The sequence below is a fragment of the Klebsiella sp. TF21-TM genome (genome assembly GCF_019753495.1).
Taxonomy (GTDB): Bacteria; Pseudomonadota; Gammaproteobacteria; order Enterobacterales; family Enterobacteriaceae; genus Klebsiella; species Klebsiella quasipneumoniae.
Map to the genome: position 1 here is coordinate 1 of NZ_JAIJYL010000001.1, position 57,671 is coordinate 57,671.

50 protein-coding genes, 1 rRNA gene and 1 pseudogene (1 of these 52 running past the window's edge) are annotated in these 57,671 nt (G+C 56.7%); 28 read left to right on the forward strand and 24 right to left on the reverse strand.

The window, feature by feature from the left end:
* The first annotated feature begins 112 nt into the window (after positions 1-112).
* A 5S ribosomal RNA gene (gene rrf / locus K5R89_RS00005) occupies positions 113-228 on the forward strand.
* Positions 229-448: 220 nt separating this feature from the next.
* On the opposite strand, the gene K5R89_RS00010 is transcribed toward rrf, so the two are convergent.
* The 3 genes from K5R89_RS00010 to K5R89_RS00020 all read right to left on the reverse strand — a co-directional run bounded on the left by K5R89_RS00010 (position 449) and on the right by K5R89_RS00020 (position 5,225).
* Positions 449-670 carry a membrane protein gene (locus K5R89_RS00010; protein ID WP_004206262.1) on the reverse strand — a complete coding sequence of 74 codons (222 nt, stop codon included), beginning with the start codon at positions 668-670 and terminating at the stop codon, positions 449-451.
* A 292-nt stretch (positions 671-962) separates the two neighbouring features.
* Positions 963-4,073: an efflux RND transporter permease subunit gene (locus K5R89_RS00015; protein ID WP_087826744.1), complete on the reverse strand. Its 3,111-nt coding sequence runs from the start codon at positions 4,071-4,073 to the stop codon at positions 963-965.
* Between the two features lie 12 nt (positions 4,074-4,085).
* The gene (locus tag K5R89_RS00020; RefSeq protein WP_044524928.1) at positions 4,086-5,225 is read right to left on the reverse strand and encodes an efflux RND transporter periplasmic adaptor subunit; all 1,140 of its coding nucleotides are present in this window, start codon (positions 5,223-5,225) and stop codon (positions 4,086-4,088) included.
* 376 nt (positions 5,226-5,601) lie between these two features.
* On the opposite strand from K5R89_RS00020, the gene envR reads away from it, so the two are divergent.
* Positions 5,602-6,255, forward strand: a complete 654-nt coding sequence (gene envR, locus K5R89_RS00025; RefSeq protein ID WP_087826743.1) for an acrEF/envCD operon transcriptional regulator — start codon at positions 5,602-5,604, stop codon at positions 6,253-6,255.
* An 84-nt stretch (positions 6,256-6,339) separates the two neighbouring features.
* On the opposite strand, the gene fis is transcribed toward envR, so the two are convergent.
* The 10 genes and pseudogenes from fis to msrP form a co-directional block, all read right to left on the reverse strand.
* Entirely contained in the window at positions 6,340-6,636 is a 297-nt protein-coding gene (fis, locus tag K5R89_RS00030) for a DNA-binding transcriptional regulator Fis (protein ID WP_000462905.1), read from the reverse strand.
* Positions 6,618-7,626: pseudogene (dusB, locus tag K5R89_RS00035) on the reverse strand (tRNA dihydrouridine synthase DusB). The gene fis and the pseudogene dusB overlap by 19 nt, the downstream one beginning before the upstream one ends.
* A gap of 357 nt (positions 7,627-7,983) precedes the next feature.
* Positions 7,984-8,865 (reverse strand): 50S ribosomal protein L11 methyltransferase, encoded by an 882-nt coding sequence (gene prmA / locus K5R89_RS00040; RefSeq protein WP_087826742.1) that lies wholly within the window; start codon positions 8,863-8,865, stop codon positions 7,984-7,986.
* An 11-nt stretch (positions 8,866-8,876) separates the two neighbouring features.
* The gene (panF, locus tag K5R89_RS00045; protein WP_023291160.1) at positions 8,877-10,328 is read right to left on the reverse strand and encodes a sodium/pantothenate symporter; all 1,452 of its coding nucleotides are present in this window, start codon (positions 10,326-10,328) and stop codon (positions 8,877-8,879) included.
* On the reverse strand, positions 10,318-10,560 hold the full coding sequence (locus K5R89_RS00050) for a DUF997 family protein (protein ID WP_004206253.1): 243 nt from the start codon (positions 10,558-10,560) through the stop codon (positions 10,318-10,320). Before K5R89_RS00050 ends, panF begins: the two co-directional genes overlap by 11 nt.
* A 110-nt stretch (positions 10,561-10,670) precedes the next feature.
* Positions 10,671-12,020 carry an acetyl-CoA carboxylase biotin carboxylase subunit gene (gene accC, locus K5R89_RS00055; protein ID WP_217259135.1) on the reverse strand — a complete coding sequence of 450 codons (1,350 nt, stop codon included), beginning with the start codon at positions 12,018-12,020 and terminating at the stop codon, positions 10,671-10,673.
* A 10-nt stretch (positions 12,021-12,030) separates the two neighbouring features.
* Entirely contained in the window at positions 12,031-12,498 is a 468-nt protein-coding gene (gene accB / locus K5R89_RS00060) for an acetyl-CoA carboxylase biotin carboxyl carrier protein (protein ID WP_004206250.1), read from the reverse strand.
* A gap of 22 nt (positions 12,499-12,520) precedes the next feature.
* Positions 12,521-12,973: a type II 3-dehydroquinate dehydratase gene (aroQ, locus tag K5R89_RS00065; protein WP_023291159.1), complete on the reverse strand. Its 453-nt coding sequence runs from the start codon at positions 12,971-12,973 to the stop codon at positions 12,521-12,523.
* 232 nt (positions 12,974-13,205) lie between these two features.
* Positions 13,206-13,805: a protein-methionine-sulfoxide reductase heme-binding subunit MsrQ gene (gene msrQ, locus K5R89_RS00070; protein ID WP_023291158.1), complete on the reverse strand. Its 600-nt coding sequence runs from the start codon at positions 13,803-13,805 to the stop codon at positions 13,206-13,208.
* Positions 13,805-14,806 carry a protein-methionine-sulfoxide reductase catalytic subunit MsrP gene (gene msrP, locus K5R89_RS00075; RefSeq protein ID WP_032454192.1) on the reverse strand — a complete coding sequence of 334 codons (1,002 nt, stop codon included), beginning with the start codon at positions 14,804-14,806 and terminating at the stop codon, positions 13,805-13,807. The genes msrQ and msrP overlap by 1 nt, the downstream gene beginning before the upstream one ends.
* A gap of 230 nt (positions 14,807-15,036) precedes the next feature.
* Here msrP and K5R89_RS00080 point away from each other — a divergent pair, with 230 nt between their 5' ends.
* The 9 genes from K5R89_RS00080 to tldD all read left to right on the forward strand — a co-directional run bounded on the left by K5R89_RS00080 (position 15,037) and on the right by tldD (position 27,577).
* Entirely contained in the window at positions 15,037-15,228 is a 192-nt protein-coding gene (locus K5R89_RS00080; RefSeq protein WP_032429221.1) for a hypothetical protein, read from the forward strand.
* Between the two features lie 79 nt (positions 15,229-15,307).
* A complete protein-coding gene (csrD, locus tag K5R89_RS00085) occupies positions 15,308-17,248 on the forward strand; it encodes an RNase E specificity factor CsrD (protein WP_044524921.1) in 1,941 nt (646 codons plus the stop codon).
* A gap of 305 nt (positions 17,249-17,553) precedes the next feature.
* On the forward strand, positions 17,554-18,597 hold the full coding sequence (gene mreB / locus K5R89_RS00090) for a rod shape-determining protein MreB (RefSeq protein ID WP_002918653.1): 1,044 nt from the start codon (positions 17,554-17,556) through the stop codon (positions 18,595-18,597).
* A gap of 70 nt (positions 18,598-18,667) precedes the next feature.
* On the forward strand, positions 18,668-19,660 hold the full coding sequence (gene mreC, locus K5R89_RS00095; protein ID WP_004206242.1) for a rod shape-determining protein MreC: 993 nt from the start codon (positions 18,668-18,670) through the stop codon (positions 19,658-19,660).
* Positions 19,660-20,148 (forward strand): rod shape-determining protein MreD, encoded by a 489-nt coding sequence (gene mreD, locus K5R89_RS00100; protein ID WP_002918648.1) that lies wholly within the window; start codon positions 19,660-19,662, stop codon positions 20,146-20,148. The genes mreC and mreD overlap by 1 nt, the downstream gene beginning before the upstream one ends.
* A gap of 7 nt (positions 20,149-20,155) precedes the next feature.
* Complete coding sequence (locus K5R89_RS00105; RefSeq protein ID WP_023291155.1) at positions 20,156-20,737, forward strand: nucleoside triphosphate pyrophosphatase; 582 nt, start codon at positions 20,156-20,158, stop codon at positions 20,735-20,737.
* Positions 20,738-20,739: 2 nt separating this feature from the next.
* Complete coding sequence (gene rng / locus K5R89_RS00110; RefSeq protein ID WP_004206239.1) at positions 20,740-22,209, forward strand: ribonuclease G; 1,470 nt, start codon at positions 20,740-20,742, stop codon at positions 22,207-22,209.
* A gap of 37 nt (positions 22,210-22,246) precedes the next feature.
* The gene (gene yhdP / locus K5R89_RS00115) at positions 22,247-26,044 is read left to right on the forward strand and encodes an AsmA2 domain-containing protein YhdP (RefSeq protein ID WP_217259134.1); all 3,798 of its coding nucleotides are present in this window, start codon (positions 22,247-22,249) and stop codon (positions 26,042-26,044) included.
* Between the two features lie 87 nt (positions 26,045-26,131).
* Complete coding sequence (tldD, locus tag K5R89_RS00120; protein ID WP_117134298.1) at positions 26,132-27,577, forward strand: metalloprotease TldD; 1,446 nt, start codon at positions 26,132-26,134, stop codon at positions 27,575-27,577.
* Between the two features lie 35 nt (positions 27,578-27,612).
* Here tldD and aaeR read toward each other — a convergent pair whose 3' ends face one another.
* Entirely contained in the window at positions 27,613-28,542 is a 930-nt protein-coding gene (gene aaeR / locus K5R89_RS00125) for an HTH-type transcriptional activator AaeR (protein WP_002918641.1), read from the reverse strand.
* 131 nt (positions 28,543-28,673) lie between these two features.
* On the opposite strand from aaeR, the gene aaeX reads away from it, so the two are divergent.
* The 4 genes from aaeX to K5R89_RS00145 all read left to right on the forward strand — a co-directional run bounded on the left by aaeX (position 28,674) and on the right by K5R89_RS00145 (position 32,145).
* Entirely contained in the window at positions 28,674-28,877 is a 204-nt protein-coding gene (gene aaeX, locus K5R89_RS00130) for a p-hydroxybenzoic acid efflux pump operon protein AaeX (protein ID WP_002918640.1), read from the forward strand.
* Positions 28,878-28,884: 7 nt separating this feature from the next.
* A complete protein-coding gene (aaeA, locus tag K5R89_RS00135) occupies positions 28,885-29,817 on the forward strand; it encodes a p-hydroxybenzoic acid efflux pump subunit AaeA (protein WP_023291152.1) in 933 nt (310 codons plus the stop codon).
* A 5-nt stretch (positions 29,818-29,822) separates the two neighbouring features.
* Positions 29,823-31,790, forward strand: coding sequence for a p-hydroxybenzoic acid efflux pump subunit AaeB (gene aaeB / locus K5R89_RS00140; protein WP_023291151.1), 1,968 nt, complete (start codon positions 29,823-29,825; stop codon positions 31,788-31,790).
* A gap of 79 nt (positions 31,791-31,869) precedes the next feature.
* Positions 31,870-32,145 carry a barstar family protein gene (locus K5R89_RS00145; protein WP_002918629.1) on the forward strand — a complete coding sequence of 92 codons (276 nt, stop codon included), beginning with the start codon at positions 31,870-31,872 and terminating at the stop codon, positions 32,143-32,145.
* A 50-nt stretch (positions 32,146-32,195) separates the two neighbouring features.
* Here the strand turns inward: K5R89_RS00145 and yhcN-B are convergent, their stop codons facing one another.
* The 3 genes from yhcN-B to argR all read right to left on the reverse strand — a co-directional run bounded on the left by yhcN-B (position 32,196) and on the right by argR (position 33,669).
* The gene (yhcN-B, locus tag K5R89_RS00150) at positions 32,196-32,462 is read right to left on the reverse strand and encodes a DUF1471 family stress response protein YhcN-B (RefSeq protein WP_002918627.1); all 267 of its coding nucleotides are present in this window, start codon (positions 32,460-32,462) and stop codon (positions 32,196-32,198) included.
* Between the two features lie 99 nt (positions 32,463-32,561).
* The gene (gene yhcN / locus K5R89_RS00155; protein WP_017899932.1) at positions 32,562-32,825 is read right to left on the reverse strand and encodes a peroxide/acid stress response protein YhcN; all 264 of its coding nucleotides are present in this window, start codon (positions 32,823-32,825) and stop codon (positions 32,562-32,564) included.
* A gap of 373 nt (positions 32,826-33,198) precedes the next feature.
* Complete coding sequence (gene argR / locus K5R89_RS00160; RefSeq protein WP_002918625.1) at positions 33,199-33,669, reverse strand: transcriptional regulator ArgR; 471 nt, start codon at positions 33,667-33,669, stop codon at positions 33,199-33,201.
* 414 nt (positions 33,670-34,083) lie between these two features.
* On the opposite strand from argR, the gene mdh reads away from it, so the two are divergent.
* Positions 34,084-35,022 (forward strand): malate dehydrogenase, encoded by a 939-nt coding sequence (mdh, locus tag K5R89_RS00165; protein ID WP_023291150.1) that lies wholly within the window; start codon positions 34,084-34,086, stop codon positions 35,020-35,022.
* Positions 35,023-35,158: 136 nt separating this feature from the next.
* Here mdh and degS read toward each other — a convergent pair whose 3' ends face one another.
* The 3 genes from degS to zapG all read right to left on the reverse strand — a co-directional run bounded on the left by degS (position 35,159) and on the right by zapG (position 38,245).
* Entirely contained in the window at positions 35,159-36,217 is a 1,059-nt protein-coding gene (degS, locus tag K5R89_RS00170) for an outer membrane-stress sensor serine endopeptidase DegS (RefSeq protein WP_002918568.1), read from the reverse strand.
* 87 nt (positions 36,218-36,304) lie between these two features.
* Positions 36,305-37,672: a serine endoprotease DegQ gene (gene degQ / locus K5R89_RS00175; RefSeq protein ID WP_017899931.1), complete on the reverse strand. Its 1,368-nt coding sequence runs from the start codon at positions 37,670-37,672 to the stop codon at positions 36,305-36,307.
* 174 nt (positions 37,673-37,846) lie between these two features.
* Positions 37,847-38,245, reverse strand: coding sequence for a Z-ring associated protein ZapG (zapG, locus tag K5R89_RS00180; RefSeq protein WP_012540461.1), 399 nt, complete (start codon positions 38,243-38,245; stop codon positions 37,847-37,849).
* Between the two features lie 190 nt (positions 38,246-38,435).
* On the opposite strand from zapG, the gene zapE reads away from it, so the two are divergent.
* The 7 genes from zapE (at position 38,436) to K5R89_RS00215 (ending at position 42,943) form a co-directional block, all read left to right on the forward strand.
* Positions 38,436-39,563 carry a cell division protein ZapE gene (gene zapE / locus K5R89_RS00185; RefSeq protein ID WP_023291141.1) on the forward strand — a complete coding sequence of 376 codons (1,128 nt, stop codon included), beginning with the start codon at positions 38,436-38,438 and terminating at the stop codon, positions 39,561-39,563.
* 266 nt (positions 39,564-39,829) lie between these two features.
* The gene (gene rplM / locus K5R89_RS00190) at positions 39,830-40,258 is read left to right on the forward strand and encodes a 50S ribosomal protein L13 (protein WP_002918559.1); all 429 of its coding nucleotides are present in this window, start codon (positions 39,830-39,832) and stop codon (positions 40,256-40,258) included.
* Between the two features lie 15 nt (positions 40,259-40,273).
* Complete coding sequence (gene rpsI, locus K5R89_RS00195; protein ID WP_000829818.1) at positions 40,274-40,666, forward strand: 30S ribosomal protein S9; 393 nt, start codon at positions 40,274-40,276, stop codon at positions 40,664-40,666.
* A gap of 57 nt (positions 40,667-40,723) precedes the next feature.
* A complete protein-coding gene (locus tag K5R89_RS00200; protein WP_136070768.1) occupies positions 40,724-41,008 on the forward strand; it encodes a hypothetical protein in 285 nt (94 codons plus the stop codon).
* Positions 40,978-41,616, forward strand: coding sequence for a stringent starvation protein SspA (gene sspA / locus K5R89_RS00205; RefSeq protein ID WP_002918467.1), 639 nt, complete (start codon positions 40,978-40,980; stop codon positions 41,614-41,616). The genes K5R89_RS00200 and sspA overlap by 31 nt, the downstream gene beginning before the upstream one ends.
* Positions 41,617-41,619: 3 nt before the next feature.
* Positions 41,620-42,114, forward strand: a complete 495-nt coding sequence (gene sspB / locus K5R89_RS00210) for a ClpXP protease specificity-enhancing factor (RefSeq protein WP_002918465.1) — start codon at positions 41,620-41,622, stop codon at positions 42,112-42,114.
* A 124-nt stretch (positions 42,115-42,238) separates the two neighbouring features.
* Positions 42,239-42,943, forward strand: a complete 705-nt coding sequence (locus K5R89_RS00215) for an N-acetylmannosamine-6-phosphate 2-epimerase (protein WP_072420652.1) — start codon at positions 42,239-42,241, stop codon at positions 42,941-42,943.
* A gap of 55 nt (positions 42,944-42,998) precedes the next feature.
* On the opposite strand, the gene gltD is transcribed toward K5R89_RS00215, so the two are convergent.
* Complete coding sequence (gene gltD / locus K5R89_RS00220; protein ID WP_032454181.1) at positions 42,999-44,417, reverse strand: glutamate synthase subunit GltD; 1,419 nt, start codon at positions 44,415-44,417, stop codon at positions 42,999-43,001.
* A gap of 9 nt (positions 44,418-44,426) precedes the next feature.
* Complete coding sequence (gltB, locus tag K5R89_RS00225; protein WP_044524842.1) at positions 44,427-48,887, reverse strand: glutamate synthase large subunit; 4,461 nt, start codon at positions 48,885-48,887, stop codon at positions 44,427-44,429.
* Between the two features lie 673 nt (positions 48,888-49,560).
* On the opposite strand from gltB, the gene K5R89_RS00230 reads away from it, so the two are divergent.
* Complete coding sequence (locus K5R89_RS00230) at positions 49,561-50,496, forward strand: TIGR01212 family radical SAM protein (protein ID WP_049013923.1); 936 nt, start codon at positions 49,561-49,563, stop codon at positions 50,494-50,496.
* A 52-nt stretch (positions 50,497-50,548) separates the two neighbouring features.
* On the opposite strand, the gene K5R89_RS00235 is transcribed toward K5R89_RS00230, so the two are convergent.
* Together K5R89_RS00235 and K5R89_RS00240 are read right to left on the reverse strand one after the other, a co-directional pair.
* Positions 50,549-51,832 (reverse strand): MFS transporter, encoded by a 1,284-nt coding sequence (locus K5R89_RS00235; RefSeq protein WP_023291136.1) that lies wholly within the window; start codon positions 51,830-51,832, stop codon positions 50,549-50,551.
* A 76-nt stretch (positions 51,833-51,908) separates the two neighbouring features.
* Positions 51,909-52,925 carry a Zn-dependent oxidoreductase gene (locus K5R89_RS00240; RefSeq protein ID WP_048335409.1) on the reverse strand — a complete coding sequence of 339 codons (1,017 nt, stop codon included), beginning with the start codon at positions 52,923-52,925 and terminating at the stop codon, positions 51,909-51,911.
* A 297-nt stretch (positions 52,926-53,222) separates the two neighbouring features.
* Here K5R89_RS00240 and uxuA point away from each other — a divergent pair, with 297 nt between their 5' ends.
* The 4 genes from uxuA to mtgA all read left to right on the forward strand — a co-directional run.
* Positions 53,223-54,287 (forward strand): mannonate dehydratase, encoded by a 1,065-nt coding sequence (gene uxuA, locus K5R89_RS00245; protein WP_050533778.1) that lies wholly within the window; start codon positions 53,223-53,225, stop codon positions 54,285-54,287.
* Between the two features lie 148 nt (positions 54,288-54,435).
* Positions 54,436-56,775, forward strand: coding sequence for an aerobic respiration two-component sensor histidine kinase ArcB (gene arcB, locus K5R89_RS00250; RefSeq protein WP_032454177.1), 2,340 nt, complete (start codon positions 54,436-54,438; stop codon positions 56,773-56,775).
* Positions 56,776-57,008: 233 nt separating this feature from the next.
* Entirely contained in the window at positions 57,009-57,662 is a 654-nt protein-coding gene (gene elbB, locus K5R89_RS00255) for an isoprenoid biosynthesis glyoxalase ElbB (protein ID WP_049013921.1), read from the forward strand.
* A protein-coding gene (gene mtgA / locus K5R89_RS00260; protein ID WP_023291131.1) for a monofunctional biosynthetic peptidoglycan transglycosylase crosses the window boundary here: on the forward strand, positions 57,659-57,671 show its beginning. Its footprint extends 713 nt past the window's final position; only the first 13 of its 726 coding nucleotides appear in the window; the start codon lies at positions 57,659-57,661; the stop codon falls past the right edge of the window. Before elbB ends, mtgA begins: the two co-directional genes overlap by 4 nt.

Here is a 57,671-nt window from a genome sequence, read left to right on the forward strand (position 1 = left end):
TGATATGGCTCAGTTGGTAGAGCGCACCCTTGGTAAGGGTGAGGTCCCCAGTTCGACTCTGGGTATCAGCACCACTTTTTAGGTTAAAGTTCGGCACGTTGTAAAGAATTTGCCTGGCGACAATAGCGCGGCGGTCCCACCTGACCCCATGCCGAACTCAGAAGTGAAACGTCGTAGCGCCGATGGTAGTGTGGGGTCTCCCCATGTGAGAGTAGGGAATCGCCAGGCATCAAATAAAGCAGAAGGCCCAGTCGAAAGACTGGGCCTTCTGCTTTTGTGTTATCTGTTGATAAGCAGTCCTGCCGCCAGGGGGAAACCCGTCAAAGCCGATTTGCGCGTAATGCAGCAAGGGACAGTGAGTTTGTTTGTTCGGTTGTCATGTGGATGATGCGCAGAAGAGCAGATACAGGTTCGACGCTAGCCCCTGTATCTGCTGGTCGGGGGAGAATTAGCGGGTCAGCGCGACGATCCCTAACGTGAGGCCGGCTACCGCGGCGGCGCCCCCGGCGATCGCGCCTGCGGTGTCCCAGTTGTCTTCTGTTGTGCCTTTCATACAGGTATTGGTGTGGACTAAGCGGCCTTGCGAGTCATACACCGGCACGCAGGGAGAGTCATGGGCACAGCCTGCCAGCAGAGAGGCCAGCAGCGCCACGATTAAATACTTTTTCATGATATTACCTCTGGATAATCCGCAGGGTTGTACTGAAAGCCAGTGCAGAACGGAATGGCTTATTTTATCACCGCGGATTGTCCGGCCCGGATGCCGAAATCATCTCAATATATGAGCCACGTAAATATCGTGAAGATAAGCAGGGGAATATGCAGAAAAGATGGAGAGAACGATCGTATCCCAGCGCTGCCGCGCGCAATAGCGGTTGTCAGATAGCGGTAAGCTGTAGTGGTTGCTCATATACCAGGCGAAAAAAAAGCGCCCGCAGGGGCGCCTTTAATACCAGGCCGGGTTATTCAGCGTGCCGGGTAAAACGTCGTCTGACGACCACAAAGAAGACCGGAACAAAGAAGATCGCCAGCAGTGTCGCGGTTAGCATCCCGCCCATGACACCGGTACCCACCGCATTCTGCGCCCCGCTGCCGGCACCATGGCTAATCACCAGCGGCATGACCCCGAGAATAAAAGCCAGAGAGGTCATCAGAATGGGTCGCAGGCGCATCCGCGATGCCTCCAGGGTTGCTTCAATGATCCCTTTCCCTTCTTTCTCCATCAGATCCTTGGCGAATTCGACGATCAGGATCGCGTTCTTCGCCGACAAACCGATCGTGGTCAGAAGGCCTACCTGGAAGTAAACGTCATTATTCAGCCCACGCAGCGTGGCGGCTAACAGCGCGCCGATCACCCCCAGCGGAACCACTAGCATGACTGAGAACGGAATCGACCAGCTCTCATACAGCGCCGCCAGGCACAGGAAGACGACGATCAGCGAGATGGCATAGAGCGCGGGAGCCTGGTTGCCGGAAAGGCGTTCCTGGTAAGACATCCCGGTCCAGTCGTAACCAATACCGCTCGGCAGTTTACTGGCCAGTGTCTCCATCAGCGCCATGGCTTCCCCGGTACTCTTGCCCGGCGAGGCTTCACCGAGGATCTCCATGGAGGGTAAACCGTTGTAGCGTTCCAGACGCGGCGAGCCATATATCCAGCGCGAAGTGACGAAGGCGGAGAACGGAACCATTTCGCCATTGGCGCTACGAACATACATATTGTTAATGTCGCTCGGCAGCATACGGAAATGGGCATCAGCCTGGACGTACACTTTCTTGACGCGACCACGGTCAATAAAGTCATTGACGTAGTACCCGCCCAGCGCAGCGGATATCGTTTCATTGATATCGGAGAGCGATACGCCCAGCGCCTGCGCTTTTTCCTGGTCGACATCCAGTTTGAACTGCGGCGTATCTTCCAGCCCATTAGGCCGTACCCGTACCAGCTGATCCGGATGCTGTTTCACCATGCCCAGCAGTTGATTGCGCGCCTGCGTCAGGGCAGTATGGCCTATCCCGCCCTGGTCGATCAGCTCAAAGTCGAAGCCGGTGGCGGTACCCAGCTCAATAATGGCAGGCATGTTGAACGGGAAAACCATGGCGTCTTTGATCTGGCTGAAGGCCACGGTGGCTCGCTTGATGATGGACTCCACGCTGTTTTTATCACCGCTGCGCGCTTCCCATGGTTTCAGGCTGACAAACGCCATGCCGGAGTTTTGTCCCTGGCCGCTGAAGCTGAAGCCGTTAACGGTAAAGACGCTTTCGACGTTAGCCTTCTCGTTATGCAGATAGTAGTCGGTCACGGTATCCAGCACTTTCTGTGTCCGCTCCTGGGTAGCGCCGGAAGGCAGCTGGATCATGGTCAGGAAGACCCCCTGGTCTTCATCGGGTAGAAAGGATGTCGGGAGACGCATAAACAGCACGGCCATTCCCACGACGATCAGCAGATAGATCACCAGGTAACGGCCGGTTCCACGCAAAATACCGCTGACGCTGTTGGTGTAGTGGTTAACGCTCTGGTCAAAACGGGCGTTAAACCAGCCGAAAAATCCTTTTTTCTCATGGTGTTCAGCTGAGGCTGGCTTCAACAACGTGGCGCAGAGCGCTGGTGTCAGCACCAGGGCAACCAGCACGGAGAGCGCCATGGCGGAAACGATGGTGATCGAAAACTGGCGATAAATCGCGCCGGTGGAACCGCCGAAGAAGGCCATCGGCACGAAAACCGCAGAGAGCACCATGGCGATACCCACCAGCGCCCCCTGGATCTGCGACATCGACTTTTCCGTCGCTTCTTTTGGCGAGAGCTTCTCCTCAACCATCACACGTTCGACGTTTTCCACCACCACAATGGCGTCATCGACCAGCAGACCTATCGCCAGCACCATACCAAACATCGTCAGGGTGTTGATGGAGTAGCCAAACATCGACAGTACCGCGAAGGTACCCAACAGCACGACGGGCACGGCAATGGTCGGAATGAGCGTAGCGCGCATGTTCTGCAGGAACAGATACATGACAAGGAAGACGAGAATAATCGCTTCAAAGAGCGTTTTGACCACTTCGTGAATAGAGATTTTGACGAAAGGGGTCGTATCGTACGGATAGACCACCTTCATTCCCTGGGGGAAGTAAGGCTGCAGTTCGGCCAGCTTCGCTTTAATCGCGGTGGCAGTATCCAGCGCGTTGGCGCCGGTCGCGAGCTTAATACCCAGACCAGAGGCGGGCTTGCCGTTAATTCTGGCGACGACATTGTAGTTCTCTCCGCCCAGCTCAACGCGGGCGACATCTTTCAAATGGACGACAGAACCATCGGCATTGACCCGCAGCGTGACCTTGCCAAACTCCTGCGGATCTTTAAGCCGCGTCTGGGCAATGATCGACGCGTTCAACTGCTGGCCTTTCAGCGCTGGCGTACCGCCCAGCTGGCCGGCGGCAATCTGATCGTTCTGAACCTGCAGCGCATTGATGACGTCCACCGGCGTCAGGTTGTATTTGTTCAGCAGGTTGCCATCCAGCCAGATGCGCATGGCGTACTGCGCGCCGAACAGCTGTACATCGCCCACACCGTTGAGTCGGCTGATGGGATCTTTAACATTAGAGGCGACATAGTCGGAAATATCATCCTGGGTGGTGACCGGGTTATCAGAGATAAAGCCGGCCACCAGCAGGAAGCTGCTGCTGGACTTCTCTACGCTAATTCCCTGCTGCTGGACTTCCTGAGGCAGCAGCGGGGTGGCCAGCTGCAGTTTGTTTTGCACCTGCACCTGGGCGATATCCGGATCGGTGCCGGACTTAAAGGTAAGCGTGATGGTTACTGAGCCGGCGGAATCGCTGGTCGACGACATATACATCAGGTTGTCGATACCGTTCATGTTCTGCTCAATAACCTGAGTGACCGTGTCCTGCACGGTCTGAGCATCCGCACCGGGATAGGTGGCGGAGATCGCCACCGCAGGGGGCGCAATCGTCGGATACTGCGCTATCGGCAGCTGGAGAATGGCCAGACCGCCGGCAATCATCATGATGATGGCCAGCACCCAGGCAAAGACCGGTCGATGGATAAAAAACTTAGACATGGCTGGGTATCCTTATTGCGCGACCGGTGCCGCACGCTCCACTTCTGCTTTAACGGTGACGCCGGGACGGACTTTCTGTAAGCCGCTGACAATCACCTTGTCGCCCGGCTTCAGCCCGCTGGTGATAAGCCACTTATCGCCCACGGCCTGGGAAGCCACCACTTGACGGGTTTCAACCTGATTTTTGTCATTCACCAGCATGACGGAGGCATCGCCCCGCGGCGTTCGAGTCACCCCCTGCTGCGGCACCAGGATGGCCTGAGGATCGGTGCCTTCATCGATGCGGGCGCGGACGAACATCCCCGGCAGCAGGACATGCTGTGGGTTAGGGAAGATAGCGCGCAGGGTAATTGAACCTGTACTTTCATCGACAGTGACGTCGGAGAACTGCAGCGAACCCTTAAGCGGATAGGCCTGACCGTTCTCCATCAGCAGTTCAACGCTTTTGGTGTCGCCGCCGCGTTGCAGGCTTTCCTGCTTAAGGCGCATGAAGTCATTGCTGGATTCCGTCACGTCGACGTAGATCGGATCGAGCTGCTGGACGGTGGCCAGGGCATCCGACTGACCGTTGGTAACCAATGCCCCCTCGGTGACGCTCGATTTACCGATGCGTCCGCTAATGGGAGAGGTCACTTTGGTGTAGGCCAGGTTGATGCGGGCGCTTTCCACGGAGGCTTTGGTAGCGATGACGTCGGCATCGGCCTGGCGGGCGGTGGCCACCGCCTGATCGTATTCCTGTTGACTGATATACTTGGTACCCAGCAGCGGAACGTAGCGTTTCACCGTCAAGTGGGCGATGGCGGCTGCGGCTTCGGCTTTTGCTTCATCGCCCTTGGCGCTGTTCCACGCCGCCTGGTAGGTTGCCGGATCGATCTGATAGAGCGACTGGCCTGCTTCGACATCGCTTCCTTCAACAAAGTTACGCTTCAGGATAATACCGCTTACCTGAGGGCGGACTTCCGCCACGCGAAAAGCTGAAGTTCGGCCTGGCAGTTCGGTGGTGACCGACAGCGGCGCGCTGTTCACGACATGGACCGTCACCTGCGGCGCCTGGGCATGGGGTTGCGGATTGTCCGAATTATCGCAGCCGGTAAGCAATAAGGCCGAGATAATTAAACCGGATAAAAGTGTCACTCTGGCGTGAGTAGTCATGGCGGTTCCTTATAGATTACGTGCCAAATTCGGCGGCGAATCTGTGAAAGAAAGAGGGAATTAAAAAGCAGTTTGCCATCCTACAAATAAACGCCGCTGGATGTAAGGGATAGTTATTTTGGGACAATCAGCAAGGCACGCAAAAACAAAAAAACGCGCTGCCTTTTTATTCTGTTTACCTTAATTGTAAATCTTAATAAATAGACATCAATTCCGTGAATGAGTTATTTATTAATATTGATTTGGGTAATTTATTTGACGATGGCGTCAGAATTAACTTGTCTGCATTTTTGCTAAAAAATATTCCATGACAAATGTTAGGTTAAGCGATCTTCAGAAAATCCTAAATATCCTGTCCGGCGGGAAGGGGGCTTGTATGGCAAGAAAAACGAAAGAAGAGGCGCTACGCACGCGGCAGCTCCTGATTGAGTCCGCGATCCAGCAGTTCGCTCTGCGGGGGGTGACCAACACGACCCTGACGGATATTGCTGATGCGGCGGGAGTGACCCGCGGCGCCGTCTACTGGCATTTTGCCAGTAAGACCGAGCTGTTTAATGAAATGTGGCAGCAGCAGCCACCGCTCAGGGATTTGATTCAGCATAGCCTCGCAACAGAGAATGAACAGGAGCCTTTAAATGCATTGCGCGAGCGGTTTATTACCGGGCTCCGCTATATTGCTGCGAATCCTCGCCAGCGCGCGCTGATGCAAATTCTTTATCAGCGCTGCGAGTTTTCCAATGATATGCTTTCGGAAAATGAAATTCGCCAGCGCATTGGCTTTAATTATTCGCTCATCGGCGGCATGCTGCAGTGCTGTGTGCGTAACAATATATTGCCAGCCGAAACAAATATTGAAGTGATATTAATTGTTTTACACAGCGCCTTTTCCGGACTAATTAAAAACTGGCTGCTCGATCCGCAACGCGTCGATCTTTATCAGCAGGCGCCTGCGCTGGTGGATAATATTATGGCGGTAGTCTGTGCTGCTCGTGTATTGGAGACGCCGGTACTGCGGGCGGTGAATCAGTAATGTGTCCCGCTGCCGCAGGTAATAAAAAAGGCGCTTCCCCATGCCGAAGAGCGCCTTTTATATCAAGCAAGCAACTGACTAGTATCAGTTCATGCCGTATTTTTTCAGTTTTTTACGCAGCGTACCGCGGTTGATGCCCATCATCAGGGCAGCGCGGGTCTGGTTACCACGGGTGTATTGCATCACCATGTCCAACAGGGGCTGTTCAACTTCAGCCAGTACCAGCTCATACAGGTCATTCACATCCTGACCGTTCAGTTGAGCAAAATAGTTCTTCAGTGCCTGTTTAACCGAGTCACGCAGGGGCTTTTGAGTTACCTGATCCTGAGAGTTAACGGTAGAAACGGTCAGTACGTCAGAATTTACGCGTTGTTCGAACATAGTTCTGTCAGCTCTTTATTTCTATTACGCAAAATTTTCGAAGTATGCCTCCAACGCCTCCAGCTGTTCGCTGGCATCCTCAATGGCGTTGAATGTGCGCCGAAACTGGTCATCTGGAGCATGTTCCTGAAGATACCAGGAGACGTGTTTACGCGCGATTCGGTACCCTTTTGCCTGACCATAAAAGTCATGCAATTCCCGAACGTGCGCACAAAGCAAGCGCTTGACCTCTGCCAGCGGCAGCGGGGGCAGCAGCTCTCCAGTGTCCAGATAATGCTGGATTTCCCGAAAGATCCAGGGTCTTCCCTGAGCTGCACGGCCTATCATCAGGGCATCAGCCCCTGTATAGTCGAGCACAGCTCTGGCTTTAAGCGGGTCAGTAATGTCGCCATTCGCGATAATCGGAATGGAAACTTTCTGCTTAACTGCCCGAATACTGTCGTACTCAGCGTCTCCGTTAAACAAGCAGGCGCGGGTGCGTCCGTGAATAGTCAGAGCCTGAATGCCACACTCTTCGGCCAGTTGGGCAATCTCTACGCAGTTACGGTGTTCCGGTTCCCAACCGGTGCGAATCTTGAGAGTCACAGGAACGTCCACCGCATTCACGACCGCCGTCAGGATCGACTTCACCTGGTCGGGGTACTGCAAGAGGGCTGAACCTGCAAGCTTGCGATTCACCTTTTTCGCCGGGCATCCCATATTGATATCAATAATCTGGGCGCCGCTTTCCACGTTAATCCGCGCGGCGGCAGCCATCTCTTCCGGCACGCTACCGGCGATTTGCACGGTACGAATACCGGGCTCATCAATATGCACCATCCGTAAACGGGACTTGTCGCTCTCCCACACCTGTGGGTTAGAGGACATCATCTCGGAAACGGTTAAACCCGCTCCCATCTCGTAGCACAGCGTCCGGAATGGTCTGTCAGTAATGCCAGCCATGGGCGCTGCGATCAGGCGATTTCTGAGCTGGTGGTGTCCGATGCGCATGAGTTAAGAAATGACCATACTGTGACTGCAAGGCGGCGTATATTACGCATTTTTTGCACGAGATGAAAGGCCAAACTTTGAGCAATCCTCTGTTGCAGATCAATGAATCCGGGACTAACGTAAAAGGAATGAATAAATACTTATATTAATCATTGATTTAATGGCTGATGGATAATTTGTGTCCATTTATAAAATCATAAAACTTCTCGATTTTTCTTAGAAAAACTCGCTACCAGACGATATAAAACGCTGTTTTTATAGCCAAAAAAGTGCTCTGTAGTGCGATCTGCCTCTCATTTCCTGGCATTATTTGGTGGGTACTGGAAACAAAAATGCGGCCCACAGGCCGCATTGCGCTTAGTTTTTCCGGCCGGTGATCCGGCACCACTCCTCTTTCTCGACCACCGGGTCAAGGGTGAAGAGATCGGCGTAGGCTTCACAGACGCTCTCCGCCTGGCTGGCAAGGATGCCGGAAAGCCCCAGCAAACCGCCTGAAACGGGCAGGACGCTGATTAACGGCGCCAGCTCACGTAACGGGCCAGCCAGGATATTGGCGACCACGACGTCGGCTTTCATCGACTCCGGCTGGTCCTGAGGAAGATAGAGCTCCAGACGCTCAGATACGCCGTTACGCTGCGCGTTATCGCGGCTGGCCTGAATAGCCTGCGGGTCGATATCAATGCCGATCGCTTTTGCGGCCCCCAGCTTCAGCGCGGCAATCGCCAGGATGCCGGAACCGCAGCCGAAATCAATGACCGTTTTTCCGTTGAGGTCGAGTCCATCGAGCCACTGCAGGCACAGGGAGGTCGTCGGGTGCGTGCCGGTACCGAAGGCCAGACCCGGATCGAGCATCACGTTGACGGCATTTTCATCCGGAACGTCGCGCCAGCTCGGGCAGATCCACAGCCGCTCACCGAAACGCATCGGATGGAAGTTATCCATCCATTCCCGCTCCCAGTCTTTATCTTCCAGCTGCTCGATCTTATGCGCGAAGCCGGCGCCCAGCAGCGGGTGCTGCTCCAGTTGGCCAACGACCGCTTTCATATCGGTTTCGGCATCGAACAGGCCGATCACGTCGGTATCGCCCCACAGCCGGGTTTCCCCGGGCAACGGCTCAAATACCGGCGTATCGTGCGTATCCTGGAAGGTGATCGAGACCGATCCGGCCTCCATCAGCGCATCGCTAAGATCTTCAGCGTTCGCGCCGGTGGTATTTAGTTTCAGTTGGATCCATGGCATAGCAAAACTCTTTATTTATCAGTAGTCAAAATAGGTGGCTGTGGTGCGGGACGGCCGAAACGGTTCCCTGCCACAAACGCCAGTAAACTCAGCAGCAGCGCGGGAACGATCGGGTGGAAGCCGAGAAACTGCACTTTCAGCGTGGCAAGTACGGCATACAGCACGCCGCCCACGATCATCGCGCTCAGCGCGCCAGCCGCGTTGGCTCGTTCCCAATACAGGCCCAGTACCAGCGGCCACAGGAAGACGGCTTCCAGGCCGCCGAAGGCCAGCAGATTCAGCCAGATAATCATCTCCGGCGGTCGCCAGGCCGCGAGCAGCAGCAGAACACCCAACAGGAGCGTGATGCCGGCGGACATGCGTTTTAGCCGCTTTTCGTTAGTCGCCTGATCCGGACGCCAGTTCAGATACAGATCCTTGATGATCGTAGCGGAACTTTGCAGAAGCTGGGCATTGATCGTCGACATAATCGCCGCCATCGGCGCGGCCAGAAAGATCCCTGCCGCAAAGGGCGGGAGCACTTTGACCATCAGCGTCGGGATCACCAGATCCGGTACGGTTAAGTCGGGGAGCACCGCCCGACCTAACGCGCCGGCCAGGTGCATGCCAAACATCAGGATCGCCACTACGATGGTGCCGATCATGATGCCGCGATGCACGGCTTTGCTGTCTTTGTAGGAGATACAGCGAACGGCGGTATGCGGCAGGCCAATGACGCCGAAGCAGACCAGCACCCAAAACGAGGCCATAAAGGTTGGCGAGAGGATATCTTCCGCCCCCTGCGGGGACACCAGCTTGACGTCGATCGACTGCAGAGTCTCTACCGCATGGCCAATCCCGCCGGCGGCGTGGATCACCCCCACCAGTAGAACGATCGTGCCGATCAGCATCACCATGCCCTGCATGGTATCGTTGAGCACGCTGGCGCGAAAGCCGCCATAGGCGGTATACAGCGCGATGCTGATGCCGAAGATCAGCAGACCGGTATCGTAGGGAATACCCGCAGCTGTCTCCAGCAGGCGGGCGCCGCCGATAAACTGGACGGTCATGGCGCCAACGAAGGCTACCAGCAGGCTCAGGCTGGCCAGCCAGACCAGCAGACGGCTCTGGTAGCGCGCAAACAGCATGTCATTGAGGGTGACGGCATTATAACGACGCGCAAGGATGGCGAATTTTTTTCCCAGTACGCCCAGCGATAGCCAGATGGCGGGGAGCTGGATCATCGCCAGCAGTACCCATCCCAGGCCGTATTTATAGGCGGCGCCGGGTCCGCCGATAAATGAGCTGGCGCTGATATAGGTGGCGGTTAGCGTCATGGCCAGCACGAAGCCGCCCATCGAGCGGCTGCCGAGAAAGTACTCATTAAGAAAGCTTCCTGAGGCGCGTTTTCTCATGGCGTAAAGGGATAAGCCGAACACCACCACCAGATAGGCGATCAGGGGAATAATGACCTCAAACTGCATCATCGTCCTCCAGAGGTATGTCGCGGAAAACCAGTTTGACCATCGCCCAGCACAGCAGAATAAACAGCAGCGGAACCAGCAGGCAGGCCATTTCAAACCAGTGGGGCAGGCCGGTAAAACCGATAGCCACCCCCGGCAGATAGGCGGCGGCCAGCCAGGCGGCAAGATAGAGAAGGGTCAGCCACAGCGCCCAGCGCGCTTCTTTGTGGGCCTGAACAAAGCGTTTGTCCATTTTTTGTCCCTTGAGGATAAAGAAAGCGGGGATTGTACCGCATGGTATAGATGAGGAGAGAGAAAAAGAAAAAAGGCCGGAAAATCCGGCCTTTTGCTGAGAGAGCAGAATTATTTTTCCTGCAAGCCGAGTTTTTTCTCCAGATAGTGGATGTTGGTGCCACCATGCTGGAAGTTCTCGTCGCTCATAATGCGCATCTGCAGATCGACGTTGGTCTTGATGCCATCGATGATCAGCTCCTGCAGCGCATTCTTCATGCGGGCAATCGCCACGTCACGGCTTTCGCCGTAGCAGATCAGTTTGCCGATCATGGAGTCATAGTACGGCGGTACGGTGTAGCCGGCGTAAATATGGGACTCCCAGCGCACGCCAAAGCCGCCCGGCGCGTGGAAACGGGTAATCTTACCCGGGCTCGGCAGGAAGGTGTTCGGGTCTTCGGCGTTGATACGGCATTCCACCGCATGGCCGCGAACCACCACTTCATCCTGCTTGATGGACAGCGGCTGGCCGGCTGCGATACGCAGCTGCTCTTTGATCAGGTCAACGCCGGTGATCATTTCAGTTACCGGATGCTCTACCTGGATACGGGTGTTCATTTCAATGAAGTAGAACTCGCCGTTTTCGAACAGGAACTCAAAGGTACCCGCCCCGCGGTAGCCGATATCGACACAGGCTTTCGCGCAACGCTCGCCGATGTAGCGGCGCAGTTCCGGAGTGATGCCCGGCGCCGGCGCTTCTTCGACCACTTTCTGGTGACGACGCTGCATGGAGCAGTCACGTTCAGCCAGATAGATAGCGTTGCCCTGACCGTCCGCCAGTACCTGAATTTCAATGTGACGTGGGTTTTCCAGGTATTTCTCCATGTAGACCATATCGTTGTTGAAAGCCGCTTTGGCTTCCGCTTTGGTCATGGAGATGGACTGGGCCAGTTCAGCGTCGCTGCGCACAACGCGCATACCGCGACCGCCGCCGCCGCCGGAGGCCTTGATGATCACCGGATAGCCGATGCGTTTAGCATGGGTGCGGTTAGCGTCCATGTCGTCGGTCAGCGGGCCGTCAGAACCGGGTACAGTCGGGACGCCGGCTTTTTTCATGGCGGTGATCGCGGACACTTTGTCGCCCATCAGGCGGATAGTGTCGGCTTTCGGGCCGATGAAGATAAAGCCGGAGCGCTCAACCTGCTCAGCAAAGTTGGCGTTCTCGGAGAGGAAGCCATACCCCGGGTGAATCGCTACCGCGCCGGTGATCTCAGCGGCGCTGATGATAGCTGGGATGTTCAGATAGCTTTTTACGGACGGAGCCGGACCGATACAGACCGTCTCATCCGCTAACAATACGTGTTTTAGATCGCGATCCGCGGTGGAATGCACAGCAACGGTCTTGATGCCCAGTTCTTTACAGGCACGCAGGATGCGCAGTGCGATCTCGCCACGGTTAGCGATGACAATTTTATCCAGCATGTTCGCCTCGTTACTCGATAACTACCAGCGGCTCGTCGAATTCTACCGGTTGGCCGCTTTCGATCAGAATGGCTTTCACCACGCCGGCTTTGTCGGCTTCGATCTGGTTCATCATTTTCATCGCTTCGACGATGCACAGGGTGTCGCCCACGTTAACTTTCTGGCCAACTTCCACAAACGCTTTCGCGTCCGGGCTTGGCGTACGATAGAAAGTACCAACCATCGGGGAACGTACGATGTGACCACTGATTTCCGCTTTTGCCGGCGCTTCTGCTGCTGCAGCTGGCGCGGCAGCCGCGGCGGCAGGTGCCTGAGGCTGCATCATCGGCGCAGCATAAGCCTGCTGCATAACCGGATAGCTTGCGGCCGGTGCAGAGCGGCTGATGCGAACAGACTCTTCGCCTTCAGAAATTTCCAGTTCGGAGATACCTGATTCTTCAACCAGCTCGATCAGTTTTTTAATCTTACGAATATCCATGAGTGGGTTCCGTACTCTTTGTTTAGTGTGATTGTGACAGGCGTTTTACCGCCGTCTGTAAAGCGTATGAATAGCCGTCCGCCCCCAGTCCGCAGATGACGCCAGCGGCGACATCTGACAGATACGAATGCTGGCGGAAGGGTTCGCGTGCATGCACATTGCTCAGGTGAATCTCGATAAACGGGATGTTCACGGCAAGCAAAGCGTCACGGATTGCTACGCTGGTATGCGTGAACGCGGCCGGATTAATCAGGATATAGTCCACGTTGTCTTTAGCCTGATGAATTCGGTCGATTAACGCATGCTCCGCGTTGGACTGCAGGTGATCCAGGCTCACATTCAGCGCCGCCGCTTCAGATGTTAAATGGTTAACAATCTCCGCCAGCGTGAGCGGACCATACTTCTCAGGCTCGCGGGTACCGAGCATGTTAATGTTTGGACCATTCAAAAGCAAAATGTGAAACTTCTTTGCCATCGTGTGGCGATCTCCTGCCATTTTCGGGTAAAAAACAACATATACCTTCAATGCGCCCTTGTCACCTTTTCAGGGTCAGAAAACCCCGTCAGGAAAGCCAAAGTCGCACATTATAACGATTTCGTAGCAATTGGCAGCTAAATACTGGTCTTATCAGGGAAGATTATCAACCGCTATCTTAAAAAGAGTCGCGGTTGATAAAGGATCTGCGGGAAACTGCACATTACGGGATTCAGCGCCACCACTGGCGGAACTTCTTGTAACGCCATGCCAGCAGCGCCACTGCCAGCAGGGCATAAATGATGGGCTGCGGCGAGAGGATCTTCACTGACCACAGGTAGTGAATCGGCGCGAGGATCGCCACCAGATAGACGAAGTTGTGTAAAAGTTGCCAGCGGCGGCCCAGTTTTCGCTGCATCGCCTGCGTCGACGTCACCGCCAGCGCCAGCAGGATCGCCCAGCTGACCATGCCTAACGTCAGATAGGGGCGGTTGATAATCTCCGAGCCCAGCAGCGCCAGATTGTTAATGCCCAGCTCCAGCAGGGTATAGCTGGTCAGGTGCAGCGTCGCCCAGGCGAAACACCATAAACCTAACAGGCGACGAACACGAATCAATAATGGTTGTTTCGCATAGCGCGCCAGCGGGGAGACCAGCAGCGTCGCCAGCAGAAACTTCAGCGCCATCCTGCCGGTAAAATGCTGGATATCCTTGGCCGGATCGGCGCTAAAGTAGCCCTGATGTCCGGCCCAGAATAGCCAGACCAGCGGCAAAAAACCCGCCAGATGAAGTAAAACCTTCAGCCAGGCGATCTGTTTGACGGTGAAACGCACTAGAAGTTCTCCCGCAGGTTCATGCCGCGATACAACGACGCCACCTCGTCGGCATAGCCGTTAAACAGCAGGGTTGGCTGACGCTTGACATCGAGTACGCCGCCGGCGCCGATAAACCGCTCGCTGGCCTGCGACCAGCGGGGGTGATCGACGTGCGGATTGACGTTGGCGAAGAAGCCGTATTCGTCCGGTGCCGCCAGGTTCCAGGTGGTCGGCGGCCGCTCGCGGGTCAGTTCAATGCTGACGATGGATTTAATGCCTTTGAAACCGTACTTCCACGGCACAGTAAGGCGGACCGGCGCGCCATTTTGCGGCGGCAGCGCTTTGCCATACACCCCGACGGTGAGCAGCGTCAGCGGATGCATCGCTTCATCCAGCCGCAGCCCCTCCACGTAAGGGTAAGCCAGCCCCCCGCCGATAAACCGATCTTTCTGCCCGGGCATTTGATCCGGAGCATAGAGGGTTTTGAAGGCCACATAGCGCGCATTGCTGGTGGGCTCCACCAGCGCCAACAGCTTATGCAGCGGGAAGCCGACCCAGGGGACCACCATCGACCAGGCTTCCACGCAGCGCATACGATAAATACGCTCTTCCAGCGGGAAGCGTTTGGTCAGATCGTCATGGTCGAGAGTCAGCGGCTTCGCCACCTCACCGCCGATGGTCAATGTCCAGGGATCGGTGCGCAGGCTACCCGCGTTCGCCGCCGGATCGGCTTTATCGAGGCCGAATTCATAAAAGTTATTGTAGCCAGAGACTTTATCTTCCGGGGTAAGCGTCAGCTTAGCCTGCCATTCAGCGGGTTTAGCAAAGTCCAGGGCTTTGCCCGCCGGGGCTGGTGGACGGTCGTGGCCTTTAAACCAGTCCAGCAGGTCGGCCTGCGCGGCGGCGGGAAGCGAAAGGGCGGTCGCGCTGATGCCCAGCATTTTCAGTACCTGGCGCCGCTGGAGCATAAAAACGGATTCGGCCGTGACGTCGGCTTCCGTCAGTTTTTTTCTTTTCATGGTGTCCTCCGTCATGCGTTTCCTTAAGCATGACGGAGGCGGCGATGAATCGCGAATATGTCACGAAAAATTGCACATTAGGCGCATTCGCCGCCGCCGAAGCAGGGGCGCGGTCGTCCAGGAATCATCGGAAAGTGGCGCAAGACGTTTCCTTTACCGCGCCTGACCCGGCATCTTTAGCAGGGAAAAAAGCGGACGGGAGGCTGGCAGGACGGAAAATCGGCAATAATGTGCGCCGCTGGCGCGGGTTTGCCATCCAGCGTCTAAAATTAAAGCGCTTCTGGCGCAGGCCGCAGGCGGGCGGCGATTGGCAAATTTTTTCTGCCGACTATACTCGCTATCGGCATACTTTCGCCGATAATACGCATTCCATTGCCAGACTCGCCATCTTTGATAGTATGCGTCGCGCTTTAAAAGGTTAATGCTAGCGTCAAGGCGCGCGCCGGCACGGGAGCCTGATGGTTCATCGGGCAGTCATTCACTCGCGGAGTTAACACAGGGATGCGATTAACGACGAAGTTCTCAGCCTTTATCACGCTGCTAACTAGCCTGACCATCTTTGTCACGCTGATTGGCGCTTCGCTGAGTTTTTACAACGGCATTGAGAACAAGGTCGAAAACCGGGTTCAGGCGGTGGCGACCATGCTGGATAACCGGCTCATCACTACCTCTTTTGATAAGCTTGAGCCGCAGCTGGATGAGCTGATGACGCCGATAGAGATCGTGCATATCGATTTCATGCTTAACGGTAAACCGCTCTACAGCCACTCCCGAACCGACAGCTATCGCCCGCTTGGCAGTCATGAGCAATTCCGTGAGATCACGGTCCCGTCGTTGAAACATCCCGGTATCTCTCTGCATCTGGTCTACGTTGACCCGATGGTGAACTATTTCCGTTCGCTGTCGATTACCGCCCCGCTGTCGATCTCCATCGGCTTCATGGTGGTGATTATTTTCTTCGCCGTCCGCTGGATCCGCCGCCAGCTGGCGGGTCAGGAGCTGCTTGAGCTTCGTTCCACGCGTATCCTGAGCGGCGAGCGCGGGCCGCAGGTGCGCGGCTCAGTCTATGAATGGCCTGCCAGCACCAGTAGCGCGCTGGATATGCTGCTGTCGGAGCTGCAGTTTGCCAGCGATCAGCGCAGCCGGATGGATACGCTGATTCGCTCCTATGCGGCACAGGATTCTAAAACCGGGCTGAATAATCGCCTGTTTTTTGACAATCAGCTGGCCACGCTGCTGGAAGATCAGGAGAAGGTGGGGGCGTACGGCATCGTGATGATGATCCGTTTACCGGAGTTTGATCTGCTACGGGACAACTGGGGGCGGGCGGCGGCCGAAGAACATTACTTCACGCTTATCAACCTGCTCTCTACCTTTATTATGCGTTACCCTGGCGCGCTGCTGGCGCGCTATCACCGTAGCGACTTCGCCGTGCTGCTGCCGCACCGCACGTTAAAAGAGGCGGATAGTATCGCCGGGCTGCTGCTGAAGGCCATGGACGCGCTGCCTCCGACGCGGATCCTCGATCGTGACGATATGATGCATATCGGCATCTGTTCTTTCCGCAGCGGACAATCGGCGGCGCAAGTGATGGAACATGCAGAAGCGGCGACGCGCAACGCGGTGCTGCAGGGCAGCAACAGCTGGTCGGTCTATGACGATACCCTTCCGGAGAAAGGCCGCGGCAACGTTCGCTGGCGGACGCTGATCGAACAGATGCTGAGCCGCGGCGGGCCGCGGTTGTACCAGAAGCCCGCCGTCACCCGCGACGGTCGGGTGCATCACCGTGAACTGATGTCGCGGATGTACGACGGTAAAGAAGAGGTGATTGCCGCCGAGTACATGCCGATGGTGCTGCAGTTTGGCCTGGCGGAGGAGTATGACCGCCTGCAGGTGACGCGCCTGCTGCCGTTTTTAGGCTTCTGGCCCGAGGAGAATCTGGCGCTGCAGCTGTCGGTGGAGTCGCTGATCCGTCCGCGTTTCCAGCGCTGGCTGCGCGATGCTCTAATGCAGTGTGAAAAATCGCAGCGTCAACGGATTATTTTTGAACTTGCTGAGGCAGATGTTTGTCAATATATCGGCCGTCTGCAGCCGGTTATGCGGTTGGTTAACGCGCTTGGCGTTCGGGTGGCGGTGGTTCAGGCAGGGTTAACCCTGGTGGGAACCAGCTGGATCAAGCAGCTGGATGCGGAGCTGATCAAACTGCATCCGGGCCTGGCGCGCAACATCGAAAAGCGCAGCGAGAACCAGCTGCTGGTGCAAAGCCTGGTGGAAGCCTGTAAAGGCATGCCTATGCAAGTTTTTGCGACGGGCGTACGCAGCCGCAGCGAGTGGCTGGTACTGTCCCAATGCGGTGTCACGGGCGGGCAGGGGGAATTTTTTGCCGCCTCACAGCCACTTGACACAAATGTGAAAAAATATTCGCAAAGATACTCGGTTTGATCTGCCGTTTAGCGTGATTTCACGTAGAATAACGCGCGCCATCGTGAAGGGGGTGTGCTTGTCTACCTGCCGGATCATCGCAATGTAAATGCCAGTGACCCTCCTTTGACAGGTTACAAATTCAGGCGTGGAGCGCTGCTGAAGATTTCAGCAATGAACGGAGTCGGAAAAATTTGTAACAAAGGAAATGAACTGCACTAATTTTCACCGCAGCAGGTGATTTTTGCGCCTTGTCGCTGCTGCGTGTGGTTGGTAAAGTAAGCGGATTTTGTTTTCCGCCCCAGCTTTCAGGATTATCCCTTAGTATGTTAAAAAAATTTCGTGGCATGTTTTCCAATGACCTGTCCATTGACCTGGGTACCGCGAATACCCTTATTTACGTAAAAGGACAAGGCATCGTATTGAATGAGCCTTCCGTGGTGGCCATTCGTCAGGATCGTGCCGGATCGCCGAAAAGCGTCGCCGCCGTGGGTCATGAAGCGAAGCAGATGCTCGGCCGTACCCCGGGTAATATCGCGGCGATTCGCCCGATGAAGGACGGCGTTATCGCTGACTTCTTCGTGACGGAAAAGATGCTGCAGCACTTTATCAAACAAGTGCACAGCAACAGCTTTATGCGCCCGAGCCCGCGCGTACTGGTCTGCGTGCCGGTTGGCGCCACCCAGGTTGAGCGTCGTGCTATCCGTGAATCCGCGCAGGGCGCTGGCGCTCGCGAAGTGTTCCTGATTGAAGAACCGATGGCGGCCGCGATCGGCGCTGGCCTGCCGGTTTCTGAAGCGACCGGTTCCATGGTGGTGGATATCGGCGGCGGTACCACCGAGGTAGCGGTTATCTCCCTGAACGGCGTGGTTTACTCTTCTTCCGTGCGTATCGGCGGCGACCGCTTCGATGAAGCCGTCATCAATTACGTGCGTCGTAACTACGGCTCTCTGATCGGTGAAGCGACCGCTGAGCGTATCAAACATGAAATCGGTTCGGCTTACCCGGGCGATGAAGTGCGTGAAATTGAAGTGCGCGGCCGTAACCTGGCGGAAGGCGTTCCACGCGGCTTCACCCTGAACTCAAACGAAATTCTTGAAGCGCTGCAGGAGCCGCTGACCGGCATCGTGAGCGCGGTCATGGTTGCCCTTGAGCAGTGCCCGCCGGAACTGGCGTCTGATATCTCCGAGCGCGGGATGGTTCTCACCGGCGGTGGTGCGCTGCTGCGCAACCTGGACCGTCTGTTAATGGAAGAAACCGGTATTCCAGTCGTGGTTGCTGAAGATCCGCTGACCTGCGTAGCGCGTGGCGGCGGCAAGGCGCTGGAAATGATCGACATGCACGGCGGCGACCTGTTTAGCGAAGAGTAGTCAGCCTGAAGGTCCGGGGTGGCTTCCGCGCTGCCCCTGGTCTTTACTGACACGAGAATACGCATAGCCTATGAAGCCAATTTTTAGCCGTGGCCCCTCGCTACAGATTCGCCTTATTCTGGCGGTGCTGGTGGCGCTTGGCGTGATTATCGCCGACAGCCGCCTGGGTACGTTCAGTCAAATCAGAACGTACATGGATACAGCCGTCAGCCCTTTCTACTTTGTCTCTAATGGTCCCCGGGAACTGCTCGACAGCGTATCGCAGACGCTGGCTACCCGTGACCAGCTCGAACTGGAAAACCGCGCGCTGCGTCAGGAGCTGTTGCTGAAAAACAGCGATCTGCTGATGCTGGGCCAGTACAAGCAGGAGAATGCGCGCCTGCGTGAACTGCTTGGCTCGCCGCTGCGCCAGGACGAGCAAAAAATGGTGACCCAGGTCATCTCAACGGTCAACGACCCCTACAGCGATCAGGTGGTTATCGATAAGGGCAGCGTCAACGGCGTCTACGAAGGCCAGCCGGTTATCAGTGATAAAGGCGTGGTGGGGCAGGTCGTAGCCGTGGCGAAAATGACCAGCCGGGTACTGCTGATCTGTGATGCCACCCATGCGTTGCCGATCCAGGTCCTGCGGAACGATATTCGCGTCATTGCCGCCGGTAACGGCTGCACCGACGACCTCCAGCTTGAGCATCTGCCGGCAAATACCGATATTCGCGTCGGCGATGTGCTGGTGACCTCCGGTCTGGGCGGTCGTTTCCCGGAAGGGTACCCGGTTGGGGTTGTCTCTTCAGTGAAACTGGACACCCAGCGCGCCTACACGGTGATCCAGGCGCGTCCGACGGCCGGTCTGCAGCGTTTGCGCTATCTGCTGCTGCTGTGGGGCGCCGATCGCAATGGCGCTAACCCGATGACCCCGGAAGAGGTCCATCGGGTGGCTAACGAACGCCTGATGCAGATGATGCCGCAGGTGTTGCCTGCGCCGGATGCGATGGGGCCGCAGATGCCGGCGCCCGCCACCGGGCTGACGCCGTCTCAGCCGTCGCAGCCTGCAGGGGGGCAATAGTGGCAAGTTACCGTAGCCAGGGACGCTGGGTTATCTGGCTCTCGTTTCTTATCGCGCTATTGCTGCAAATTATGCCCTGGCCGGCGGACATCAGCGTTTTCCGGCCCAACTGGGTATTATTGATCCTGCTGTACTGGATCCTCGCGCTGCCGCACCGGGTGAATGTGGGAACGGGCTTCGTGATGGGGGCTATTCTTGATCTCATCAGCGGTTCGACGCTGGGCGTTCGCGCGCTGTCCTTAAGCATCGTCGCCTATCTGGTGGCGCTGAAGTATCAGCTGTTCCGTAACCTGGCGCTGTGGCAACAGGCGCTGGTGGTCATGCTGTTATCCCTCGCCGTGGATATCATTGTTTTCTGGGCAGAGTTTTTAGTGATCAACGTCTCTTTCCGTCCGGAAGTATTCTGGAGTAGTGTAGTAAACGGTATCCTCTGGCCATGGCTCTTCCTGCTGATGCGTAAAGTGCGTCAGCAATTTGCAGTGCAATAAGGTTGATATGACAACTCTGTATCTTGCTTCTGGTTCCCCGCGTCGGCAGGAACTGCTGACTCAGCTTGGTCTCGCGTTTGAGCGTCTGGTTCCTGGTATCGAGGAGCAGCGCCAGCCGCAGGAGAGCGCGCAGCACTATGTCGTGCGCCTGGCGCGCGAAAAGGCGCAGGCCGGAGTGGCGCTGGCATCGCGGGATTTGCCGGTTTTGGGAGCGGATACGATTGTTATTTTGAACGGCGAAGTGCTGGAAAAACCGCGCGACGCCGAACACGCTGCAGCGATGCTGCGCCTGCTTTCCGGCCAAACCCATCAGGTCATGACCGCGGTGGCGCTGGCGGATAAGCAGCAGACGCTGGATTGCTTGGTGGTCACGGAAGTGACCTTCCGGCCGCTCAGCGAGCAGGATATCGCCGATTATGTGGCCAGCGGCGAGCCTTTAGATAAAGCAGGTGCATACGGTATTCAAGGGTTGGGTGGCTGTTTCGTCAGGAAGATTAATGGCAGCTATCACGCCGTAGTCGGCTTACCGCTGGTGGAAACGTATGAGTTGCTCAGTAACTTTAACTCACTGCGTAAAGAAAAGGGATAAAGATGACGGCTGAATTATTAGTGAACGTAACGCCATCCGAAACGCGCGTTGCGTATATTGATGGCGGTATTCTGCAGGAAATCCATATTGAGCGTGAAGCGCGACGCGGAATAGTAGGCAATATCTACAAAGGTCGTGTTAGCCGAGTGCTGCCGGGAATGCAGGCGGCTTTTGTAGATATTGGTCTGGATAAGGCGGCGTTCCTCCACGCCTCCGATATCATGCCGCATACCGAGTGCGTTGCCGGTGAAGAGCAAAAGCAGTTTACCGTGCGCGATATTTCGGAGCTGGTGCGCCAGGGCCAGGACCTGATGGTCCAGGTGGTTAAAGATCCGCTCGGTACCAAAGGCGCGCGTCTGACCACCGATATTACCCTGCCTTCCCGCTATCTGGTCTTTATGCCGGGCGCCTCCCACGTGGGGGTCTCTCAGCGCATTGAAAGCGAAGCCGAGCGCGAGCGGCTGAAAAAGGTCGTGGCAGAGTACTGCGACGAGCAGGGCGGATTTATCATTCGCACCGCCGCGGAAGGCGTTCACGAGCAAGAGATGGCCGCCGATGCCGCCTATCTTAAGCGCGTATGGACCAAGGTGATGGAGCGCAAAAAGCGCAACCAGACCCGCTATCAGCTGTACGGCGAGCTGGCCCTGGCTCAGCGCGTGCTGCGTGATTTTGCCGACGCGCATCTCGACCGGATTCGCGTCGACTCGCGGCTGACCTACGAGGCGCTACTCGAATTTACCGCCGAATATATCCCGGAAATGACCAGCAAGCTGGAACACTACAGCGGCCGTCAGCCGATATTCGATCTCTTTGACGTTGAGAACGAAATTCAGCGCGCGCTGGAGCGTAAAGTCGAGCTCAAGTCCGGGGGGTATCTGATCATCGACCAGACCGAGGCGATGACCACCATCGATATCAACACCGGGGCGTTTGTTGGGCATCGCAATCTTGACGATACTATCTTCAATACCAATATCGAAGCCACCCAGGCGATAGCCCGCCAGCTGCGTTTGCGTAATCTCGGCGGCATTATCATCATTGATTTCATCGACATGAACAATGAAGACCATCGCCGGCGGGTGTTGCACTCCCTGGAGCAGGCCCTCAGTAAAGACCGGGTGAAGACCAGCATCAACGGTTTCTCCCAGTTGGGTCTGGTGGAGATGACCCGTAAACGCACCCGCGAAAGCGTGGAGCATGTGCTGTGCAACGAATGCCCGACCTGCCACGGACGCGGAACGGTAAAGTCCGTGGAAACGGTATGCTATGAGATTATGCGTGAGATCGTTCGCGTGCATCATGCTTATGATTCCGATCGCTTCCTGGTCTATGCTTCCCCTGCGGTGGCGGAAACCCTGAAAGGGGAAGAGTCGCATGCGCTGGCGGAAGTGGAGATCTTTGTCGGCAAGCAGGTGAAGGTACAAATTGAGCCGCTCTATAATCAAGAGCAGTTCGATGTGGTTATGATGTAAGACACTGCGTCATTGTGCGGCTGACAAGGAGAGAGGCGTGAGGCGACTGCCCGGGATTTTATTGCTCACCGTGGCAACACTGATTGTTATCGTCGCGCTGCTGGTGAGTGGCTTGCGTCTCGTGTTGCCGCAGCTCGATGCCTGGCGTCCGCAGCTGCTGGAGAAGATCTCCTCTCTCACCGGCACGCCGGTGGATGCCTCGCAGATCGCCGCCAGCTGGCAAACTTTTGGCCCAACATTAGATGTCCGCGATATTCATGTCGGGCTGAAAGATGGCGGGACAATGGCGGTCAAGCGCGTGACCCTGGCGCTGGACGTCTGGCAGAGTCTGTTGCATATGCGCTGGCAGTTCCGTGATCTCACCTTCTGGCAGCTGCAGATCCATACCAATACCCCTATTCAGACCAATGACGGCGGTGAAAGCCTGAAAACCGACCGCGTCAGCGATCTCTTTTTACGTCAGTTCGACCACTTTACTCTGCGCGACAGCCATCTGAGCTTCCTGACTATTTCCGGTCAGCGGGCGGAGCTGGCGGTCCCGCAGCTGACCTGGCTGAACGGCAGGAACCGTCACCGCGCCGAGGGGCAGCTCAGCCTTTCCAGTCTCACCGGCCAGCATGGCGTCATGCAGGTGCGGATGGATCTCCGCGATGAGGATGGCCTGCTGAACAAAGGCCGGGTCTGGCTGCAGGCTGACGATATTGACGTCAAGCCCTGGCTGGGCCGCTGGATGCAGGACAATATTGCCCTGAAAAGCGCCCGCTTCAGCCTCGAAGGCTGGATGACCATTGAAAAAGGCGATGTGGCCAGCGGCGACGTATGGCTGAAAAAAGGGGGCGCCAGCTGGCAGGGGGATAGCAAGGTTCATCACCTGTCAGTGGATAACCTGACGGCGCATCTCTCCCATGACAAGCAGAGCTGGGGCTTCTACATTCCCGATACGCGGATCGCGATCGACGATAAACCCTGGCCAAGCGGCGCGCTGGCGATGGCGTGGATCCCTGCGCAGGATGTCGGTGGCGACGGTCATCAGCGTAGCGATGAATTACGTATTCGCGCCAGCAACTTAGCCCTCAGCGGTCTGAGCGGACTGCAGCCGTTTGCCGATAAGCTGGCGCCTTCATTGGGCGAACTCTGGCGCACCACGCAGCCCAGCGGCAAAATCAACCTGCTGGCTCTCGATATTCCCCTGCAGGCGACGGAGAAAACGCGCTTTCAGGCGCAGTGGAGCGATCTGGCGTGGAAGCAGTGGAAGCTCCTGCCGGGAGCGGAACACTTTTCCGGCAGCCTGAATGGCAGCGTTGAGCATGGGGAACTGCGCGCGCGCATGACGAAGGCGCTGATGCCGTATACCGGTGTTTTCCGGGCCCCGCTGGAGATCGCCGCTGGCGAAGCCACCCTCAGCTGGGTAAAAAATGACAAAGGGTTTATGCTTGATGGCCGCGATATTGACGTGCAGGCGACGGGGGTACGCGCCCGCGGCGGCTTCCGCTATCTGCAACCGCAGGGGGACGATCCCTGGCTGGGCATTCTGGCGGGGATCAGCACCAACGATGGCGGCCAGGCGTGGCGTTACTTCCCGGAAAACCTGATGGGCAAAGCGCTGGTGGACTATCTCAGCAGCGCGATAAAAGCCGGACAGGCACGCGATGCGACGCTGGTGTATGGCGGCAACCCACATCTGTTCCCGTATCCGCACAACGAAGGACAGTTCCAGGTTTACGTCCCGCTGAAGAATGCCACTTTCGCTTTTCAACCGGACTGGCCGGCGCTGACCGGGTTGAATATCGACCTTAATTTTATCAACAGCGGCCTGTGGATGCGGGCGGAGAAAGCGATGCTCGGCAACGTAACCGCCAGCAATCTCGATGCCGCGATCCCGGATTATGCACAGGAAAAACTGCTGATTGATGCCGATATCAAAGGCCCGGGGAAAGAGGTGGGACCTTATTTCAACACCACGCCGCTGAAAGAGACCCTGGGAGCGGCGCTGGATTCCCTGCAGCTGGATGGTGATGTAAGCGCTCGCTTACATCTGAACATTCCCCTCGATGGCGAAATGACCACCGCGAAAGGCGATGTGCATCTGCAGAATAACGATCTGTTTATCAAGCCGTTAGATACCACGCTGCAGAATCTGAGCGGTAATTTCAGCTTTGTGAATGGCGATCTTAATAGTCAAACGTTGAGCGCGACCTGGTTTAATCAGCCGCTGAACCTCAATTTTTCCACCCGCGAAGGCGAAAAAGCATTTCTGGTGGATGTCGGGATGAACGCCAGCTGGCAACCGTCGCGCACCGGGCTGCTGCCGAAAGCGGTTAATGAGGCGCTGAGCGGTAGCGTTCCGTGGGAGGGTAAAGTCGCTATCGAACTGCCGTACCATGGCAATGCCAGCTATAAGGTTGATATCAATGGCGATCTGAAGAATGTGAGCAGTCACTTACCTTCACCGGTCAACAAGCCCGCTGGCGAACCCCTGCCGGTCAAAATTAATGTTGCCGGCGGTCTGAGCAGCTTCGACCTGACCGGTTCCGTTGGCGCGAAGAATCATATCAACAGCCGCTGGTTGCTGAACCGTAAGCTGACGCTGGACAGAGCGATCCTCACGACGGACAGCAAAGGCCCCTCTCCGCTGCCCGACCAGCCCGGCGTTGAGCTCAATCTGCCGCCGATGGATGGCGCGCAGTGGCTGGCGCTGTTCCAGAAGGGCGCGGCGAATGAAGTCAGCAGCAGCGTCCTCTTTCCACCGCGCATTGTGCTGCGTACGCCGTCGCTTGCGCTGGCCGGCCAGCAATGGAACAACGTGAGTCTGATGTCGCAGCCGGTCACCGGCGGTTCACAGGTTGAGGCGCAGGGGCGCGAGATCAACGCCACCCTGACGATGCGCGACAATGCCCCGTGGCTGGCAAATGTGCGTTATCTCTATTTCAACCCGGCCAGCGCCAGCGGCAAGGGCGGAACGGAGAACGTGGCCCCGCAGGCGGAGACGCGGCCGGATTTCCACGGTTGGCCCGATCTGCAGCTGCGCTGCGCGGAATGCTGGCTGTGGGGGCAAAAATATGGCCGTATCGACGGCGATGTGGCGATCAAGGGCGATACCTTAACGCTCTCCAATGGCCTGGTGGATACCGGGTTTGGCCGGCTGACGACCGACGGCGTGTGGGTTAACGCCCCTTCCGGGGTGCGCACCTCGCTGAAAGGCAGACTGCATGGCAATAAAACGGATGAATTTGCGGATTTCTTTGGCGTTTCCACACCGGTGAAGGATTCGCCGTTTGATATCGACTACGATCTGCACTGGCGCGCGCCGCCCTGGTCACCCGATGTCGCGTCGCTCAATGGGATCATTAAAAGCCACCTCGGCAAGGGTCAGTTTACCGACCTGAGTACCGGACACGCAGGCCAGCTGCTGCGTTTGCTGAGCGTCGATGCCCTGCTGCGCAAACTGCGCTTCGACTTCAGCGATACCTTTAGCGAAGGATTTTACTTCGACTCGATTAACAGTACGGCCTGGATTAAGGATGCTGTACTGCATACCGATGATACGCTGGTGGATGGCCTGGAGGCGGACATTGCCATGAAAGGGTCGGTCGATCTGGTGCGTCGTCATCTGGACCTGCAGGCGGTGGTGGCGCCGGAGATATCCGCGACCGTCGGCGTGGCGGCGGCCTTCGCCGTCAACCCGATTGTCGGCGCGGCGGTGTTTGCCGCCAGCAAGGTGCTGGGGCCGCTGTGGAACAAAGTCTCGATACTGCGCTATCGCATCACCGGCCCGATTGACCAGCCGCAGATCAATGAAGTGCTGCGCCAGGCGCGCAGCAACAAAAAGCAATGATTTGACGATTGCCGGGAATTGCCGCAATCTCAATAGAAGCCTTCTGTATTTCCGCCTGTCAGGCGGCAACAAACGAGTAGCATAACGATGAGTCTGAACCTGGTAAGTGAACAATTACTGTCGGCAAATGGCCTGAATCATCAGGACCTGTTTGCCATTCTTGGTCAACTGACCGAGCGCCGCCTCGATTACGGCGATCTCTATTTTCAATCGAGCTATCACGAATCCTGGGTTCTGGAAGACAGCATCATTAAAGATGGGTCGTACAATATCGACCAGGGCGTAGGCGTGCGCGCCGTCAGCGGCGAAAAAACGGGCTTTGCCTACGCTGACCAGATCAGCAAGCTGGCGCTGGAGCAGAGCGCCCAGGCGGCGCGGACCATTGTGCGCGAGACGGGCAATGGCAAAGTACAGACCCTCGGCGCCGTAGAGCACAGCGCCCTCTATACCAGCATCGACCCGCTGCAGAGTATGAGCCGGGAAGAGAAGCTGGATATTCTCCGCCGGGTAGACAAAGTCGCCCGCGCGGCGGACCAGCGCGTGCAGGAGGTTTCGGCCAGCCTGAGCGGGGTCTATGAGCTGATTCTGGTGGCCGCCACCGACGGCACTCTGGCCGCCGACGTTCGTCCGCTGGTGCGCCTCTCGGTCAGCGTGCTGGTGGAGGAGGACGGCAAACGCGAGCGCGGCAGCAGCGGCGGCGGCGGGCGTTTTGGCTATGACTATTTCCTCGCCTCTCAGGAGGGCGAAGTACGGGCCGACGCCTGGGCGAAAGAAGCGGTGCGCATGGCGCTGGTTAACCTCTCGGCGGTCGCCGCCCCGGCGGGGATGCTGCCGGTGGTGCTCGGCGCCGGCTGGCCTGGCGTCCTGCTGCACGAAGCGGTCGGTCACGGCCTGGAAGGCGATTTCAACCGTCGCGGCACCTCGGTCTTTAGCGGCCATATGGGGGAATTAGTCGCCTCTGAGCTGTGCACCGTCGTGGACGACGGCACCATCGTCGACCGTCGTGGCTCGGTGGCCATCGATGACGAAGGCACGCCGGGTCAATACAATGTGCTGATCGAAAACGGCATCCTGAAAGGCTACATGCAGGATAAACTCAATGCGCGTCTGATGGACGTCGCGCCGACCGGCAACGGCCGCCGTGAATCCTATGCCCATCTGCCGATGCCGCGTATGACCAACACCTATATGCTGGCGGGCCAGTCCACGCCGCAGGAGATTATCGAGTCGGTGGACTACGGTATCTTCGCGCCTAACTTCGGCGGCGGGCAGGTGGATATCACCTCCGGTAAGTTTGTCTTCTCCACCTCCGAGGCCTATCTGATCGAAAAAGGCAAGGTCACGAAGGCGGTGAAAGGCGCTACCCTGATCGGCTCCGGGATTGAGACTATGCAGCAGATTTCGATGGTGGGTAACGATCTGCGTCTGGATAACGGCGTCGGCGTCTGTGGTAAAGAGGGCCAGAGCGTGCCGGTGGGCGTTGGCCAGCCGACCCTGAAGGTCGATAACCTCACCGTCGGCGGCACTGCCTGATCCTGAGCGGGTTCCCGGCGTCGCCGGGAACCGCTTCAGCGGGCGATCCCTCTGCCGTGCATCCCCTGATAGATCTTCGCCACGTCGACAAAATACTCCGTCAGATAATTGATACAGACCTGCACTTTCAGCGGCAGTTTATCCTTTTCGGTGTACAGGGCGTAGACCGGACGCGGATCGGACTGGTAGCTCGGCAGCAGGATCTCAAGCTCACCGCGATTGATCTCTTCGATCGCCCACATCAACGGCACATAGGCGATACCCACCCCGGCGGTCAGCCAGCGCACCAGCGTCATGGGGTCATTGGTCACAAAGCGCCCCTGCGGGGTCAGGCGGGTTGAGATCCCTTCCGGCGCGATAATGACAAACTCATTGTCCGGCCGCACGCTATATTCCAGCCAGGCATGCCCGGCAAGATCGGCCGGTTTCTCCGGATTGCCAGCCTGCGCCAGATAGCTTTTCGCGGCGCACAACACCATCGGCATTGAGCCCAGACGGCGGGAAAAAAGACTGGAATCCTGCAGGGCGCCCACGCGGATCACCACGTCAAGACCGTCGGCGATCAGGTCCGGGGCAGGTATGCCGGTGACCAGATTGACGGAGAGCCCGGGGTATTCTTTCAGCATTTTCGCCGTTATGCGCGCCAGAACATTCTGTGCCATAGTTGAAGAGCAGCCGATACGCAGCGTTCCGATGGGGGTGTTGTTAAATGCGTATAATTGCTCATGGACATCCTGTGCTTCAAACAGCATCCTACGGCAGCCCTGATAGTAAATTTTACCTGCTTCCGTTAAGCCAAGGCTGCGGGTGCTGCGGTTGAGTAGCTTCACCTGCAGTTCATCTTCCAGTTTGGCGACGGTCTGACTGATCGAGGAAACGCTCATCTGAAGCTGGCGGGCCGCTGCGGTGAAGGAACCTAATTCGACCACTTTGGCGAAAACGGACATGCGCTTTAATCGTTCCATTATTCACTCTGGCTTAAAAGTGATTTAGATCACACATTGTAGATAATGCGGCAATCGTTACGTTAATATATTGTTAGCTACATAATAAACGCATCTGCTCACTACCTGTACGCTTCTTATTCAAGGTCATCATGAGTCTGTTTCCTGTCATCGTGATTTTCGGCTTATCGTTTCCGCCGATCTTCTTCGAGTTGCTTTTGTCGCTGGCCATCTTCTGGCTGGTGCACCGATTGCTGGTTCCGACCGGCATTTACGATTTTGTCTGGCACCCTGCACTGTTTAATACGGCGCTATATTGCTGCCTTTTTTATTTGATATCGCGCTTGTTCGTTTGAGGTTGATGTGAAAACACTAACAAGAAATATCCTCCGTACCGCTATTACCGTGATACTGGTCATTTTGGCCTTCGTGGCGATTTTCCGCGCCTGGGTTTACTACACCGCCTCGCCGTGGACGCGGGATGCGCGCTTTAGCGCCGACATTGTGGCCATTGCTCCCGACGTCTCCGGGCTGATTTCCCAGGTAAACGTCAAGGATAACCAACTGGTTAAGAAAGACCAGGTATTGTTCGTTATTGATCAACCTCGTTACCAAAAAGCGCTGGCGCAGGCGGAAGCCGATGTCGCCTACTACCAGACCTTAGCCCAGGAAAAACGTGTCGAAGCCGGTCGGCGTAATAAGCTTGGCGTCCAGGCGATGTCGCGGGAAGAGATTGACCAGGCGAACAACGTGCTGCAGACCGTTGAGCATCAGCTGGCGAAAGCGGTGGCCAGCCGCGACCTGGCCAGACTGGACCTGCAGCGCACAGAGATTCGCGCCCCCGCTGATGGCTGGGTGACCAACCTTAACGTCTATACCGGGGAATTTATCACTCGCGGCTCCACGGCGGTGGCGCTGGTGAAAGAGAATACATTTTACGTCATGGCCTATCTGGAAGAGACCAAACTGGAAGGCGTCCGCCCTGGATATCGGGCGGAAATTACCCCACTTGGCAGCAGCAAAACCATTAAAGGCACGGTGGACAGTATCGCTGCGGGGGTAACCAACGCCAGCAGCAGCAGCGACTCGAAAGGGATGGCTTCGGTGGATTCCAACCTTGAATGGGTGCGTCTGGCGCAGCGTGTGCCGGTTCGTATTCGCCTTGACCACCAGCAGGGGAATCTGTGGCCATCGGGCACGACGGCGACGGTGGTGATCACCGGTAAAGAAGACCGTGATACCAGCCAGGCCAACTTCTTCCAGAAACTGGCTATGCGCCTGCGCGAATTCGGTTAATCGCTATGGGGACATATACTATTGCTCCCCAGCATCTCCGCTTTGCTATTAAGCTTGCATGCGCGGTGGTGTTGGCGCTGTTCGTCGGCTTCCATTTTCAGCTCGAAACGCCGCGCTGGGCGGTGCTGACCGCGGCGATTGTCGCCGCTGGCCCGGCCTTTGCCGCCGGGGGAGAGCCGTACTCCGGCGCGATCCGCTATCGCGGCATGTTGCGTATTGCCGGGACCTTTATTGGCTGTATTGCGGCGCTGGTCATCATCATCCTGATGATCCGCGCCCCTCTGCTGATGATGCTGGTCTGCTGCCTGTGGGCCGGGTTTTGTACCTGGGTTTCGTCGCTGGTCAAGGTCGAAAACTCCTATGCCTGGGGGCTGGCCGGATACACCGCGCTGATTATCATTATTACCATCCACACCGATCCGATGCTGGCGCCGCAGTTTGCCGTTGAGCGCTGCAGCGAAATCGTCATCGGGATTGTCAGCGCCATCGTCGCCGATCTGCTGTTCTCCCCGCGTTCGATTAAAAAAGAGATCGACCTTGAACTGGATAACCTGCTGATTGCGCAGTATAAGCTGATGCAGTTATGCGTTGCGCACGGCGAAAAAGATGAAGTGGATCAGGCCTGGGGAGCGCTGGTGCGTCGCACCACGGCGCTGGAAGGAATGCGCAGTAACCTGATTATGGAGTCCTCTCGCTGGGCTAAGGCGAATCAACGCCTGAAGGCGATCAATACCCTCTCGCTAACGCTTATCACCCAGGCTTGCGAAACCTACCTGATTCAGAACTCGCGCCCGGAAATGGTGACGGACGACTACCGCGAGCTGTTCGCTGAGCCGGTTGAGACGGTGCAGGATGTTCACCAGCAGCTGAAGCGTATGCGTCGCTTCCTGACATGGAAAGGCGAGCATAATACGCCGGTCACCATCTACAGCTGGGTAGGCGCAGCTACCCGTTACCTGCTGCTTAAGCGTGGCGTGGTGGGCAACACCAAAATCAGCCGCATCGAAGACGGTGTCTTGCGCGGCGAAACGGTGGTTAAAGTGGAGTCCGCCGAGCGTCACCACGCGATGGTGAACTTCTGGCGTACCTCCGTCTCCTGTATCCTTGGGACGCTGTTCTGGCTGTGGACGGGCTGGACCTCAGGCAGCGGCGCGATGGTAATGATTGCCGTGGTTACCGCGCTGGCGATGCGCTTGCCTAACCCGCGAATGGTGGCGATAGACTTCCTCTACGGTACTCTGGCGGCGTTACCGCTGGGTACCCTGTACTTTCTGGTGATCATGCCGGCGACGCAGCAGAGTATGCTGTTGCTTTGTATCAGCCTGGCGGCGATGGCGTTTTTTATCGGTATCGAAGTGCAGAAAAGGCGCCTCGGATCGCTGGGGGCGCTGGCGAGCACCATCAACATTCTGGTGCTGGATAACCCGATGCAGTTCCAGTTCAGTCAGTTCCTCGATAGCGCGCTGGGGCAGATCGTCGGTTGTTTCCTCGCCCTGATGGTTATTCTCATTGTCAGGGATAACTCCCGGGCAAGAACCGGTCGGGTGCTGCTGAACCAGTTTGTCTCCGCGGCGGTCTCTTCGCTGACCACCAACTCGGCGCGTCGCAAAGAGAATCATCTGCCCGCGCTCTATCAGCAGCTGTTTTTATTGCTCAACAAATTCCCCGGCGATGTCGCTCGTTTCCGACTGGCGTTGACGTTAATCATTGCCCACCAGCGCCTGCGCGATGCGCCCGTGCCGGTGAATGAGGATCTGTCGGCGTTCCATCGCCAGTTGCGACGTACCGCGGATCATGTGATCTCCGCCGGGAGCGATGATAAGCGTCGGCGCTACTTTACCCGGCTGCTGGCGGAGCTTGATGTTTATCAGGAGAAGCTGCGGGTCTGGGAGGCTTCGCCGCAGGTGACCGAGCCGGTACGGCGACTGGTTGAGATGTTGCACAAGTACCAGCATGTGCTGACCAGCAGTTAACCCATAAACCGACGCCCAGGCGTCGGGTTTTTTATCGCTATACTTAACGGCGACAGGAAGAGAAGCGGGAGGGGCTGCCATGACCACCTATACGTTTGATTTTGACGAAATCGCCGAGCAACAGGATTTCTACCGGGAGTTTTCCCGCACCTTTGAGCTGGCACAGGATAAGGTCAACAACCTTGATTCGCTATGGGACGCGGTGACCGGTGGGCTGCTGCCGCTGCCGCTGGACATTGAGTTCATCCATTTAAATGACAAGCAGCGTCGGCGCTTTGGGGCGTTAATTTTATTATTTGATGAAGCAGAGGAAGAGCTGGAGGGGGAGTTACGTTTTAACGCCCGGCAGGCATAAAAAAGCCCCCGGCAGGCGGGGGCAAGTCGTCGAAATAAGACGACGAGGGTTTATTTGTACAGCTCAGCGGTGGCGTGCCAGCTATCGCCGGTACGTGCTTCAATAATACGGTAGCTGCTGGCGCCTTCTTTCTCGGCTTTAGCGGCCAGTTCCTGACGCATGTCCATTGGCGCACTACCTACCTGGGAAACCGAGATGGTGCCCATGGACTGCAGGTTCTGGGCTTGCTCAGCGTTCACTTGCTGCACGGCCGCGCTAGCGCCGAAAGAGAGAAGGGAAGCCAGGCCAAGGGATGCGATGATCATTGCGCGTTTCATAATCTTTACTCCAGTCTTTGTTTTGCCGCGGCGGGGCGATGAATGAGGCCGGGCCGCGGTAGAGAATTTTTGTCGGGTTAATCGTTGACGATCTAAAACTTATTTATACAGCTCAGCAGTGGCATGCCAGTGGTCGCCAGTGCGGGCTTCGATAATGCGGTAAGAAGAAGCCCCTTCTTCCTGCGCTTTTTTGTTCAGCATTTCATGCATATCCATCGGGGAAGAGGCTACCGCGCCGACGGAAACTGTACCGATGGCCTCGCGGCCCTGGGCTTGCTCGCTGTTGATAACATCAGCGGCGAAAGCGCCAAACGACATGACGGACAGGATGCTGAGAGCTGCTACAGTGGTTTTGATTTTCATGATGTTCACCTCGTCGAATCTTTTTGTTGAGGGTCTTTGTTTCGTGACCCTCATCACAAAAACAAGTATACACTAATCACCAAAAATATTAATACCATGCTAATTGTTTTGTGCGTTAATAGTTACAATAAATTGCGCTTTTTATAACCGATAAGAATTAAAAATGACGAGTCACCGACAGAGATAAGTTTTATTTCTAATAAAATCATAAAGGTATACGATTTTGATCTTTCGTGCGTTTTAGGCGTTTCCCTTACGTAAAAGAACGTATAGACAGGCTAAATCACACGAAATGTTAAATTTTTGTTGAGTTGAAAGGGGGGAGGGAGAGAAGAGGGGGAATCACCCTCTGACGGTTGCCAGAGGGGAATGCTCAGAGTTCCTGTTCGAACAGCACCAGGATAGCGTCGTGCAGATCTTTCACTGTGAAACCGCGCGCTGGCGTGGTGAAGATGGTGTCATCCCCGGCGATGCTGCCAAGAATACCTTCCGCCTTGCCCAGCGAGTCGAGAAGACGGGCGATCAGCTGCGCTGCCCCGGGGCTGGTGTGAATCACCACGACGGCATCGTTATAATCGATATCCAGCACCAGATTTTTCAGCGGGCTGGAGGTGGTCGGCACGCCAAGCTCGGCAGGCAGGCAATAGACCATTTCCATTTTGGCGTTACGGGTACGAACCGCGCCAAATTTGGTGAGCATGCGGGAAACCTTCGATTGGTTGATATTCTCGAAGCCTTCTTCCTGCAGCGCCTGGACGATCTCTCCCTGCGAGCTGAATTTCTCTTCTTTAAGCAGCGCTTTAAACGCTTTAACCAGTTCTTCTTGTTTTGCCGAACTTCGCATAAGTCACCCAGATTATGGTGGTAAAATCAACATCATTATGCATAACCGTGAATTTTTATGCAAATAATCCGCGAGGGGATAGGTCAATAATGTTATGAAGGGGGCATATTTTAGCAAAAAAACCGTATAAGGAACATGTTCTCATCACAACGCTTAAAGGCATGTAAAAGTAAATGAAATGTTATTGAGTTGGTGTTGTTTTGCGCAACTGGCTGGGTGTATTGTAACCAATAGTCGATCCGGTACTTCGCTTTGCTGGATGGTCAGTCAGGAAGCATAAAGTGCGCCGCTGTTCTATTGCTACGCACAATAATGCATTCTTCAGCCATAATCATTGTAATTGTTCATCTTGTGAATTAAGGTCCAGGCGACGGAATAACGAAAGACTAAATTAACCATAATAAGGAGTTTAGGATGAAAGTTGCAGTCCTTGGCGCTGCCGGTGGTATCGGCCAGGCGCTTGCCCTACTACTTAAGACCCAACTGCCTTCAGGTTCAGAGCTCTCGTTGTACGACATCGCTCCGGTTACGCCGGGCGTGGCGGTAGATCTAAGTCATATCCCCACAGATGTAAAAATTAAAGGATTTTCCGGTGAAGATGCTACCCCGGCGCTGGAAGGCGCTGATGTGGTGCTGATCTCCGCGGGCGTAGCGCGTAAGCCCGGCATGGATCGTTCCGACCTGTTTAATGTGAATGCGGGTATCGTTAAGAACCTCGTGCAGCAGATTGCCAAAACCTGCCCGCAGGCCTGCATCGGCATTATTACCAACCCGGTGAACACCACCGTGGCCATCGCCGCCGAAGTGCTGAAAAAAGCCGGCGTGTACGATAAAAACAAACTGTTCGGCGTGACTACGCTGGACATCATCCGCTCCAATACCTTTGTGGCGGAGCTGAAAGGTCAATCGGCAACCGAGGTGGAAGTCCCGGTTATTGGCGGTCACTCCGGGGTCACCATTCTGCCTTTACTGTCGCAGATCCCGGGCGTCAGCTTTAGCGATCAGGAAGTGGCCGATCTGACTAAACGCATTCAAAACGCCGGTACCGAGGTCGTGGAAGCGAAAGCGGGCGGCGGGTCGGCGACCTTGTCGATGGGTCAGGCGGCTGCGCGCTTTGGCCTTTCTCTGGTTCGCGCCATGCAGGGAGAAAAAGGCGTAGTGGAGTGCGCCTACGTGGAAGGCGACGGCCAGTATGCGCGTTTCTTCTCTCAGCCGCTGCTGCTGGGGAAGAATGGCGTAGAAGAGCGTCAGTCTATCGGCAAACTCAGCGCCTTTGAGCAGCAGGCGCTGGAAGGCATGCTGGACACCCTGAAGAAAGATATCGCGCTCGGCGAAGACTTCGTCAACAAGTAACCTCGCACGCTCAAAAAAGCCGGAACTGTTGTTCCGGCTTTTTATTGTCTTGCATTCATGATGACCGGGTTTCTGGTCAGATTCCCGGCCGGTCTGGTATTTAGCGATTAACGTGGCTCCCCAAACGGGGAGCCGCTTAGTTGGTGGCCGGGTATTCCTGGACGGCGATATGGAGCGTGATTTTCTTATCATCACGCATGATGACCACCGGAATTTCTGAACCCGGGCGGATCTCGGCCACCTGATCCATTGTCTCCAGCGCGGAGACCGCGGGTTTGTCATTCACGGAGATGATCACGTCGTTGGCGCGGATCCCCGCCTGCGCGGCCGGTCCGTCCGGCGCGACATCGTTAACGACGATCCCCTGGATCTGATCGATCCCGCCGCCCTGCGCGTGCAGCGGGGCGATCTCCCGGCCGCTAATGCCGATATAGCCGCGGATCACACGGCCATCCCGGATCAGCTTGTCCATAATTTTGGTCGCTAACTGGAACGGGATCGCAAAGCCAATGCCTTCAGGCGTTTCGCCGTCGTTGCTCTTGTCAAAGGAGAGGGTGTTAATCCCCATCAGCTCGCCGAGGGAGTTCACCAGCGCCCCGCCGGAGTTACCGTGGTTGATCGAGGCGTCAGTCTGCAGGAAATTCTGGCGGCCGGTGGGGTTGAGGCCAATGCGCCCTGTGGCGCTGATGATCCCCTGGGTGATGGTCTGTCCCAGGTTATAGGGGTTGCCAATCGCCAGCACCACATCGCCGATGTGCGGCGTGCGTTTCGGGTTGATCGGGATCACCGGCAGCCCGCCGGTAGCGTTGATCTTCAGCACCGCGAGGTCGGTCAGGGAATCGGAGCCTACCAGCAGCGCTTCGAAGACCCGGCCGTCCTGCAGAGCGACGATAATCTGGTCGGCATCGTTAATCACATGCTTGTTGGTCAGGATATAGCCGCGCTGGTCCATGATCACCCCGGAGCCAAGCGTCAGCTGATTATGGCTGGTGCTGTTCAGGGCGCGGTTATAGACGTTCACTACGGCGGGCGCGGCGCGGCGTACGGCGGCGTTATAGCTCGCCGGGGAGTCGTCTGCCGTATCGTTCTGGGTGGTCGGCGCTAGCTGCCACTGGCGCAGCGAGGGCATCAGGGCCAATAGCAGGCCCCCGACAAGCAAACCGATGAGTACTGAACGTAATAACTTTCCAGGCATGATGCAGATATCGTTAATGAATGGTCAGGCGCAGCATAGCATGAGTTGTCCGGACATCGCACATGGCGGCGATGTCCGGGGAGACAATCAGCGCAGCAGCAGATAGATGCTTTCGTTGCCGCGGATCACGTTCAGGGCGATGACCGGCGGTTTGCCTTCGAGCACTTTGCGTAATTCGGCAATCGAATGAATACGCTCGCGGTTAAGGCCAATGATAATGTCATCCTTATGCAGGCCGACCTGGGCGGCGGCGCTGCCTTTATCGACATTATCGATCACCACCCCTTTGGTGCCATCTTTCATCTGACCGTCGCTGAACGAGGCACCCTGCAGAGCCGGGATAATCAGCTCAGCGCTGGCGGTGGAGGAGGTGCTCTTATCCAGCGTCACTTCGACATCGACCGGTTTTCCATCGCGCAGCAGGCCCAGTTTGACTTTGGTCCCCGGCTCGGTGGTGGCGATCCGCGAGCGCAGTTCGGCAAAACTATTCAGCGGCTTGCCGTTCAGGCTAACGATGACGTCGCCGGATTTGATCCCCGCTTTGGCGGACCCGGAGTTTGGCAGCACTTCACTGACGAAGGCGCCGCGCTGAACGTTGAGGTTCATCGCCTTGGCGATATCGGCGCTCATTTCCATGCCTTTAATGCCCAGCAGGCCGCGCTTGATTTCGCCAAACTGAATGAGCTGGTCGGCGAGGGTTTTCGCCATGTTGCTCGGGATGGCGAAGCCGATGCCGATGCTGCCGCCGCCCGGCGCCAGGATCGCGGTGTTGATCCCGATAAGCTCGCCGTTGAGGTTCAACAGCGCGCCGCCGGAGTTGCCGCGGTTGATGGAGGCATCGGTCTGGATGAAATTCTCCAGCCCTTCAAGGTTCAGGCCGCTGCGGCCAAGGGCAGAGATAATGCCGGAGGTGGCGGTCTGACCAAGGCCGAACGGGTTGCCGACGGCGACGGCGAAGTCGCCGACGCGGAGTTTATCGGAGTCAGCAATGGCGATTTGCGTCAGGTTTGACGGCTTAATCAGCTGCAGCAGAGCAATGTCGCTCTGTTCATCGCTACCGACCAGTTTGGCATCAAATTCACGACCATCGTTCAGCTGGACGCTGATCTTCTGCGCCTGATTGATGACGTGGTTATTGGTCAGCACGTAGCCTTTCGCTGCGTCGATAATGACGCCGGAGCCAAGCCCTTCGAACGGCTGCGCCTGCTCTTGCGGGGCGTTATCGCCAAAATATTTCTTCAGCTCTTCCGGCATATTGAGCGTCGGCGAGGCAGTGCCTTCCACCTGGACGCTGACTACCGCCGGCAGGACCTTTTCCAGCATCGGCGCCAGGCTTGGTAACGCGCCCTGGCCGGGCACCTGAGTCGGTAAGGATGCTGCTGCCGGAGGCAGAACCGACAACGATAACCCAATGCTTAACGCTAACGCACTCAACAGCAAAGTCTGTTTCTTCATTAGATGCTGGCTCTCGTAACCTGAGGTGTATGGAAAAATGTCCTGAATAACCTGATGTTATTGAATTTTTGCGCAGGTAACAATGTGGGGACTGGTTTAAATTGTAGCCGGGAAGTGGGGGAAGGAGCGGGCGCGATGGGCGCGCCCGGAGAATATTTTATCAGAGGCGATTGTTTAATCGCGTTTTGCGCCACCGCGCAGTAATCCGGATGCGCCTTCGGAGTAGTCGCGCGGCATCTGGACCGGCGCCTGATCGTTGCTGGCTTCAGACTCTTCCAGGCGGTTGCGGAACGGGTTGGCGTCTGCCATGGAATCCGGCAGCAGGTTGTTAGAGCTTTTCGCCATATGCTGATACAGCTGACGGTAGTCGTGCGCCATGTTATCCAGCAGCTCAGCGCTGCGCGCAAAATGGCTGACCAGCTCTTCACGGTACTCTTCAAGCTCGGCTTTATTCTTTTCCAGTTCGAACTGCAGCGCCTGCTGCTGGCGCAGTTTGCGGTTGCCGAAACGCATGGCGACGGCACCAATGATGATACCGACGACTAACCCAATTAGCGCGTATTCCCAGGTCATGAACATCTCCCGTTGTATTGTGGTTCCGTAGGTTGGCTCTTAGGCTCTCCGCCTGCGCCCGATAGTGCCACTATAACCGCTAATTCCACAGAAGTGGAATCCTGGCGTATCATCGCGTAGTGTAGAACGGCCTTTTTTTCGTCAATCGTGAGCTTCGACATCACGGTTTTCAAGGAATAACAATTAGATCATGCAAAGCCTGTCTCCAACATCGCGTTACCTTTCAGCCCTGAAAGAGGGCAGCCATCAACCCGACGACGTCCAGCAAGAAGCGGTGAGCCGCCTCGATACCATTTACCAGGAACTGCAGACTCAGCCCGCGCCCGTCGCGTCAGGCGGCGGTTTGCGCGCGAAATTCGGCAAACTGCTGGGTAAGCGCGAACCAGCAGCCGAGGCGGCGCCCGTCCGCGGCCTGTATATGTGGGGCGGCGTGGGGCGGGGGAAAACCTGGCTGATGGACCTGTTTTACCAGAGCCTGCCGGGCGAGCGTAAGCAGCGCCTGCATTTCCATCGCTTTATGCTGCGGGTGCACGAAGAGCTGACCACCCTGCAGGGCCATAGCGACCCGCTGGACATTGTCGCCGACCGCTTTAAAGCGGAAACCGACGTGCTCTGTTTCGACGAGTTTTTTGTCTCCGATATAACCGACGCCATGCTGTTGGGCGGGCTGATGAAGGCCCTGTTCGCCCGCGGCATCACGCTGGTGGCGACCTCCAATATTCCGCCGGATGAGCTCTATCGCAATGGCCTGCAGCGCGCCCGTTTTCTGCCCGCTATCGACGCCATCAAGCAACATTGCGATATTATGAACGTCGATGCCGGCATCGATTATCGCTTGCGTACCCTGACCCAGGCGCACCTGTGGCTGTCGCCGCTGAATAACGACACCCGCGAACAGATGGATAAACTGTGGCTGGCGCTGGCCGGCGCGCCGCGCGCTGCCGGGCCGACGCTGGAGATCAACCATCGCGAGCTGCCGACCCTCGGCGTGGAAAACCAGACGCTGGCGGCGTCGTTCGCCACGTTGTGCGTGGATGCCCGTAGCCAGCATGACTATATCGCGCTCTCCCGCCTGTTCCACACCGTGATGCTGTTCGACGTGCCGGTGATGACCGCGCAGCTGGAGAGCGAAGCCCGGCGCTTTATCGCCCTGGTGGATGAGTTCTATGAGCGCCACGTGAAGCTGGTGGTCAGCGCGGCGGTGCCGCTGTACGACATTTATCAGGGAGAGCGGCTGAAGTTTGAGTTTCAGCGCTGTCTGTCGCGTCTGCAGGAGATGCAGAGCGAAGAGTACCTCAAGCGCCCGCATATGCCCTGACAGGATACTTTTTCCCGGCGAATTCAGGGCCGCAGGGCCGCCCCGGGAGCTGCCTGAAAAATCTCATAAAGGGGTCGATCTTTGACCCCGACTTCTCTATAATCTTGCGACCCCACGTTACGAGAAGGTTTTTTTCCCGAAACTTTCTATGTGCCGGCATAGGCTATTCGAAGGGGTAGGTTTGCTGGACAATGTCGTGTGAACCTCAACTGACTAAACGTTTGGGTGTTCACCAACGTGTAACTTATTATTTGGGTAAGCTTTTAATGAAAACTTTTACAGCTAAACCAGAAACCGTAAAACGCGACTGGTATGTTGTTGACGCGACCGGTAAAACTCTGGGCCGTCTGGCTACTGAACTGGCTCGTCGCCTGCGCGGTAAGCACAAAGCGGAATACACTCCGCACGTTGATACCGGTGATTACATCATCGTTCTGAACGCAGAAAAAGTTGCTGTTACCGGCAACAAGCGCGAAGACAAAATGTACTACCACCACACCGGCCACATCGGTGGTATCAAAGAAGCGACCTTTGAAGAGATGATTGCCCGCCGTCCTGAGCGTGTGATTGAAATCGCGGTTAAAGGCATGCTGCCAAAAGGCCCGCTGGGTCGTGCTATGTACCGTAAACTGAAAGTTTACGCGGGTAACGAGCACAACCACGCGGCACAGCAACCGCAAGTTCTTGACATCTAATCGGGATTATAGGCAATGGCTGAAAATCAATACTACGGCACTGGTCGCCGCAAAAGTTCCGCAGCTCGCGTTTTCATCAAACCGGGCAACGGCAAAATCGTTATCAACCAGCGTTCTCTGGAACAGTACTTCGGTCGTGAAACTGCCCGCATGGTAGTTCGTCAGCCGCTGGAACTGGTCGACATGGTTGAGAAACTGGATCTGTACATCACTGTTAAAGGTGGTGGTATCTCTGGTCAGGCTGGTGCGATCCGTCACGGTATCACCCGCGCTCTGATGGAGTACGACGAGTCCCTGCGTTCTGAACTGCGTAAAGCTGGCTTCGTCACTCGTGACGCTCGTCAGGTTGAACGTAAGAAAGTCGGTCTGCGTAAAGCACGTCGTCGTCCGCAGTTCTCCAAACGTTAATTGTTTTCTGCTCACGCAGAACAATTTGCGAAAAAACCCGCTCCGGCGGGTTTTTTTATGGATAAAACGGCTGTTATCCACAAGCTTACCGCCGGTTCTTGCCACTTTTTCAGCATTTCCAGAATCCCCTCACCACAACGTCTTCAAAATCTGGTAAACTATCATCCAATTTTCTGCCCAAATGCTGGTGATTGTTCATTTTTTGTTTTATTCGTGAACGAAGGTGACATCGCGCTACTGGGGTTTTTACATCTGGCCGGCCATGAGTGGCTGGCAGCAGTACAAAATTCTGAATATACCTGGAGGTTTTCATGGCTGTCGCTGCCAACAAACGTTCGGTAATGACGCTGTTTTCTGGTCCTACTGACATCTATAGCCATCAGGTCCGCATTGTGCTGGCCGAGAAGGGTGTCAGTTTTGAGATAGAGCACGTGGAGAAGGACAACCCGCCTCAGGATCTGATTGACCTCAACCCGAATCAAAGCGTACCGACGCTGGTGGATCGTGAGCTCACTCTGTGGGAATCCCGCATCATTATGGAATACCTGGATGAGCGTTTCCCGCACCCGCCGTTAATGCCGGTTTATCCGGTGGCGCGTGGCGAAAGCCGTCTGTATATGCAACGTATCGAGAAGGACTGGTATTCGCTGATGAACACCATCCAGAGCGGTACCGCAGCGCAAGCTGATGCTGCGCGTAAGCAACTGCGTGAAGAACTGCTGGCCATCGCACCGGTGTTCACCCAGAAACCTTACTTCCTGAGCGATGAGTTCAGCCTGGTGGATTGCTACCTGGCGCCGCTGCTGTGGCGTCTGCCGGTTCTCGGTGTGGAGCTGGTTGGCGCAGGCGCGAAAGAGCTCAAAGGCTATATGACTCGCGTATTTGAGCGTGATTCCTTCCTCGCCTCTTTAACTGAAGCCGAGCGTGAAATGCGCCTCGGTCGGGGCTAAATAATGGATGTATCACAGCTGACGCCGCGTCGCCCGTATCTGCTGCGGGCGTTTTATGACTGGCTGCTGGATAACCAGCTGACGCCGCATCTGGTGGTGGATGTCACGCTGCCGGGCGTGCTCGTGCCGATGGAGTATGCGCGCGACGGGCAAATCGTTCTCAATATTGCCCCGCGTGCGGTAGGTAATCTTGAGCTGGCGAACGACGAAGTGCGCTTCAACGCGCGCTTTGGCGGCGTGCCGCGCAACGTATCTGTCCCGCTGGCTGCGGTACTCGCCATCTATGCCCGTGAGAACGGCGCCGGCACGATGTTTGAACCGGAAGCGGCCTATGACGAAGACGTCAGCAGCCTCAACGATGATGACGTCGCGCCTGAGAGTGAAAGCGAAACGGTGATGTCGGTGATTGATGGCGACAAGCCCGATAATCACGACGACGATCCTGACGACACGCCGCCGCCGCGCGGCGGTCGCCCGGCGCTGCGCGTGGTGAAGTAAATCCCTTCTCTGACAGGCCCTGCGGGGCCTGTTTTTTTGTCTGTCCGCTTTGTTAACTCTGCCACAAACGAGGCGCCCCATGGCTGGTACTGTCATCGCCACAGGTAGCTTTCAGGGAGCCGACATGTCTTTACTCGCACAACTGGACCAGCGTATCCGTCACCATGGCGGATTAATTGTCTCCTGCCAGCCGGTGCCGGGCAGCCCGCTGGATAACCCCGCCATCGTCGCGGCGATGGGGCTGGCGGCGGAGCAGGCGGGGGCGGTGGCGCTGCGCATAGAAGGTCTGGCCAACCTGCAGGCCGTTCGTCCGTTAGTGACGGTGCCTGTTATCGCGCTGATTAAGCGCGATCTGCATGATAGCCCGGTGCGTATTACGCCGTGGCTTGAGGATGTGAATGCCCTGGCGCAGGCAGGGGCCGATATCATTGCGGTTGACGGCACGCGGCGTCAGCGTCCGGCCTCTGTCGCATCGTTGTTGGCGGCAATTCACCGCCAGGGGAAAAATGCGATGGCAGATTGTTCCTCTCTCGACGATGCCCTTGAATGCTGGCAATTGGGCTTCGATATGGTTGGCACCACCCTCTCAGGCTATACCGCAGAGGAGACACCGGTCGAGCCGGATCTGGCGCTGGTGAAAAGCCTGAGCGCCGCGGGCTGCAGAGTGGTCGCTGAGGGACGCTACAATACGCCTGCGCAGGCGGCTGAGGCAATGCGCTGCGGCGCGTGGGCGGTGACCGTCGGCTCGGCGATCACCCGCTTAGAACATATCTGCGGCTGGTATAATACGGCGCTGAAAGCGGCGGTTTGCCCGGCGAATGGGCAATAAAAAAGCCCGATGGCGTTAACCATCGGGCTTTTATGCGCTGAGACTCCGGGCCTAATTAGACTTCAAGGTAGTTGAGGATCCCGTCAGCCGCTTTACGTCCTTCCGCAATCGCGGTGACCACCAGGTCGGAACCGCGAACGATATCGCCACCGGCGAAGATTTTCGGGTTGCTGGTCTGGAAGGCGTTCTCGCTGCCTTCCGGCGCAATGATGCGGCCCTGGGAGTCCAGCTCGACGCTGTGCTTCGCCAGCCACTCCATGCTGTGGGGACGGAAGCCAAACGCCATGACGACGGCGTCTGCCGGCACCACGTGCTCAGAGCCGGCGACGATCTCCGCGCGACGGCGGCCTTTCGCATCCGGCTGGCCCATCTCGGTGCGCGCCATCTTCACGCCGCACACTTTGCCGTTGGCATTCACTTCCACGCCCAGCGGCTGGACGTTGAACTGGAACTCAACGCCTTCCTCACGCGCGTTTTTCACTTCGCGTTTTGAACCCGGCATGTTCTCTTCGTCACGACGATAGGCGCAGATCACGTGCGCCGCATTCTGGCGGACGGAGGTACGTACGCAGTCCATCGCGGTATCGCCACCGCCGAGAACGACCACGCGTTTGCCTTCCATGCTGACGTAGGGCTCATCGGCGGTTTCGCCAAAGCCCATGATCTGCTTGGTGTTGGCGATCAGGAACGGCAGCGCGTCGTAGACGCCCGGGGCGTCTTCATTGTCCAGCCCGCCGCGCATCGACTGATAGGTGCCGACGCCGAGGAACACGGCATCGTACTCTTTCAGCAGGTCGTCGAGCTGCACGTCGCGGCCCACTTCGGTATTGAGTTTGAACTCAATGCCCATGCCGGTGAAGATCTCCCGGCGGCGGGTCATCACCTCTTTTTCCAGCTTGAACGCCGGGATACCGAAGGTCAGCAGGCCGCCGATTTCCGGATGGCGGTCAAACACCACCGCCTTGACGCCGTTGCGGGTCAACACGTCGGCACAGGCGAGGCCCGCCGGGCCAGCGCCGATGATCGCGACGGTTTTACCGGTCGGTTTCACACCGGAGAGATCCGGACGCCAGCCCATCTCGAATGCCTTATCATTGATATAGCGTTCGATGTTGCCGATGGTCACCGCGCCGAACTCATCGTTCAGCGTACAGGAGCCTTCACACAGGCGGTCCTGCGGGCAGACGCGCCCGCAGACTTCCGGCAGGGTGTTGGTCTGGTGCGACAGCTCAGCCGCCTCAAAAATACGCCCCTCGTTGGCCAGCTTCAGCCAGTTCGGGATGTAGTTATGCACCGGGCACTTCCACTCGCAGTACGGGTTGCCGCAGGAGAGGCAGCGATCCGCCTGCGCCTTGGCCTGGCCTTCTGAAAACGGCTCGTAAATTTCCACAAATTCAATTTTACGGATCTTCAGCGGTTTCTTAGGCGGATCAACGCGCTGCAGGTCGATAAATTGATAAACGTTCTGACTCATCTTAACCCCTTACTGCGCCTGCACCCGCAGCTCAGCTGCGGAACGACTACGGTGACCCAACAGTGCTTTAACATCGCTGGACTTCGGTTTAACCAGCGCAAACTTCGCGGAGAAGGCCGGCCAGTTGGCGAGGATCTCTTCGCCGCGTTGCGAACCGGTAAGCTGCACGTGCTCGGTGATTAAACCGCGCAGGTGCTCTTCATGGATAGCCAGAGAGTCAACGTCCAGCACTTCCACCAGCTCCGGGTTCACGCGTTTACGGAAGTCGCCATCTTCATCCAGGACATAGGCAAAGCCGCCGGTCATCCCTGCGCCAAAGTTGACGCCGGTTTTACCGAGCACGCAGACGATACCGCCGGTCATGTATTCACAGCCGTTGTCGCCGATGCCTTCCACCACGGTGATGGCGCCGGAGTTACGCACCGCGAAACGCTCACCTGCGCGGCCTGCGGCGTACAGACGACCACCGGTCGCGCCGTACAGGCAGGTGTTGCCGATAATGCTGGCTTCGTGGCTGCGGAAAGCGGAGCCCACCGGCGGACGAATGGCCAGCAGACCGCCCGCCATGCCTTTGCCGACATAGTCGTTGGCGTCGCCCGTCAGATGCAGTTCCACGCCGCCGGCGTTCCACACGCCGAAGCTCTGGCCCGCGGTGCCGCTAAAGTGAGCGACGATCGGGTCGCCCGCCAGTCCCTGGTCGCCATGGGTCTGGGCGATATACCCGGACAGCGAGGCTCCCACGGAGCGGTCGGTATTGCGGATATCGAACCAGAACGTTTTGCTCTGCTTTTCATCCACGTACGGTTTCGCCTGCTGCAGCAGCTGGGCATTGAGCACGCCGTTATCGAACGGTGGGTTATTTTCGGTGCAGTACAGCGCTTTGCCAGGATGCGGCTCTGCGGTCTCCAGCAGTTTACCCAGATCCAGTTTCTGCTGCTTGGCGGTGAAACCATCCAGCTCTTTGAGCAGATCGGTGCGGCCAATCAGATCTACCAGGCGCTTGACGCCCAGCTGGGCCATCAGCTCGCGGGTTTCACGGGCGATAAATTCAAAGTAGTTGGTCACTTTGAACGGCAGACCGTGATAGTGGTTCTTACGCAGTTTGTCATCCTGGGTCGCCACGCCGGTCGCGCAGTTGTTCAGGTGGCAAATACGCAGGTATTTACAGCCCAGCGCCACCATCGGGCCGGTACCGAAACCGAAGCTTTCCGCGCCGAGGATCGCCGCTTTGATGATATCGAGGCCGGTTTTCAGGCCGCCATCCACCTGCAGACGGATCTTATGACGCAGGCCGTTAGCGACCAGCGCCTGCTGGGTTTCCACCAGACCAAGCTCCCACGGACAGCCGGCATATTTCACGGAAGAGAGCGGGCTCGCCCCGGTGCCGCCGTCGTAGCCGGCGATGGTGATCAGGTCGGCATAAGCTTTGGCTACGCCGGTGGCGATGGTGCCCACGCCCGGTTCAGAAACCAGTTTGACCGAAATCATCGCTTTCGGGTTGACCTGCTTGAGGTCGAAAATCAGCTGCGCCAAATCCTCGATAGAGTAGATATCGTGGTGCGGCGGCGGGGAGATCAGCGTCACGCCCGGTACCGAATAGCGCAGTTTGGCGATGTACGGAGTGACTTTATCACCCGGTAGCTGGCCGCCTTCACCCGGCTTCGCGCCCTGGGCGACTTTGATCTGGATAACGTCGGCATTGACCAGATAGGCTGGGGTGACGCCGAAGCGGCCGGACGCCACCTGCTTGATGCGCGACACTTTATTGGTGCCGTAGCGCGCCGGGTCTTCACCGCCTTCGCCGGAGTTAGAGAAGCCGCCGATGCTGTTCATCGCTTCCGCCAGCGATTCGTGCGCTTCCGGACTCAGGGCGCCGATCGACATCGCTGCGGTATCGAAGCGTTTGAACAGCTCCTTCGCCGGCTCCACGTCGTCGATGCTGATGGCGTCTTCGCCCGGATTGAGCGCCAGCAGATCGCGCAGCGTGGCCGCCGGACGTTCGTTAACCAGCTTCGCGTATTGTTGATAATCGCTGTACTCGCCGCTCTGCACAGCCTGCTGCAGGGTACGCACCACGTCCGGGTTGTAGGCGTGATATTCGCCGCCGTGAACGTACTTCAGCAGACCGCCCTGAGCCAGCGGCTTGCGCGCCAGCCAGGCGCGTTTCGACAGATTCAGCAGGTCCTGCTGGAAATCGTCGAAGCCGGCGCCGCCGATGCGACTGACCACGCCCTGGAAGCAGAGATCGGAGACATCGCGATGCAGACCGACCGCTTCGAACAGCTTCGAGCAGCGGTAGGAGGCGATGGTCGAGATCCCCATCTTGGACATGATCTTATACAGACCTTTATTGATACCGTTGCGATAGTTCAGCATCACCGCACGGTACGGTTTATCGATAGCTTTGCTGTCGACCAGCTTCGCCAGCGTTTCATAGGCGAGGTACGGATAGATAGCTGTCGCGCCGAAGCCCAGCAGCACGGCGAAGTGATGCGGATCGCGGGCGCTGGCGGTTTCAACGATGATGTTGGCATCGCAGCGCAGACTTTTATCGACCAGACGGGTCTGGATCGCGCCAACGGCCATCGGCGCCGGCACCGGCAGGCGGTCTTTGGCGATGTTGCGGTCAGAAAGAACCAGCAGCACGGTACCATCGCGTACCATTTGCTCCGCTTTGTCGCACAGGGCCTTCACCGTCTCGCTGAGTGAAGCCTCTGCCGGGTTGAAGGTGATGTCGAGGACGTCGGCACGATAGTGCTCTTCTTCCATCGTCGTCAGCTGTTTGAAATCGGAGTACAGCAGGATCGGCGATTTGAAGCTCAGACGATGCGCCTGGCCTTCCGCTTCGCAGAAGACGTTCATTTCGCGCCCGATGCTGGTGGCCAGCGACATGACGTGCGCTTCACGCAGCGGATCGATAGGCGGGTTCGTCACCTGGGCGAACTGCTGACGGAAATAATCGTAGATAATGCGCGGCTGGCTGGAAAGGACGGCGAAAGGCGTGTCATCGCCCATTGAGCCGACCGCTTCCTGGCCATTTTCGCCGAGCACGCGCAGCACCGAGTCCAGCTCTTCCGCGCTGTAGTTAAACTGTTTCTGGTAGCTGGCCAGCAGATCGTCGTCCAGCTGGCGGCTGCCAACCTCTTCGTCCGGCAGATCTTCAAACGGCACCAGGCGACGAACGTTTTTCTCCATCCACTCTTTATACGGATGGCGGCTCTTCAGATCGTCATCGGTTTCCGCTGAGTGCAGAATGCGTCCGGCACGGGTATCGATAACCATCAGCTCGCCCGGGCCCACGCGGCCTTTCTCAACCACTTCGTCCGGCTGGTAGTCCCAGATGCCGACTTCAGAGGCGCAGGTGATGAGCTTATCTTTGGTAATGACGTAGCGCGCCGGGCGCAGGCCATTACGGTCGAGGTTACAGGCCGCGTAGCGACCATCGGACATGACGATACCCGCCGGGCCGTCCCATGGCTCCATATGCATGGAGTTAAAGTCGAAGAACGAACGCAGCTCCGGATCCATATCCGGGTTGTTCTGCCAGGCTGGCGGCACCAGCAGACGCATGGCGCGCACGATGTCCATCCCGCCGGCCAGCAGCAGCTCCAGCATGTTGTCCATTGAACTGGAGTCGGAGCCGGTTTCGTTAACGAACGGCGCGGCGTCGTGCAGGTCCGGGATCAGCGGGGTCTGGAACTTATAGGTACGGGCGCGAGCCCACTGGCGGTTGCCGGTGATGGTGTTGATTTCACCGTTGTGCGCCAGGTAGCGGAACGGCTGCGCCAGCGGCCAGCGTGGTACGGTGTTGGTGGAGAAGCGCTGGTGGAACAGGCAGATAGCCGACTCCAGGCGCAGGTCCGCGAGGTCCAGGTAGAAGCGCGGCAAATCCGCCGGCATACACAGACCTTTATAGATGTTGACCAGGTTGGACAAGCTACAAACGTAGAAATCTTTGTCTTCCTGCAGGCGTTTTTCAATGCGACGACGCGCAATAAACAGACGACGCTCCATATCGCGCGGGCGCCAGCCAGCCGGGGCGTTAACAAAGATTTGCTCAATACGGGGCAGCGAGGAGAGGGCGATTTCACCGAGCACGCCTTCGTTGGTCGGCACATCGCGCCAGCCAACAATCGACAGGGTCTCAAGCTGAAGTTCTTCTTCAACGATGCGGCGTGCCGCTTTCGCCAGTTCAGGATCTTTATTCAGGAACAGCATCCCAACGGCGTAGTTTTTGGCTAAACGCCAGCCGCGCTCTTCGGCAACGATGCGGAAGAAACGATCGGGTTTTTGCAGCAGCAGACCGCAACCGTCGCCGGTTTTACCATCGGCAAGGATTGCGCCACGGTGCTGCATGCGGGCCAGTGCGTGTATCGCGGTTCGCACTACCTTGTGGCTAGGTTCGCCTTCTATGTGGGCGATCAGGCCGAAACCACAGTTATCCCTCTCAAGGGATTTGTCGTACAACATATCAGTGAACCTCCCCAGGCTCTACGGACCCCCTCCGATACCGATTGCGCACAGGCACAGAAAGAGCATGGCGACGGGGTTTGCACCTCGCATTCGCCCTCTTTAAATCCTTTTTGCATCGGTACACAAGTTTGAGGACTTGCTGTTAAGAGGGAATCTCAATTACTGCATAAATATGATGAGCAGAGTGCTCATCCAGAAAGCTTCCAGCGGATTCCCAACTTATCGGGAATCCACACTTACGTCAAATGGCAATCTTATTAATACAAAAATGTGCTATACAGGTGTTAACTTTTTGTTTTTAAAATAGATAATGCCATTTTTTATGCTTTGGATACGTCTGCAGAGGGTAAGACTAGTGTGATCTGTCTCACTGTGCGCGCGGCTTTGCATTACCGATCTGCGCTGAAATATATTTCATTATTAGCATATTCGACTGCTATAAATTTATGTGGTGGATATTAATACTGTTTTTTACCATAAAGTAGATTAGGGCCGTGCGATGAAGAAATATAAGGAAAACTCATTACCCTGTGGGTGAATGAAATTGCAGTAATCATGATTGTTTATGCAATGAGGCGGGGCGCCGCGCTGACGATTGATCCAGGTCATCGCCGTCGGTGACGAAAAGTGGCAGGCTTGGCCCCCTTTGTTGAGGCCGGTCTATCAGATTATGCAGTTACAGAAATTAGTCAATATGTTTGGTGGGGATCTTCTGCGCCGCTATGGCGAAAAGGTCCATAAGCTAACGCTGCACGGCGGTTTTAGCTGCCCGAACCGCGACGGTACGCTGGGCCGTGGCGGCTGCACTTTCTGTAACGTGGCCTCGTTTGCGGATGAAGCCCAGCAGCATCGATCCATCGCCGAACAGCTCGCCCATCAGGCGCAGCTCGTTAACCGGGCAAAGCGCTATCTGGCCTATTTTCAGGCTTATACCAGCACCTTTGCTGAAGTGCAGGTGCTCCGCTCGATGTATCGCCAGGCCGTCAGCGAGGCGAATATCGTTGGCCTCTGCGTCGGCACCCGCCCGGACTGCGTGCCGGAGGCGGTTCTCGACCTGCTCAGTGAATACCACCAGCAGGGGTATGAGGTATGGCTGGAGCTGGGGCTGCAGACCGCGCATGATAAGACCCTGCATCGCATTAACCGCGGGCATGATTTCGCCTGTTACCAGCGCACCACGCGTCTGGCGCGTGAGCGCGGACTGAAGGTTTGCGCGCATCTCATTGTCGGCCTGCCCGGGGAGACCCAGGAGCACGGCCTCGAGACGCTGGAGCGGGTCGTGACCACCGGCGTGGATGGCATCAAGCTGCACCCGCTGCATATCGTTAAAGGCAGCATTATGGCAAAAGCATGGCAGGCCGGTCGTCTCGATGGCATCGAACTGGAGGCGTATACCGTCACCGCCGGGGAGATGATCCGCCACACCCCGCCGGAGGTGATCTACCATCGCATATCGGCCAGCGCCCGTCGGCCCACGCTGCTCGCGCCGCTGTGGTGCGAAAATCGCTGGACCGGAATGGTTGAACTGGATCGCTATCTGAATGAGCAGGGCGCTCAGGGTTCGGCGCTGGGCCGCAGCTGGGTCGCGCCCCAGGCGGTGAAATAGTCTCAGAGGATGCCCGGCGTGATGACTGCGCCGGGCATGGTATTGCTGTCGACTATGCCTGACTGGCTTTCATTGTCACGCGTGGCGTTTTGATCACGAACAGTACCAGCAGGGCGCCGAGCGCGGCGATAGTGCCGGCGAGGACAAAGGCGCTGTCGAATTTACCGGTAGACTGCACGATATAGCCGGTGACAATCGGCCCCACGATGCCGGAGACGCTGCCGATAAGGTGGATAAAGCCGCTGGTGCCGCCGACGCGGGATTTATGCACCACGTCCTGGATAATCGCCCAGTAGATCGCTCCGGTGACATAGAGGAAAAAGATGGAGACAGACATCAGCAGAACGGCAGGAACGACGCTGCTGACGGTACCGGCAAGCCCCACACAGATGGCGGCCATCAGCAGACATACCACCAGCACAATTTTGCGCGACAGCAGCAGGCGTCCGGTGAGTTTAAAAATTTTATCGGAAATATACCCTCCCAGCGCCAGGCCGACAAAGCCGACTATCCATGGAATCATGGTGGTGAGGCTCATCTGTTTAATATCCAGATGGTGCTGCTGAACCAGATAGGACGGGAACCAGCTGAGGAAGAAAAACAAAATATAGTTGTAGCAGAAGAATGCAAAGGCTGTTACCAGAATAATAGGCTGCTTGAGATAATAACCCAGTGAGTGAGCGGTTTGATTTTCTACGGTTTCCAGGGCGTCCTCCTCTTGCTTCATTTTATTAATGAGCATGAGCTCTTCCTGACTGACATGCTTATGTTTGTCAGGCGAGTTGGCGGCAATAAAAAACCACACGACCATCCACACAATACCGATGGCGAAAATAATCATAAACGCCGGGCGCCAGCCGAATGCGAGAGCCAGATAACCGACGATGGGGCCGGCAACCGCGCCGCCCAGCGGAGAGCCGGCGCTGAGCAGCCCTACGGCGGTAGCCGCTTGCTTCTTAGGAAACCAGCCGTTGATCATCTTGTTCGCCGACGCGCAAATCGGGCCTTCAGCCATCCCGAAGAGGACGCGCAGCATCAGCATGGAATAAAAGCCGGTGGCAAAGGCGGTTAAGCCGCAAAATAGCGACCACATCCCCACCGCCAGCCCCAGGACCAGCGTTGCGCCAAACTTATCCACGGCCAGACCGCCAATAAAATTAAATACCGCGTAGCCGAAGAAAAAACTGCCGAAAATAATACCAAACTGTTCGGCGTTTAGCGCCAGATCCTTTTCAATCATCGGTACCGTAATGGATAACGCCACCCGGTCCAGATAATTAATCATATATACTAAAAATAATAACAGGACGATAATCCAGCGGATATTTTTTCCCATGATGACACCGTGATGAGTATGTTATTGAGCTCTGGCGCGACGGATATCAATATTCACGTCGCCCGTTATTTAGTATTTACCCCAGCTGCAGCAATACCTTGCAGCAGGTTTTCCGATCGTTGGCAAAAATCTCCATAGCCTCTTTTACCTGCTCCAGCGGCATGCAGTGGGTGATTAACGCCTCAGGCTGGATAAGGCCTTTCTCCATCCAGTCGATGACCAGCGGAAAACGTCCGCTGTTCAGCCGGGAGGAGAAAATGGAGATCTCTTTACTGGTGATGCTTTGCTGGGTGAGGGTGGACGCCTCGCCGGAGAAGCCGAGTATGCCGATGCGTGCGGCGGGAGAGGCGAGGAGAATGGCCTCCTGAAGGATCGCCGGGTGGCAGGCGGCATCGATGACCAGCGTGGGGGCTATCTGCCGCTGCGCCAGCTGTTCCGCCAGCGGCTGGTGAGTGTTATCCAGCGTCAGATCGGCGCCATTGTCCCGCGCCATCTGCAGACGTTCGGCAATGCGGTCCACGACGATCACCTGCTTAACGCCATACACCCCCTTCAGCGCCTGGATCACCGTCAGACCCATCGGACCTGCGCCGTAGATCAGGGCGATATCCTGCGCCATGGGCTGCAGCTGGGCGGTAATGTTTGCCGCAATGGTAAAAGGCTCAACCATCGTCGCCTGACGATCGCTGATGACTTCCGGAATGCGCCAGGCGTTTTTCGCCGGCACGCAGGCGTAGTCGCTGAATCCGCCGTCGCGGTGAACCCCGATGACCTGGAGCTGCGCACAGACATTCGGCCGCCCCACCGAGCAGGGATAACACTGGCCGCAGCTGACGACAGGGTCGACCGCGACGCGCTCGCCGATGCGTGCCGGAGAGACCTGTTCGCCGACGGCATCGATGATGCCGAAGAATTCATGGCCGATCACGCGGGGATATTTCGCGAAGGGGTTATGGCCCTGATAGATATGCACATCGGAACCGCAGATCCCGGCAAAGGCGATTTTCACCCGGACTTCGTGGGCGCCCGGAGCGGGAACCGGACGTGATTCGATGTTCAGTTGGCCTGGCTCTTTGACAACGACGCTTCTCATTTCTGTTCCTTCCCTTGTCTGTTTTCTGAACAAATATCGTGACTTTTATTACCATACAAGTATGCAATTGATCATAACTAGCTCTGGATCACATTTGGCGAAGGTCGTCAGAAAAAGCCCGGCAATGATTAATCTATTGAAATAAATTGAGAAAAATTATGAATGTAGCGAAAGCGACCTCACCGGCGAGCCGGTCAGCAGGAATGTGATCGCCATCACGACAGTTAAGGCTCAATCAATTATGATTACTGGTATGGTAGTAGGGTGAAATTAAACTATGTTGAGCAGGTGATGACGATGCAGATGACAATGCGCTGGTTTGGACCAGAGGAAGATAAGGTTTCATTAGAGCATATACGCCAGGTCCCCGGCGTGGAGGGGGTGGTCGGCGCGCTCTATGACGTCGCGGTGGGCGAGGTATGGCCGGAGGATAAAATTGAGCGTCTGGTCAGCCAGGCCCATGCCGCAGGCCTGAAAATGGAGGTGATAGAGAGCGTCAACATCCATGACGACATCAAAATCGGCCTCCCTTCTCGTGACCGCTATATTGCCAACTATCAGCAGACCATTCGCCACCTTGCCCGCTTCGGCGTCAAAGTCATCTGCTATAACTTCATGCCGGTGTTCGACTGGATGAAGACGGATATGAACTACGTCCTGCCGGATGGCTCGATGACGATGGCTTTTGAGAAGAAAGATATCGATAAGCGGCTGGAAGACGTGGTGAAGGAGGTGCTTGAGAATTCAAACGGCTTCGCGTTGCCGGGCTGGGAGCCGGAACGGCTGGCGGAAGTGCAGACCCTGTTTGCCAAATATAGCGCGGTGGATGACCATAAGCTGCGGGAGAACCTGGTCTATTTTCTGCAGGCGGTGATCCCGGTTTGCGAAGAGGTGGGCGTGAAAATGGCGATCCACCCTGACGATCCGCCGTACTCGATATTTGGCCTGCCGCGGGTGGTCAAAAACCGCGACGATCTGGACTGGATCTGCCGGGCTGTCGATTCACCCGCCAACGGCATCACCCTCTGCACCGGCTCGATTGCCGAAGATCCGGATAACGACGTATACGCTATTCTGGCTGAGTTTACCCGCCGCAAGCGGATCCATTTTGCCCACGTCCGCAATATTAAACTGATGCAGGATAAAGACTTTTACGAGTGCGCCCATCCGTCAGAATACGGCTCCCTGGATATGTACAAGGTGATGCAAGCGTTGCACGACAACGGCTTCGACGGCTATATACGTCCGGATCATGGCCGCTTTATCTGGGGAGAGACCGGACGTCCGGGCTATGGTTTATACGATCGCGCACTCGGGGTGACCTACCTCAAAGGTCTCTGGGAGGCGCTAAGCAAGCGCTAACCCCTTCCTGACCATGCCTCTTTTTCGCGGCTGGTTCGCCTCGGCGGCCAGTCGTCATATCGGCTCCTTCCCGCATTTTTTGCACAACTTACAGCGCATTGCTCAGAATTGAGTATTATTGTGCGGAGTTGTCGTGAAGGAATCCCCTATGAAGCAAATTCGTATGCTGGCGCAGTATTATGTCGACCTGATGATGAAGCTGGGTCTGGTCCGCTTTTCAATGCTGTTGGCACTTGCGCTGGTGGTGCTGGCCATCGTGGTACAGATGGCGGTCACCATGGTGCTGCATGGCCAGGTTGAAAGCATCGACGTTATCCGCTCTATCTTCTTCGGTCTGCTGATCACCCCGTGGGCGGTCTATTTTCTCTCGGTGGTGGTGGAGCAGCTTGAAGAGTCCCGCCAGCGTCTTTCGCGGCTGGTGGAGAAGCTGGAGGAGATGCGTGAGCGCGATCTGAAGCTGAACGTGCAGCTGAAAGACAATATCGCGCAGTTGAATCAGGAGATTGGCGAACGTGAAAAGGCGGAAGCCGAGCGTGAGACCACCCTCGAGCAGCTCAAAATCGAGATGAAAGAGCGTGAAGAGACGCAGATCCAGCTCGAACAGCAATCCTCCTTTCTGCGCTCTTTCCTCGATGCCTCCCCGGACCTGGTCTTCTACCGCAATGAGGATAAAGAGTTTTCCGGCTGTAACCGGGCGATGGAGCTGCTGACCGGCAAAAGCGAGAAACAGCTGATCCACCTCAAACCGCAGGATGTCTATAGCGAAGAGGCGGCGGAAAAGGTGCTGGAAACCGATGAGAAGGTGTTCCGCCACAATGTATCGCTGACCTATGAGCAGTGGCTGGACTATCCCGATGGCCGTAAAGCGTGCTTCGAAATCCGCAAGGTCCCGTACTACGATCGCGTCGGTAAGCGTCGTGGTCTGATGGGCTTCGGACGCGATATCACCGAACGAAAACGCTATCAGGACGCCCTCGAACGCGCCAGCCGGGATAAAACCACCTTCATCTCCACCATCAGCCATGAGCTGCGTACCCCGCTGAACGGGATTGTCGGGCTGAGCCGAATTTTGCTGGATACCGAACTGACCAGCGAGCAGGAAAAATACCTGAAAACCATCCATGTCTCAGCGGTGACGCTGGGGAATATCTTCAATGATATTATCGATATGGATAAAATGGAGCGCCGTAAGGTGCAGCTCGATAACCAGCCGGTGGACTTCACCAGCTTCCTTGCCGACCTGGAAAACCTTTCCGGTCTGCAGGCGCAGCAGAAGGGACTGCGCTTTGTGCTGGAGCCGAGCCTGCCGCTGCCGCACAAGGTGATCACCGATGGCACCCGCCTGCGGCAGATCCTGTGGAATCTTATCAGCAACGCCGTGAAGTTTACCCCACAGGGCGGAGGGGTGAACGTCCGCGTGCGCTATGACGAAGGCGATATCCTGCACTTCGAAGTGGAAGACTCCGGGATTGGTATTCCTGAAGCGGAGCAGGACAAAATATTCGCCATGTATTACCAGGTCAAAGACAGCCACGGCGGCAAACCCGCCACCGGCACCGGGATTGGCCTCGCCGTATCGCGTCGCCTGGCGCGCAATATGGGCGGCGATATCAGCGTCACCAGCCAGCCGGGTAAAGGGGCGACCTTTACGCTCACCGTCCATGCGCCTGCCATTGCGGAAGAAGTGGAAGATACGCTGGCGGAAGACGACATGCCATTACCGGCGCTCAACGTGCTGCTGGTGGAAGATATTGAGCTCAACGTCATTGTGGCGCGCTCGGTGCTGGAAAAGCTGGGCAACAGCGTGGATGTCGCGATGACCGGCAAAGCCGCGCTGGAGATGTTTGAGCCTGGCGAGTACGACCTGGTGCTGCTGGATATCCAGCTGCCGGATATGACGGGACTGGATATTTCTCGTCAGCTAAAACAGAATTTTGCCGCGGATGAGCTGCCGCCGCTGGTGGCCCTGACCGCCAACGTGCTGAAGAATAAGAAAGAGTATCTGGATGCCGGCATGGACGATGTGCTGAGCAAGCCGCTATCGGTGCCGGCATTGACAGCCATGATTAAAAAATTCTGGGATGCGCCGGAAGAGGAGGCGCAGGAAGCGCCGGCGGCCGATCGGCATAAAGCCGATGCGGTGCTGGATACCGATATGCTTGAGCAATATATCGAACTGGTGGGACCGAAGCTTATCAACGATGGCCTTGCGGTGTTTGAGAAGATGATGCCGGGCTATATGTCCGTCCTTGAGTCTAATCTCACCGCCCGGGATCAAAAAGGGATCGTCGAAGAGGGGCATAAGATCAAAGGGGCTGCGGGCTCTATTGGCCTGCGCCATATCCAGCAGCTGGGTCAGCAGATCCAGACGCCGGACCTGCCTGCCTGGTCTGATAATGTCGCTGAATGGGTTGAAGAGATGAAATCCGAGTGGCAAAACGACGTGGCGGTTTTGAAGGCGTGGGTGGCGAAGGCCGGGAAAAAATGACCCCGGACAGACCGGGGTGCGCGAATACTGCGCCAACACCAGGGAACTGGTGGTTGAGCCAGTGTGATTTGAGTGATGTTGTTACGTGGCGCAACCTGAGAAGTGGATTGCTCGCTCATTAAGATAGCAAAGCTTAACTAATTTGTTACATGAATCAGTAAAATATGTGAAGCATAGCGAGTAAATCGACATTTTTGACTGGTTTCAGCGAGTTGCATGGAGGAGCGAAGGCGATGAAAAAAATTGGTGTGGTACTGAGCGGCTGCGGCGTGTACGACGGCAGTGAAATTCATGAGGCAGTGATTACCCTGCTGGCGATCGCGCGCAACGGCGCGCAGGCGGTCTGCTTTGCGCCCGATAAACCGCAGCGCGACGTCATCAACCATCTGACGGGCGAACCGTTGACCGAGCAACGCAACGTACTGGTTGAAGCGGCGCGCATCGCCCGCGGCGACATCCTGCCGCTGGCGCAGGCGCGTGAGGAGACGCTGGACGCGCTGATCGTCCCCGGCGGCTTCGGCGCGGCGAAAAACTTAAGCAGCTTCGCCGCCGAGGGCAGCGAATGCGAGGTGGACCGCGACCTGCGGGCCCTGACGCTGGCGATGCATCAGGCCGGCAAGCCGCTGGGCTTTATGTGCATCGCTCCGGCGCTGCTGCCGAAGATCTTTGCGTTTCCGCTGCGGATGACTATCGGGACCGATCTCGACACCGCCGATGTGGTGGAGGAGATGGGGGCGGAGCATGTGCCTTGCCCGGTCGAAGACATCGTGGTGGATGAAGAGAACAAAGTGGTTACCACTCCGGCGTATATGCTGGCGGAGAATATTGCGCAAGCCGCTACCGGGATCGAAAAACTGGTCGCCCGCGTGCTGGCGCTGAGCGCATGAAGCTCCGCA

What these genes read in the sequence shown, in the direction of transcription:
- aaeR (WP_002918641.1), bottom strand. Translation starts at nt 28,542, where the DNA reads ATGGAACGATTAAAGCGCATGTCCGTTTTCGCCAAAGTGGTCGAATTA.
- fis (WP_000462905.1), bottom strand. Translation starts at nt 6,636, where the DNA reads ATGTTCGAACAACGCGTAAATTCTGACGTACTGACCGTTTCTACCGTT.
- zapG (WP_012540461.1), bottom strand. Translation starts at nt 38,245, where the DNA reads ATGACCTGGGAATACGCGCTAATTGGGTTAGTCGTCGGTATCATCATT.
- yhcN (WP_017899932.1), bottom strand. Translation starts at nt 32,825, where the DNA reads ATGAAAATCAAAACCACTGTAGCAGCTCTCAGCATCCTGTCCGTCATG.
- rpsI (WP_000829818.1), top strand. Translation starts at nt 40,274, where the DNA reads ATGGCTGAAAATCAATACTACGGCACTGGTCGCCGCAAAAGTTCCGCA.
- gltB (WP_044524842.1), bottom strand. Translation starts at nt 48,887, where the DNA reads ATGTTGTACGACAAATCCCTTGAGAGGGATAACTGTGGTTTCGGCCTG.
- aaeX (WP_002918640.1), top strand. Translation starts at nt 28,674, where the DNA reads ATGAGTCTGTTTCCTGTCATCGTGATTTTCGGCTTATCGTTTCCGCCG.
- K5R89_RS00235 (WP_023291136.1), bottom strand. Translation starts at nt 51,832, where the DNA reads ATGGGAAAAAATATCCGCTGGATTATCGTCCTGTTATTATTTTTAGTA.
- arcB (WP_032454177.1), top strand. Translation starts at nt 54,436, where the DNA reads ATGAAGCAAATTCGTATGCTGGCGCAGTATTATGTCGACCTGATGATG.
- mreC (WP_004206242.1), top strand. Translation starts at nt 18,668, where the DNA reads ATGAAGCCAATTTTTAGCCGTGGCCCCTCGCTACAGATTCGCCTTATT.
- K5R89_RS00200 (WP_136070768.1), top strand. Translation starts at nt 40,724, where the DNA reads ATGGATAAAACGGCTGTTATCCACAAGCTTACCGCCGGTTCTTGCCAC.
- sspB (WP_002918465.1), top strand. Translation starts at nt 41,620, where the DNA reads ATGGATGTATCACAGCTGACGCCGCGTCGCCCGTATCTGCTGCGGGCG.
- accB (WP_004206250.1), bottom strand. Translation starts at nt 12,498, where the DNA reads ATGGATATTCGTAAGATTAAAAAACTGATCGAGCTGGTTGAAGAATCA.
- degS (WP_002918568.1), bottom strand. Translation starts at nt 36,217, where the DNA reads ATGCCTGGAAAGTTATTACGTTCAGTACTCATCGGTTTGCTTGTCGGG.
- zapE (WP_023291141.1), top strand. Translation starts at nt 38,436, where the DNA reads ATGCAAAGCCTGTCTCCAACATCGCGTTACCTTTCAGCCCTGAAAGAG.
- K5R89_RS00145 (WP_002918629.1), top strand. Translation starts at nt 31,870, where the DNA reads ATGACCACCTATACGTTTGATTTTGACGAAATCGCCGAGCAACAGGAT.
- K5R89_RS00010 (WP_004206262.1), bottom strand. Translation starts at nt 670, where the DNA reads ATGAAAAAGTATTTAATCGTGGCGCTGCTGGCCTCTCTGCTGGCAGGC.
- accC (WP_217259135.1), bottom strand. Translation starts at nt 12,020, where the DNA reads ATGCTGGATAAAATTGTCATCGCTAACCGTGGCGAGATCGCACTGCGC.
- prmA (WP_087826742.1), bottom strand. Translation starts at nt 8,865, where the DNA reads ATGCCATGGATCCAACTGAAACTAAATACCACCGGCGCGAACGCTGAA.
- rng (WP_004206239.1), top strand. Translation starts at nt 20,740, where the DNA reads ATGACGGCTGAATTATTAGTGAACGTAACGCCATCCGAAACGCGCGTT.
- gltD (WP_032454181.1), bottom strand. Translation starts at nt 44,417, where the DNA reads ATGAGTCAGAACGTTTATCAATTTATCGACCTGCAGCGCGTTGATCCG.
- K5R89_RS00240 (WP_048335409.1), bottom strand. Translation starts at nt 52,925, where the DNA reads ATGAGAAGCGTCGTTGTCAAAGAGCCAGGCCAACTGAACATCGAATCA.
- mdh (WP_023291150.1), top strand. Translation starts at nt 34,084, where the DNA reads ATGAAAGTTGCAGTCCTTGGCGCTGCCGGTGGTATCGGCCAGGCGCTT.
- uxuA (WP_050533778.1), top strand. Translation starts at nt 53,223, where the DNA reads ATGCAGATGACAATGCGCTGGTTTGGACCAGAGGAAGATAAGGTTTCA.
- csrD (WP_044524921.1), top strand. Translation starts at nt 15,308, where the DNA reads ATGCGATTAACGACGAAGTTCTCAGCCTTTATCACGCTGCTAACTAGC.
- K5R89_RS00215 (WP_072420652.1), top strand. Translation starts at nt 42,239, where the DNA reads ATGTCTTTACTCGCACAACTGGACCAGCGTATCCGTCACCATGGCGGA.
- panF (WP_023291160.1), bottom strand. Translation starts at nt 10,328, where the DNA reads ATGCAGTTTGAGGTCATTATTCCCCTGATCGCCTATCTGGTGGTGGTG.
- yhcN-B (WP_002918627.1), bottom strand. Translation starts at nt 32,462, where the DNA reads ATGAAACGCGCAATGATCATCGCATCCCTTGGCCTGGCTTCCCTTCTC.
- mreB (WP_002918653.1), top strand. Translation starts at nt 17,554, where the DNA reads ATGTTAAAAAAATTTCGTGGCATGTTTTCCAATGACCTGTCCATTGAC.
- aaeB (WP_023291151.1), top strand. Translation starts at nt 29,823, where the DNA reads ATGGGGACATATACTATTGCTCCCCAGCATCTCCGCTTTGCTATTAAG.
- aroQ (WP_023291159.1), bottom strand. Translation starts at nt 12,973, where the DNA reads ATGGCAAAGAAGTTTCACATTTTGCTTTTGAATGGTCCAAACATTAAC.
- K5R89_RS00020 (WP_044524928.1), bottom strand. Translation starts at nt 5,225, where the DNA reads ATGACTACTCACGCCAGAGTGACACTTTTATCCGGTTTAATTATCTCG.
- tldD (WP_117134298.1), top strand. Translation starts at nt 26,132, where the DNA reads ATGAGTCTGAACCTGGTAAGTGAACAATTACTGTCGGCAAATGGCCTG.
- rplM (WP_002918559.1), top strand. Translation starts at nt 39,830, where the DNA reads ATGAAAACTTTTACAGCTAAACCAGAAACCGTAAAACGCGACTGGTAT.
- elbB (WP_049013921.1), top strand. Translation starts at nt 57,009, where the DNA reads ATGAAAAAAATTGGTGTGGTACTGAGCGGCTGCGGCGTGTACGACGGC.
- argR (WP_002918625.1), bottom strand. Translation starts at nt 33,669, where the DNA reads ATGCGAAGTTCGGCAAAACAAGAAGAACTGGTTAAAGCGTTTAAAGCG.
- K5R89_RS00050 (WP_004206253.1), bottom strand. Translation starts at nt 10,560, where the DNA reads ATGGACAAACGCTTTGTTCAGGCCCACAAAGAAGCGCGCTGGGCGCTG.
- K5R89_RS00015 (WP_087826744.1), bottom strand. Translation starts at nt 4,073, where the DNA reads ATGTCTAAGTTTTTTATCCATCGACCGGTCTTTGCCTGGGTGCTGGCC.
- envR (WP_087826743.1), top strand. Translation starts at nt 5,602, where the DNA reads ATGGCAAGAAAAACGAAAGAAGAGGCGCTACGCACGCGGCAGCTCCTG.
- K5R89_RS00105 (WP_023291155.1), top strand. Translation starts at nt 20,156, where the DNA reads ATGACAACTCTGTATCTTGCTTCTGGTTCCCCGCGTCGGCAGGAACTG.
- msrP (WP_032454192.1), bottom strand. Translation starts at nt 14,806, where the DNA reads ATGAAAAGAAAAAAACTGACGGAAGCCGACGTCACGGCCGAATCCGTT.
- degQ (WP_017899931.1), bottom strand. Translation starts at nt 37,672, where the DNA reads ATGAAGAAACAGACTTTGCTGTTGAGTGCGTTAGCGTTAAGCATTGGG.
- K5R89_RS00230 (WP_049013923.1), top strand. Translation starts at nt 49,561, where the DNA reads ATGCAGTTACAGAAATTAGTCAATATGTTTGGTGGGGATCTTCTGCGC.
- sspA (WP_002918467.1), top strand. Translation starts at nt 40,978, where the DNA reads ATGGCTGTCGCTGCCAACAAACGTTCGGTAATGACGCTGTTTTCTGGT.